Below are 57,671 nucleotides of genomic sequence, written 5' to 3'. Positions count from 1 at the left end.
TGCTGTACTTCCTCGCGGCCGTCGACGCCGGCGGCGGGCTCGAGATCCCCAGCGAGTCGACTAGCGCAACGCAGGCGTATCGACTCGCCGGGAGCACCCAGCAGCTCTCGGAGGGACTGGCCGACGGTCTCGGCAACGCGATCCGACTGACCGAACCGGTTCGCCGGCTCGATCGGCGGGGCGACGACGTGACCCTCGAGACGGACGACGGGACGTACGCGGTCTCGGACGCCATCGTCGCCGTCCCGCCGCCGCTGATCGATCGGATCGACCACGAGCCGTCGCTGCCCGCCCGCCGACGAGGGTTAGTCCAGCGGATGCCGATGGGTGCGGTAGTCAAGTGTTTTGCCGCCTACGAGGAGCCGTTCTGGCGCGAGAACGGTTACTCAGGATCTGTGCTGGCTACCAACGGTATTGTGACCGAGGTCGCGGACGCGACGCTCCCCGGCGGGGATCGGGGACTCATCGTCGGGTTCGTCGCTGGGGCCGACGCCCTCGAGTGGAGCGACCGACCCGAGACCGAACGCCGAGAGCGGGTGCTCGAGGAACTCGGCCGCTACCTCGGACCGCGAGCGACCGATCCACTGGAGTACGACGACGAGGCCTGGTCGACGACGCGGTGGTCGACGGGCGGGTACAACGCCGCGATGACGCCGGGGACGCTCACGACCTGTGGCGACGCGCTCCGCGAGCCCGTCGGCCGCGTCCGCTGGGCCGGCTCGGAGACGGCGCTCGAGTGGCGCGGATTCATGGAGGGAGCGATCCGCTCGGGGGAACGGGTCGCGAGCGAGGTTCTCGAGGACCGCGGGACTCGAGGGGACTGACGTACCGGTAGTCGGCAGTACGGGTTCGCTGCCGACGGTCGTATTCGGGTGGGGAAGAGGCGGACCTCCCGCGTATCCATCGATCAGCTGGTACAGTAGCGCCGACGCATAGGACACGGGGCCGACACCTTCCGGCCCTCGAGAATCGCCGGCGTCGTTCACCGAGGAGTCGGCCGTTCTCGGCCGATGGGACTTTGATTCTGTCCGAAATGATAAACGTATGGCATCGAACGACGTTCTCGTGAGCGGTTTCGTTGCGTTCGTGGTTGCGACCGCCGTCGCCGGCGTGGTCGGCGGGAAGCGGCTCGGGCTGCGGGTCGGCCTTCTGACCGGGGTCGCAGTGGCCCTGAGCACTTGGCTGTCCGGGCACCGGAACACGGTGGAGTCCGAACTCACGGACGAGGCGACTGCTGCGTGACAGACGGGGCAGATATCTACACGTAACGGAACGCGAATTCCTAGACTGTCCCCCTTGCGACTGTTATCCCTCGAGGACTTCGTAGGAGACGGCGGCGTCCCGCAGCGTATCGGTGACCCGACCGACGGCCTCGGTCGTCGCGACTGTGGTGACCCCGAGTCCGCGTTCGGCGGCGTCGGTCGCGACCTCGCCGACGGCGAAGGTGACGGCGGGATCGACCTCGGCCTGTCGGCAGGCGACGACCGCCTCGACACCCGTCGCGAGGACGAGGTCGGCGTCCTCGCAGTGCTCGGTGATCGTTTCGGCGCTGATCTCGCGGCTGCCGCCCGACCGCACCGCGGGCACCTGCAGGACGGTGACGGAGCCGGGCTCGAGGTCGATGACGCCCTCGAAGCTCGTGACGCCGACGTCGGTGCCGGCCTCGGCGTCGGTCGTCGCGACCCCCGTCGCCGGACCGGTCTCGCCGGGCTCGGCGTGGAGGAGTCCGTTTCGAATCGACAGCGAGACGATATCTCCCTCCTCGAGGGCCTCGACTGCGATCGCCGTATCCTCGCCCATCGCGCCCAGCACGTCCTCGGTGACGTGATCGGCGAACCGTCGAACGTCGCCTGCGGCCTGGAAGAGCCAGTCGACCCCTTCCTTGGTGACCCGATACCGAGAGCGGCCCTCCTTCTCGACGAGCCCGTCGTCGACGAGTTCGCGGATGTACTCGCTTACGGCCTGGCTCGTGACGCCGACTTCCTCGGCGATCTCTCCCTGGCTGACGGCGGGCTGGCGCTCGGCGATCTGGACGAGGATCCGAAACCGCGTCGCAGCCCGTTTGTTATCGAGGACGTCGACCATACGGGTCGTTTTCCCCCAGCGCGGCAAAAAAGGTACGCAGTCGCCGGTCCGTTTCGGTCGTCGAGGCAACAAGTTGATACCGCGAGAGTACATCAGAAAGAATGACTATGTCGCCGCCCTCCTCGACGTCGGTCGGACTCGAGACCGCCGTCGGCGTCGCGTCGGCGGGCAACGGGGCGGTCGGCTCGGCGCTCCAGAGCGTCCAGCCGATCGACGCGCTGGCCTGGATCGCCATCGTCGCCTTCGGCCTCGCGTTGCTCGTTCGGTGGTCGGACGTCGCGGCCCCCGCCCGCCCGATCGCGGGGGTCGCCTGGCTGCTGTTCGGAGCGTACTGGCTGACGATGGTGCCGTACTACTACTACGACGCACAGAGCCCCCTCCAGACGGTGCTGGCGCTCGTCGCGTTACCGCTGTGTGCCTACACGGGCTACCTGCTGTGGGACGGCCGGGAGTCGCTGTTCGTGCTGACCAAGGCCGTCGCGCTCATGGGGCTGATCTACCTGCCCGCGGAGACGATCCCCATCGTCCGCCAGTGGCTGATCGAGACGACCGCGGTCCAGACCCACTACGGGATGGAGCTGCTGGGTCACAGCCCCGGTATCAACGAGGGCGTAAACGGGTACGAGAGTCGGTTCAACTTCGACTCCGAGGAGACCGCGACGGGCCGAACGACGTACATCGTACTCGCCTGTACCGGGCTCGGGAGCATGGCCATCTTCGGCGGGCTGATCGCTGCGGTCTCGGCCCCCCTCCGGCGAAAGCTGACCGCGTTCGCGCTCGCGATCGGCGTCATCTGGCTGCTGAACCTCGTCCGGAACGTCTTCATCGGCCTGGCGACCCCACACGGCTGGTTCCAGCAGGACCTCGTCGTCTCGCTGGTAACGACCTACATGGGCGCCGAGGAGGCCCGCGTCTCCTACCTCGTCGCGCACAACTACATCTCCCAGTTGCTGGCGGTCGTCGCCCTGATCGGCGTCACCTACCTGGTGGTCAAGATCCTCCCCGAGGTCCTCGAGCCCCTCGAGGAGGTGCTGTTCGTGCTCACGGGCACCGAGTACGACCTCGAGACGGCCCTCAGCGCGGACGTCCGAACCGACGGCGGCTCTCGCGACCCATGACTGACGCCGTCGACGTCCCCTTCGAACTGGAGGATCGAGCCGTCTACTTTCCCCGCGCCGAGACCCTCGTCCTCGCGGATCTTCACCTCGGACGCGGCGCCGCCTCGAGAGTCCAGGCACCGATCGGCGGCGAGGAAGACGTCGGCGACAGGCTCGAGGGACTGCTTGCCGCCCGGAGCCCCGAAACGGTCGTGATCGCCGGCGATCTGCTACACTCGTTTTCCCGAGTCCCTCGCGGCGTCGACCGATCGATTACCCGGCTCGTCGACAGCGTCGAGGGCGCCGGTGCCTCGCTGGTCGTTACGCCCGGCAACCACGATACGATGCTCGAGTCGGTGCTCGACGGCGAGACGACACCCGCGTACCGGCTGGCCGACGGGGAGACGGTCGTCTGCCACGGCCACGAGTCGCCTCCGGACGACGTTCGCGACGCGACGCGGTACGTTATCGGACACGAACATCCGGCGCTCGAGATCGACGGGCGAAAACGGCCCTGTTTTCTGTACGATCCCGGCGGCGACGGCCGCGCGGCATCCCTGATTCTTCCGGCGTTTACCCGACTCGCGGGCGGCCGAACCGTCAACCGACTCCGATCGAGCGACCTGCAGTCGCCCCTGGTCGGTGATCTCGACGGGTACTACCCGGCCGTCCACGATCGCTCGAGTGGGGACGTCCTGTGGTTCCCGCCGTTAGGAGAGTCACGCCGTCTCCTCTAACCACAGATATAAAATTTAAAGACTATATTTTCAGAAAGACATATACCACACCATACATACCCTTCGGTAGCAAGATGGCCGAACCCGTAGAACACCGTCCGGTCGCGGATCGTCTCGTCTGTCCGAACTGCCCGGCGGACTACCCGATGCCGTTCTCGAGGCGGTACATCAGCTGTCGGCGCTGTGGAACCGAGTTTCTGGCGCCCGACGAGGCCCGCGGCGGGGACGACTGTCAGGTCGGCGACGATCGCGAAGCGAGATCCGAAGCGGGAGCCGAGGCGGACCGATCGGTCGACGGCGGAACCGACGATCGGATCGATCGCTACCTGAGTGCGATCCGGACGAGTGCGCCGGCTATCGCACTCGGGTTCAACGGCGTCGCGCTCGGGTTCTGGTTCGCCGGGGTCGCGTCCTTCGAAGTCGCCGTGATGAGCGTGTTGCTCGTTACCAACGGGGTTCTGTTCCAGGATCGGCTCTGACCGCACGTTCGGCTACAGCGGTCCGCGAAACGCTTCACTCACCGCTCGAGTGCGAGCGGGAGTACGACGGTGTTCAACGACTCCTGCGGAGGTCGTCTACCGCTGCCTTCGCCGCGAGGCGGCCGCTCTTCATCGCGCCCTGAATCGACGACCACTCGGTGTAATCACCCGCCAGATAGACGGGGCCGTCCGGATCGCGGGGATCGGGCAGTCGATCGCGAAAGCCCGGCGGCTGTGCGAACTGTGCAAACTCGATTCGGTCGGTCCGCCGGGTCTCGAGCGCGTCGAACCGACGGTCCGGGTACCACGCATCGAGGGTTTCGCGGGTGATCGCCTCGAGCTCCGCGTCGCTCTCCTCGCGCTCCCCGAGGTAGGTCGCGCTGATCAGTTCGGCGCCGTCGGGGGCGTACTCGGGAGCGACCGCGCTGTGGGGAACGATCTGGTTCGGGCCCTCGTCGGCCGTGTTGAGGATGAGCTTCCCCCCGTCCTCGAGATCCGTTCCCGCCGGTAGCTCGTAGTACTGGGTGACGCAGGACCGGGCGTCGGTAGGAACCGACTCGACGCCCGTCAGCTCCTGCGCTGCGGGCGGGTCGGTCGCGACCACGACCGCGTCGGCGTCGTACTCGCTCTCGGTCGCGGTCACCGTCGCCGACCCCCCGTTTGCCCCCTCGACCGAGACGTCGGTCACCTCGGTCTCGAGTTGGATGCTGGCGCCGGCGTCCCGCGCGTGCTGGGCCAGCTGGGCCGGGATCGCGGCCATTCCGGTCGCGGGAACGGCCGCGCGGCTCGTCAGCAGCGTCCGAAACGTGTACTCGAAGACCCGACTCGAGGTCGACAGCGATCGGTCGAGGGTGATCCCGCCGTAGAAGGGGGCGACGAAGTTGTGAATAAACCGGTCGGAGAATCCGCGGTCACGGAGGAATCCCTCGATAGTCGTGTCCGGTTCGGAACGCTCGAAGATCGCCTCCGGGTCGCGTCGCGCGAGTTCGACCGCCAGTCGTGCGACGCGGAGCTTGTCCCCCACCGAGACGTCCGTGTTCGACAACGTCGCGAGCAACGCTCGCGGGTTCCGGATCGGATCCGAGAGCGTCGATCGGTGGCCGGATCGAGCGAGGCACGCTCCCGGTGCGAACCGGCGCAGGTCGAGATGCTCGAGATCGAGCTCCCGCTGGACGGCGGGGTACGACGGGAACAGTACCTGAAATCCGCGGTCGAACCGGAACCCCTTGTGCTCACGGGTCCAAACCCGTCCGCCGACGTTTTCCGACCGTTCGAGCAACGTTACGTCCAGTCCCGCACCGGCGAGATGCCGTGCAGCGACGAGTCCGGCGAGCCCGCCGCCGGCGACGACGGCTCGCGGCGTCTGAGTCATACTCGGGGGTTGGAAACCGAGACGGAAAGTCGTACCCGTCGCGGTCGCCGGGCGAACCCCGAACCCGTCAGTGGTCCGTCAGCAGTCGGAGGCCGACCCCGGCCAGAATCACCGGAATACCGATCGCAGCGGTAATAAACGGCGGGACCGGGACCAGAAGCAGTGCAACACCGAGCAGGGCGACGATCGTCGATACTCTGACCATACCGTTCGGTGGGCCTCACGGCGGGTACCGCTGTGGCAGGCATCTCCAGCGGACGTACCGATTCGATGGGCGACCGACGAAGGCCCACACCTAACTTCCGACCGACCGTAGGAGCGGTATGGTCGAGGCGACACTCACGCCGCTCGAGCGCGGCACGATCACGACCGACTACAACCACATTCTCGAGGGCCACACGATGGGATCGGCCGCCGACCCAAACCCCGAGACGACGATGGGCGACGGCCCCGTCTACAACCTCGTGATCGATCACCCCGAGGCGACGATCCTCTGGGACACCGGCTCCCACCCCGAGGCGGATTCGGGCCACTGGCCCGCGGAGTTGTACGCAGCCTTCGAACACACTGGACTCCGGCCCCTCGAGGACGACCTCGAGTCGGCCGGCTACGCGCTCGAGGAGATCGACTGCGTAATCCAGAGCCACCTCCATCTCGACCACGCGGGCGGCCTGTACGCCTTCGAGGGGACCGACGTGCCGATCTTCGTCCACGAACGGGAGCTCAAGTACGCCTACTACAGCGCCAAGACGGATGCCGGCAGCGACGCCTACGTCGCGGGCGACTTCGATCGCGACCTGAACTGGGAGATCGTCCACGGCGACCGCGAGCAGCACTTTCGCGACCTCGAGTTCGTCCGGCTCCCGGGGCACACGCCCGGTCTCCTGGGGGTTCGTCTCGAACTCGAGGACGCAGGCACCGTCCTGATCGCGGGCGACCAGGCCTACGTCCGGGAGAACTACGAGGACGAACACCCGATGGGCGGGAGCCTGCTGTGGTGCAAGCGTTCCTGGTTCGAGAGCCATCGGCTGCTCGAGGAGGAACAACGGCGCCACGACGCCACGATCGTCTGCGGACACGACGAGCGGGACCTCGAGACGCTGCGGGAGCTGTAGCGGTTCATCGGTGGGGCCGACCGTCTGCTTCACACTCGGTCGGAACGAGGTCCGCGCGGCGAGCTGACTTTTATAATGGGTGTCAGGGTAGTGGTCATATGGCCGACCAGAAGATTGCGATCGTAACGGCGGCCGGAAGCGGTATCGGGGAGGCCTGCGCCCGGCGACTGGCCGATGAAGGATACACGCCGGTGCTGCTGTCGCCGTCGGGTAGCGCCGTCGAAGTCGCAAACGACCTCGGCGGGGACGGGTTCGAGGGGTCGGTGACCGATCCCGACGACCTGGCGGCCCTCGTCGAGACGACCCACGAACGCTACGGAGGCATCGACGCGGTGGTAAACAACACGGGTCATCCGCCCTCGGGCGACCTCCTCGAGATTACCGACGAGGAGTGGTACGAGGGGACGGATCTCGTGTTGTTGAACGTCGTGCGTCTGGCTCGGCTCGTCACGCCCATCATGGAGGGGCAGGGTCACGGGTCGATCGTGAACGTCTCCACGTTCTCGGCGTTCGAACCGTCGCTCGAGTTCCCCGTGTCGTCGGTGCTTCGAGCCGGACTCGGGAGCTTCACCAAGCTCTACGCCGACCGGTACGCGGCGAGTGGAATCCGGATGAACACGGTCCAGCCCGGGTTCGTCGACAGCTACGACGTCGACGAGGAGACTCGAGCGCGGATCCCGATGGGGCGACCGGCGCGAACCGGGGAGATCGCAGACGCCGTCGCGTACCTGCTCTCGCCCGCCTCGAGCTACGTCACCGGCCAGAACATCCGCGTCGACGGGGGACTGACGTCGTCGGTCTGAACGCTCCGATTCGAGTCACGCGACTGCACGCATCGGCTCCGTCGTCGGCCCTACTGGCCGACTTCGGTCCGAGCCTGTTCGACCGCGTAGCCGGCGTTCAACACCGTCGCGTCCTCGAACCGCGCGCCGACGAGCATCAACCCGATCGGGAGCCCGTCGACCTCGCCCGCGGGGACGCTGATGCCGGGGTGGCCCGTGCGGTTGAACGGCGAGGTGTTCGCAGGGACGTCAGTCTCGAGGAGCCGATCGAACGCGTCCCGGTCGGGATCGTGTGCGGGCGCGGTCACGTCCGTCGTCGGCATCGCGAGGACGTCGTACTCCTCGAGGACCGCGTCGTACCGTTCGGCCAGCTCGAGCATCAGGTTCATGCCGGCCGCGTAGTACCTGGAGTGGTACCGACTGAGGGTGTACAGCCCCTGGAGCAGCTTGAGCTTGAGGTTCGGCGGGAAGTCGTAGCCCTGCGCGCGCTGGAACTTGCCGAACGCCTCGACCCACGAGGTGCTGTACCAGGCCTTCCAGCCGTGACCGACGCCCTGGCCCATCATCGCGGCGACCAGCCCCTCGTTCGTACAGATCTTGTGGATCGTATCGGCGTCCTCGTGTAGCGGAATCGAGACCTCCTCGACGGTCGCGCCGCGCTCCTCGAGCAGCTCGATCGCGTCTCGAACCTGTTCGTCGACGCCCGGATCACCGTCGGGTTTGTCGAACCCCTCCTCGAGAACACCCACCGAAAGGTCCGAGACGTCGCCATCCAGCGCGTCCTCGTAGCGTTCGGTCGGGACGTCCGTCGGCCGTCGGAGATGGGCCGCGTTGCTCCCGGCGATCGCCGTAAGCATCTTTGCGGCCGTCTCGACGTCGGGGGCCATCGGGCCCGGGTGGTCGATCGTGTGCTCGAGGCCGACGCAGCCGGTGTAGGGGACCAGCCCGTAGGTGGGCTTGTGGCCGACGATACCACACAGCGAGGCGGGGATCCGGATGCTTCCGCCCTGGTCGCTCCCGATCGCGGCGTCGGCCTCGCCCTCGACGACCGCGACAGCGCTGCCGCCGCTCGAGCCGCCCGCGAGGTAGTCGTCGTCGCGGGGGTTCGTGATCGGGCCGAACGCGGTGTGACCGACCCGGGTGACGGCCATGTCGTCCATGTTCGCCTTCCCGACGACGTCGGCCCCGGCCTCGAGCAGCCGGCTGACCACCGTCGCGTCGGCGTTGGGAACGTAGCCCTCGACGACGTTCGAGCCGCAGGTCATCTCGACGCCGGCGACCGCGACGTTGTCCTTGATCGCGACCTCCCAGTCCGACAGCGGTCCGTCCTCGTCGCCCTCGACCTCGCACTTCGTAACCCAGGCGTTGTGCGGGTCTTCGTCGTCGTCGAGCCGGGTTCCCGGGTTTCGGGGTCGGGTTCGCGTGATCGGCCCACGAGGCTCGGGATCGTACGCCTGGATCGTCTCGTACTCCTCGAGATTGTCGGTGAGCTGCTCGTGGTAGAACTCGACTTCGTCCGGCGTGAGATCGAGGAACAGCTCCTCGCCCAGCTCCAGGACGTCGTCCTCGGATGGCGGACGGATTGGCATACGTTTCCGTCACCGCTACGACAAAAAGGGATTCAGCATGACCCTGCGCAGTCGATTCCGTCGCGAGAGCCGATCGCGGGGAGGCCGTCGCTCTGAGGATTCGTGGAGCTAGACGAGTGCCTCGAGATCGGTCGGCCGCTCGAGCAGCCGGTACTCGCCGTCGTCGTACGCGACGACGTCCTCGTGGCGAAGGTGGTCGAGGTGGGCGTAGGCCTCGCCGGGGCCGTGGACGATGTGGATCCCCTCGAGATCGCCAAAGAGGTGGGCGCTGACCGTCCAGGCGTCGGCAGGGCCGTGTTCCTCGAGGACGTCCAGGACGTTCCCGGTCCGCTCGCGGTGGTGGTCGAGGATCGTCCGCGCGCGCTCGGAGGGTTCCTCGATGGGGTCGCGGTGGCCCGGCCAGACCCGATCGTACTCCCGGTCGATGAACGCCCGCAGCGTCTCGGCGTAGCGCTCGAGGGGGCGATCGACCCGAACGTCGGCACCGCCGACGTTCGGGGTGTAGACGGGGAGAACAGTGTCGCCGACGAACGCCTCCGAAGCGGTGCCGTCGGCCGACGCTCCGTCCTCGATCTCGAAACAGCACAGTCCCGCCGCGTGGCCGGGCGCGTGGACCGTCTCGAGGGTCGTCCCGCCGACCTCCAGTACGGTGCCGTCCTCGATGGGGGTCGGCTCCGCGGGCAGCCCCTCGATGTGGACCGAGCCGTCGAGAAACGCGAGCAGCTCTTCGCGGGCGTCCTCGGGGAGCCCCCACTCCTCGAGCATCGTCTCGCGGCGGTCCTCGAGGGCGGCGACGGCCGCCTCGTCCTGCTCGACGAGGGGGGCGTCTGCCTCGTGGACGTACACCGTTGCACCGCTCTCGCGTTGGATCTCGCCGGCCAGTCCGGCGTGGTCGACGTGGAAGTGGGTGAGGACGATGTCGTCGACGTCGGCGAACTCGTAGCCCCGTTCGGCCAGCCCGTCCCGGAGGTCGGTCCGGATGGCGTCGGTCGCGACCCCGGTATCGACCAGCGCAAGTTCGTCGGTCTCGTCGTCGGCGAGCACGTAGGCGTTGTTTCGGCCTTCGAACTCCTCGTTGCCCAGCGTGATCCTGTCCATACGGAGGTGTCACTCGTCGATCGGTGATAACTCGAGTGGTACCGGAACGCGAGTTAGGGATCCTCGTTTCGGCGCACCTCGCCGATCGTCGCGAGACGCTCGAGGTCCCGCTCAGCGTCCGGCGACCGCCGGTGCTGGGGCGACGCGATCGCGTCGCCCGTTCTCCGATGCGTCCGACGAGGTCCTCGATCGTGAGCCACTCGCGGGGTCGATCGATACCGACTTGACGCACACCGATTCGTTCGGTGAGGATCGACGAAAAGCGTTGTTTCAGTGATCGCTTCTCGCGGGCGCTGCCCGTTCACCGCTTCGCGTTCGGTACGCTTACTCGAGTTCGGCCCGCAGCAGCTGGTTGACGTCGCCCGGATCCGCGCTCCCACCCGTCTTCTGCATCACCTGGCCGACCAGGAAGTTGATCGCACCGTCGTCGCCGGACTCGTAGTCCGCGACCGCATCGGGGTTCTCCTCGACCGCTTCGACGACCGCCTGCTGAACCTCGTCCTCGCCGGTCTTGCCGAGCCCTTCGGCCTCGACGATCTCGTCGGGACCCGCCCCGTCGTCGAGCATCGACCGCAGCACCGTCTCGCGGGCGTTTTTCGCCGTGATCTCGTCTTCGGCGACGAGCTCGACGAGTCGAGTGACCTCCTCGAGGCGGCCCTCGATGTCCGTGATCTCCATGTCGCGGTAGTTGAGTTCGCCGAGCAGGTTGTCGGCGACCCACGTCGCCGCCAGATCGGGGTCGTACTCGCCGGCGACGTCCTCGTAGAAGTCCGCGACCTGTTTCGTCGAGGTGAGCTTCGAGGCGGCCTCGTCGCTCAGGCCGTACTCGTCCTCGAAGCGCTCCCGGCGGGCGGTCGGAAGTTCGGGAATCGCGATCTCCTCCTTCCAGCCCGAGACCCGCAGCGGCGGCAGGTCGGCCTCCTCGAAGTAGCGGTAATCCTTCTCCTCTTCCTTCGATCGCATCGAGACCGTGATCCCCCGCGACTCGTCCCAGTGGCGAGTCTCCTGCTCGACGGCTCGGCCCCGCTGGATCGCGTTCTTCTGGCGGGTCTCCTCGTAGGCCAGGGCCTTCTGGGCGCCCTTGTGACTCGAGATGTTCTTGACCTCGGTGCGGTTGGCCGCGGCGAGAGCGTCCGGACCGATCTCGGTGACGTCGTCGCTCTCGATCTCATCCTCGGGGATGATCGAGAGGTTGGCGTCGATCCGGAGGCTGCCGTCGCGTTCGGCGTCGAAGACGCCCAGGTACTCGAGGACTTCCTCGAGCTCCGAGAGAAACGCCCGCACCTCGTCGGGGCTGCGGAAGTCGGGCGCGGTGACGATCTCCATCAGCGGCGTCCCCGCGCGGTTGTAGTCGACGAGCGTGTACTCCGCGGAGTCGATCCCGCCGCCACCGCCGACGTGCTGGAGGCTGCCCGGATCCTCCTCGAGGTGGGCCCGTTCGATCGTCACGGTTCGGCGGTCACCTTCGACGCTGATCTCGAGTTTTCCCTCCTGGCAGATCGGCTCGTCGTACTGGGTGATCTGGAAGTTCTTCGGCAGGTCGGGGTAGTAGTAGTTCTTCCGGTGGAACCGCGTTTCCTCCGGAATGTCGGCGTCGATCGCCTTCCCGATCTTCACTGCGGCCTCGACGGCGCCCTCGTTGAGCACCGGGAGCGCACCGGGGAGGCCGAGACAGACCGGACAGACGTGGTCGTTCGGCTCGTCGGTCGCCTCGGTCGCACAGCTACAGAAAATCTTCGTGTCGGTCTCCAGCTGGACGTGGACCTCGAGCCCGATGACGGTGACGAGGTCGCCCTGCTGGACGGTCTGGGCAGTCATTGCACCCCGATTCGGGCCGGGTCGGGTAAAACGTAACGGGACGGCGTCGTCTCGTGTCCAGAACGGGGAGCCACGTTACGAGTACCAGGGTTCGGCTCCCCCTCGTGCTCCCGGACCGGGGTCACAGCGGAACCTGATAGGGGTAACCGTTTATTCGCCCGAGCCACAAGCGCCGAACTATGACTGGAGCTCGCACGCTCCTCGTTCGTTCGGAGGACGGGGTGGACCGAGCGGCGGGGGCGCTCGAGGACGCGGGGTGTCGGGTGACGGCGGTCGACTCCGCGACGCGGGCGCTCGCGGTGCTGTCGAGCGAGGGGTTCGACTGCCTGGTCAGCGAACAGTCCCTGTCCGGCGACGACGGGCTTTCGCTGTTCGACGCGGTTCGGGAGGTGGAGCCGGAGCTCCCGTTCGTGATGTACGCCGACGGAGAGGTCGCCGAGGACGCGTTCGAGGCGGGCGTCGACCGGTTCGTCGCCAAAAACGGCGACGGCTCTCAGGAGGAACTCGCCGGAGAGGTGGCCGCGGTCACGTCCGCGACGGAGGTGGTCGAACGGGACGTCTCCGACCACGAGCCGGCCCCCGAGGAGATCGTTCGGGCGATCGACGACGCGTCCGTCGGCATCACCATGACCGATCCCTCGTTGCCGGACAACCCGATCGTCTACATCAACGACGCCTGGGAGGAGATCACCGGCTACGCCCGGGAGGAGATCCTGGGACGGAACCCGCGGTTCCTGCAGGGTCCCGGCACCGATCCCGAGGCCCGAAAGACGCTATCGGTGGCGCTCGACCGGGAGGAGCCAACCACCGTCGAACTCAAAAACTATCGGTCCGACGGCACCCCGTGGTGGAACGAGCTAACCGTCGCACCGATCCACGACGAGGACGGGGAGCTCGTTCACTACGTCGGGTTCCAGAAGGACGTCACCGATCGCAAGACCGCGGAGCGTCTCGCGGAGGAGCGTGCCGAGAAACTCGTCGACGAGAAGGAGGCGCTCGAGCGAATCCTCACGCGAGTCAACGGCGTTCTCAGCGAGATCACGCGCGTCCTGGTCGAGGAGAACGACCGACCGATCGTCGAGCAACGGATCTGCGACGAGCTCGTCGACGCCGAGGGGTACGTTGCCGCCTGGATCGGCTCGGTCGACTCGGTCGGCGAGACCCTGGAACTGACCGGAACGGCCGGACTCGAATCGGAAACGGGGAGCCGATCGCTCGCGGACCTCCCGGACGCCGTCTCGCGGGCCGTCGAGACGAACGAGATCGCCCGGCAGTCGGTCCGGGAGTGCGACGCCGAGACGTTCGACGTGGCCGCCGTCGGCGCGTGCCGAATCGCCGTCGTTCCGCTCGTCTACGGCCACAAGCGGTACGGGCTGCTCGGCGTCTACGGTGACTCCGAGTCAGCCCTGGACGCCCGCGAGGGTCGGCTGTTCGACTCGATCGGCGCGATGATCGGTACCCGATTCAACGCGATCGAGATCTCGAAGGTCCTGACGGCCGATCGCGTCGTCGAGGTAACGGTGTCGATCGCCGACCCGTCGTTCCCGCTGTCGGCCGTCGCGGCCGCGGTCAACGGCGAGGTCGAGTACGTCGGGATGACGTCGGCGGGCGAGGAGACGGAACTGTTCGTGACCATTCGCTGTGAGGGGGCGGTACCGGATCTCGCGACGCTCTCGTACGTCGAGGACGTGCGGGAGGTCGCCCGGACCGACGACGTCCACACGCTCGCCCTCGCGGTCGACGTGGCGACGCCCTTCGACGAACTGGCCGACTACGGGGCGTCGGTCTCTCGGGTCACCGCGAACCCGACCCGGGCGCGGGTCGTCGTCGACCTCCCGCTGAAGTACGACGTTCGGGCGGTGCTCGAACTGCTCGAATCGCTGTACGACGGCGTCGAACTCCGATCGCAGGTCGAACACGATCGGCGCGAGCGAACTTCCGAGGAGTTCGCGTCCGATCTCGAACAGCGGTTGACCGACCGCCAGCAGGTGTCGCTCGAGACTGCTCACATGAACGGCTACTTCGAGTGGCCGCGGCCGACCGACGGCGACGAAATCGCCGACACGATGGATATCACCCGTCAGACCTTTCACCAGCACCTTCGCGCGGCAGAGCGCAAGCTCGTCGACACCTACGTCGACTCCTGGTCGAACGGTCGCTGACCCGACTGCGACCCCGGGCGGGCTCCCGTCACGACCGGTGGTAGACGTTCCCGTCGCGCTCGCGGCGGTACTGTCTCCGCATACGGCCGTCAACCGACCGATCGCTCCGGTGGCTCTGTGCCGCGGAACCCGGACTGGTTAGGGAAATTGTTCTTTTGTGCCGTCGCCACCGTTCGCACATGGTTACGGTATCCGAAACCGTCGAGATCGACGTCGACCCCGAACGAGCGTTCGACTACCTCGACGATCCCCACAACCACGCCGAGGTGACGCCGAGTCTCTCCGACGTCCGAAACGTGAAGTCGATCGAAGACGGGAGCAAGCGCCTCGAGTTCACCTACGAGATGGTCGGCGTCGGCCTCGACGGCGAACTGGTCCAGACGATCCACCAGCCGCCGGAACGGCACACGTTCGCGATGTCGGGCACCCTCGAGGGGGAGATCGATATCGAACTCGAGGCACACGACGACGGCACCCGACTGACGTACACGGGAACGTACGACCTCCCGGGGCGGGTACTCTCGAAAGCCGCCGAGCCGTTCGTCCGGCGGTACAACGAGCGCGAGCTGCGAACGACGCTCGAGAACCTCAAGAGCCGACTCGAACTGTCGGAATGACATCCTCCCCGGCGTGAACGCTGGGGTTTCCTCACGCTGGGAGTCTCGGCTACGCCGAGTCCACGGAGGCAACTTGCGGGTCTGTGTGCTCCTCGTTGGGACGGTGAGAGTGTGGTGTCTCCAGCCAGTCGTGGCTGTCCCACTTGAGGCACACGGGCCGCCGTAAACGGCGGGACTCTCTCGCTGTTTCAGGTAGGAAACGGGATCAGCTGCCGAACAGCTTGTCGAGGACGAGCCGCTGGACGATCCCGGGGCGGTGCTCGTCGGTCGGCTGGACCATCACCGCGGTCACGTCGACCGAATCCACGAGCCGATCCCCGGGACGGCCGAGCACGTCACCCACGATGCCGCGGCTCTCCGTACCGGTCACGAGGAGGTCAGCCGACTCGGCGAACCGGGCGAGTCCCTCGACGCGGTCGTCGGTCTCGACGACGTGCGATCGGGCCGGCACCGTCAGGATTCGCATGAGGTCCACGTGGTAGTCCTCGATGACCTGGCGACGCTGGCCCGGTGCGTCGGCCGGAACCGCCTGCAACAGGACCAGCTCCGCGCCGGTCTCCTCGGCGATGGCGTCGGCGACGAGCAGTTTCAGCGGGTCGTAGGCTCCGCGGCTCGCGACGACCGCGATCTCGTCGACGCCGTCGAACCCCCGGTCTTCGACCAGCAGTACGCCACAGGGGGCGTTTCGCAGGACGTGGTCGTTCAGCCCCCCGGCGAGCGGCCGGTGAAACTCCTCCCGCCGTCGCTCGAGCACGAGCAGGTCGTAGCCCTCGAAGGTGGCGAACTCGATGATCGCGTCGGGGACGTCCTCGCTCTCGATCTCGAGGTAGTCGAACGACGCGCCGGCCGGACCGCGTACCTCCGTCCCGCCGGACGGTCTGAGCGACCAGTCGGTCTCTCGCATCCAACTCGGCGGATCGTCGACCGGAAGCCAGTCGGGCGTCTCGCGTCGCGTCACCGACGGCCCGCTCCCGGTGAACGCCCGATGGGGGACGTCGGCGAACCGGGCGACAGTAACCGACCCCGTCCTGAGTCGCGAGAGGTCGGCGGCGATCCTGACCAGATTCGTCCGGGTCCGGTCGTTCGTGACGTCGGTAAGCGCGACGAGGACGTCGTGGCGTCGATCCGCCGCGAACAGCTCCGCCGTCCGCTCGACGGCGCTTTCGCCCACGCTCTGTCTGACCCCCGATCGCGCCGCCCCCTCCCGATCGATCCGCGGACGGGCGTAGAGGTAGTACCAGGCCAGCGAGCCGGCGACGATCACGAGCGAGCCGAGGAAGGGAACGAGCCCCATCTGGGTCAGGACGAGGATCCCACCCCCGATCCCGACCAGTTGGAGCCACGGGTACAGCGGCGAGACGAACGCGGGTGAGTACTCCTCGACCGCCCCCTCTCGGAACCCGATCAGCGCCACGTTGAGCAGAATGAACACGAGGATCTGGAAGGCGCTGCCGAACTGGGCGATCCGCTCGATCGGAAAGACCGTGACGAGGACGACCATCACGGCGCCGGTCAGCGCGATGGCGTTGGCCGGCGTGTTGTACCTGGCGCTTATCGACTCGAATCGGGGCGGAACGAGGCCGTCGCGGGCCATCGCGAACGGGAACCGTGACGCGGCGAGCAACCCCGCGTTCGCCGTCGACGCGAGCGCGAGCAGGGCGGCGAGAACGACCGCGATGACGCCGATCTGGCCGAAGGCGGCGTCGGCAGCGGCCGCTATCGGCGCGGTCTCCTCGCCCGGCGCCGCGGGGACGAATCCGGCCCCGGGCTCGAGGTCGGCGAGCGCGATCGCGATCCACACGACGGCGACGTAAAGCGCCGTGGTGAAAACCAGCGAGCCGACCATCGCCAGCGGGAGGTTCCGACCGGGATCTTTCACTTCCTCGGCCACGGCAGTCACCTTCGTCACGCCGGCGTAGGAGACGAACACGACGCCGACCGCAGCGAGAATGCCGTCGGCCGTGAGGTCGAAACTGCCAGCCGTCTGCTCCGGAGCGAACGCCTGGCTCGAGAAGCCGCCGACGATGAAAAACGCCATGACGGCGAGCATGACGCCGACGATGACGAACTGCATCGAGCCGGACCCTTTCGCGCTGGCGATGTTGACCAGGGTGAAAAAGAGCGCGAGAGCGACCGCGAGCACGACGATCCAGTCGGCGAGCACCGGCGCGAGCTGTGCCAGGTACGGGACGCCACCGACGAGCGCGAGGGAACTTTTCAGCGAGAGCATCAGCCAGGTCCCGATCCCGGCGACGGTACCGAGGACGGGCCCCATCCCCCGCTCGACGTAGATGTACGCGCCGCCGTCCTCGGGCATCGCGGTCGCCATCTCGGCCGCGCTGATCGCCGCCGGGAGCACCAGGAGGCCAGCGATCAGGAACGCGACGACGGCGGCCGGGCCTGCGGCGACGTAGGCGATCGCCGGCAGGATGAAGATCCCGCTGCCGACCATCGCCCCGATGGCGAGCGCTGTCGTCGACAACAGCCCGAGATCCCGCTTGAGATCAGTTGGCACCGCCGCCCCTCCGTTCGAACGCGTTCACGACGTTCGATCGTTTGGGCAGATGGACGGTGAGTGTCACACCTAACCAGTAATACGTCGCTGGCGGGCGCGGATCGCGACGGTGTTCGCCTCGCGAGCGCGAAGCATTATCCCTCTCCACGACGTCAGACGGCTTCGATGGCCGACCACGACGACGTCACGGAGACGGTGCTCTCGGGCGAGGCGTACGCCCGAGCGGCGCTGTCGACGAGGCGATTCTACCCGCTCGGGCTCCGGGGCAAGGTGCTGTTTTGCATCCTGACGGTTGCGTCGACGATCCTGATCGCACCCGCCACGTACGCCCGTCGGAGTCTGATCGGATCGCTCGAGGGGGACGCTGCCTCCTCAGGTGCGATCGAGCCCGGTTTCAGTACGATCGCTCTCGCCGGCGTCGTCTCGACGAGCCTCTGTGCGATCCTCCTGTTGCGCTTTCTCTGGCTGGTCGAGACAGACGCACTCTCCGTCGAGCAGGCGACGGACGTGATCCGGATCGAGGAGGCGATCCTGACCGTCGCCATCTCGACGGGGACGATCATCGTCGCCGCGAGCGTGACGCTGGCCCTGATCGGCCTTCTTTCCCCGAGCCTGGCCGTGGCTCTCTACGGCTCCGGCGTCCAGCTCTACGTCCAGGCCGGCGGCCTCTTCGCCGTCGACGCGCAGGTCACCTCCGGTCTCGCGGTCGCGATCACGCTCGCTTTCCTGTTGCTCTACCTCCTGATCACGGGCGAGGGCGAGCGCCGACGGGCGGCCGTCCCACAGCCCCAGTGAGTCCGACGGACGACGACCGACTCGACGTAATCGTTCGGACCCCTCACTGGATCGCGATCCCTTACCAGTATGGAACCCCGTTCACTTCGGATGGAACCTAACATGACAGCGTAGCCATGCAACTGACCGGATCACTGGCAGCGATCACACAGGAGATAATCCTACAGGCACCGGAGACCCAGACCGAGATATTCGAACACGTGCTCGACGACACGTTGCTCACGCTCTCGTTCGTCGCAAACATCGCCCTCGCGGGGCTGACGATCCTCTTTATCGTCGCCATGGCCCGGGGCGTGACCGACCCGCGGACGAAACTGATCGTCGTCGCGACGATGCTGATCTCGGTCGTCTCGATCTCGAGTTACACCGGGCTCATGTCGGGACTGACGTTGAGTTTCATCGAGATGCCGGCAGGTCACCCGCTCGCGGGCGAGGAGGTGCTTACCATGTGGGGGCGCTACCTCACCTGGACGTTCTCCACGCCGTTCATCCTGATCGTGCTCGGGATGATCGCCGGCTCGAATCTGACGAAGATCCTGACCACCGTCTCGATGACGATCGCGATGTGTGTCACCGGCCTGGCCGCCGCGCTGACCACCTCCTCGTACCTCATGCGCTGGTGGTGGTTCGTGCTCAGTTCGGCCTTCTTCCTGGTGATCGTCTACGTCATCATGGTCGACTGGACCCGGGAGGCCGAGCGGACCGGCACCGGGGATCTGTTCAACACGCTGAAGATCCTCACCGTCGTCGGCTGGTTCGGCTACCCGATCCTCTGGGCGCTCGGCGTCGAAGGGTTCGCGCTGCTCGAGGTCTGGATGACCTCCTGGGGCTACAGCGTCCTCGACATCATCACCAAGTACATCGTCACCGTGCTGATCGTGATGTACGTCATCAAGGAGCCCGAAACGATCACCGGTGACGCCGACTACGGCACCACGCTGAAGGGGGTCGGGACCCCCGCCGACGACTGACCCGGACGCAACCGACCAGATGCCACCCTACAGTTCCACACGATGACACCCCCGCTTACCTACCTCGGCTTCCACCTCGTCTTCACGCTTCCGCCGATCGCGCTGCTCGGCTGGCTCGCCGTCAGACGCGAGCGAGCCTGGTGGAACTGGCGGTCGCTTTCGGGGTTTGCGATCCTGGTCGCGCTGGCGATGGTGTACACCACGCCGTGGACGAACGCGCTGATCCCCGAGGGGGTCTGGTGGTACGGCGAGGGTGCCGTCATCGCGACGGTCTGGTACACCCCCGTCGAGGAGTACCTCTTTTTCGTCCTCCAGACGGCGCTGACGGCGTTCTGGCTCTTTCACCTGCTCGACGTCGCTGACGTCTCGCTGGATCTCCCGGGGAGTCACCGGCTCGTCGGCGTGCTCGCCGGCGCGGCGCTCTGTCTGGCCGGCTGGCTCCTCCTCGGGACGACCTCGACGTTCTACCTCGGGGCGATCCTGTTCTGGGCCGGCCCGATCCTCGCGATCCAGTGGGGGTTCGGTCTCACCTACCTCGTCCGCGCGAGACGACAGGTGGTGCTCGCGATCGCCGTGCCGACGCTGTACCTGTGGCTCGCCGACTGGGTCGCGATCTCGCTCGGCATCTGGATGATCTCGGAGACGCACACGATCGGCGTCGGCGTCGCCGGTCTACCGCTCGAGGAGATGCTGTTCTTCCTGCTGACGAACGTCTTCATCGTGCAGGGAATCGTTCTCTACGTCTGGGTACTCGACCGCCTGGACGTCGATCCGGCCAGCTCACCGGTTCGCTCGGTCGCGAGGCGACTCGGCGGCCGACCGCTCGATGAGTGAGCCGGCGTCCTCGAGCGACCTCGGCGGTGATGCGGTGACCAGCACCGCACGGAAGCGTGCCACCCGGATCGCCGTCGTCGGTGGTGTCGTGGCCCTGGCCGTCGGCGCGGCCGTTACCGCTGTCACCGACTCGATCCCACTGTGGGCACAGCTGCTTCCGTTCGCGGCGAGCGTCCTCGTCTTCGGGCTCCCTCACGGCGCCGTCGACCATCTCGTGCTCCCGCGTGCGTACGGCCGCCCGGTCACTCCTCGAGCCCTGGCGTTCGTCGGTGGCCTGTACCTGACCGTCGGCGGCCTGTACGCCGTCGTCTGGTGGGTCGCGCCCGCGGCCGCGTTCGCGGCGTTCATCGCGCTGACGCTCGTCCACTGGGGCCAGGGCGACGTCTACGCGCTCGTCGTGCTCGCGGGTGCGGACCACCTCCGGACGCGGGCGGCCCGCGCGCTGACAGCGTTCGTTCGCGGCGGGATCCCGATGCTCGTTCCGCTGGTCGCGTTTCCAGCCGAGTACGCCTTCGTCGCGCAGACGCTGGTGGGGCTGTTCGATCCCGCCGCCGTGGCGGCCCTCGAGCCTGCTTTTACGCCCGAGGTGCGCCTCGTCGTCGGTGTCGTCCTTGCGGCGTCGATACTGGGATCGCTCGCGATCGGGTTTCGCGCGGCCGACGACCACGGTCCCTGGCTGCTCGAGGCGGGCGAAACGCTCGGACTGGTTGCATACTTCGCGGTCGTCCCTCCAATTCTCGCGATCGGGCTGTACTTTCCGTTCTGGCACTCGCTTCGCCACATCCTCAGAGCGATGCTGCTCGACGAGCCGGCCTGCAGTCGGCTCGCCGAGGGTCCGCTCGCCGGTGCGTTCGGTCGGTTCGCTCGCGACGCCGCGCCGTTGACCGCCGGCGCGCTCGTCCTGTTCGTCGCCCTCGCGCTCCTCGTGCCGACGACGCCGGCAATCGTCGACGACCTGCTGGGAGTGTACCTGGTCGGCATCGCAGTGTTGACACTGCCACACGTCGTCGTCGTCGCGCTGCTGGATCGCCGGATCGGACTCTGGGCGCCGGGGCGCTGACCGACCGGCGAACTCGAGAACCGACCGTAGCGGCGCCGGATAGCTATAAATCGAAGGCGATCGTATCTGGCTGGCAATGTCTCACACAGATGACGGTTCCGACCATCCACTCGAGCCGCTAGCGCCGACGGAGATCGAACGGAGCTGGTCGATCGCGACCGAGGAGCGCGGGCTCTCCGAGGACGCGCGTGCGATCGAGATCACGCTCGCCGAACCACCGAAGGCGGCGCTTCGGGCGTTCGAGGACGGCGGGCCGAAACCGGAGCGACGGGTACGGATCGTCGCCCGCGACAAGACAGAGGGGGCGTCCTACGAGGGGATCGTTTCGCTTGACGACGAGGCGGTCGTCGAGTGGAGCGAGATCGAGCGCGGCCAGCCGCGGATGATCGGCGAGGAGTTCGTCGAGGTCGAGCAGACGGTGACGGAAAACGAGGAGTTCCGCGAGGCGGTGCGCCGACGCGGTGCCGATCCCGATCTGGCGATCGTCACCGCCTGGTCGGCGGGGTACGACTTCGTCCCCGAGGATATCGATCGGGAGCGACGGCTGGCACACGGCATCGCCTGGGTGCAAGGCGACGCCGAGGACGAGGGTGCGGAGGCGTACAACCGACCGCTGTCGGGGATCCACGCGTGGGTCGACCTCGACGACCGCGAGGTAGTGAAGCTCGTCGACACGGGGCCCAAAACCGAGGACGTCGTCGGGACCCTCCGGACGAGCTACTACCGCGAGGAGAAACGCGACCTCCGCGAGGACCTCGAGCCGTACAACGTGATCCAGCCGGAGGGGCCGAGCTGGGAGGTCGACGGTCACACCGTCGAGTGGCAGAACTGGCGCGTTCGAGTGGGGTTCAACCACCGCGAGGGGCTGGTGCTTCACGACGTCAGCTACGACGACGACGGCGACGAGCGGACGATCCTCCGGCGGGCCTCGTGGCCGGAGGTCGTCACCGCGTACAACGACCCCGACCCGGACCACGACTGGAAGGCTCCCTTCGACGTCGGCGAGTACGGACTGGGTCGGCTGGCGAACTCGCTGAGCGAGGGCTGTGACTGTCTGGGATACATGCACTACTGGGACGCCGCGCTCAACGACGCCGACGGCAACGCGCAGCTGATCCCGAACGCGATCTGTCTCCACGAGGAGGACTACGGCCTCCTCTGGAAGCACTACGACTGGCGGGTCGGCGACCACGAGGTGCGGCGCAACCGACGGCTCGTGATCTCGTTCATTTCGACGATCGGGAACTACGACTTCGGGTTCTACTGGTACTTCTACCAGGACGGAAGCGTCGAGGGCGAGGTCCGACTGACGGGCTGTAACGCGACGGGGCTGCTCGGCGACGACCGCGAGACGGGGTACGCCGAGACGATCGGTCCTGGCCACAAGTCGATGCTCCACCAGCACGTGTTCAACTGCCGGCTCGATTTCGAGGTCGACGGTCCGAAAAACACCGTCCAGGAGGTGAACCTCCGGGAGGTGCCTTACGGGCCCGACGGGTACGATCCGACGCCCCACGCCGACGCCGACCGAAAACACCTGAACCCGCACGGGAACGCCGCCTACGTCGACCGCACGCGGTTCGAACGGGAGTCCGAGGCCAAACGTCTGACGGACACCCACGCGGGTCGCTACTGGGAGATCGTCAACGAGGACGTCCGAAACGACGCGACGGGCGAGCCAGTCGGCTATCGACTGATGGGCGGCGACGGGACCAACACCGCGTTCCCGATGCAGGCCGGCTCCGGCGTGGTGAAACGGGCCGGCTTCGCGAAGAAACACCTCTGGGTCACGCGGTACGACGACGACGAGCGCTACCCCGCGGGCGAGTATCCAAACCAGAACCCTGGTGGCGAGGGGCTGCCGGCCTGGACCGAGGCGGACCGATCGATCGCGGACGAGGACCTCGTCGTCTGGTACAACCTCTGTCAGACCCACGTCTCGGTGCCAGAGGACTGGCCGATCCTGCCCGCGAAGATAGTCTCGTTCAAGCTCCAGCCCGCCCACTTCTTCGAGGAGAACCCGGCGATCGACGTCCCGCCGGAGCACGCGATCAAGGACGTCGAGAAGTGGAAGACGGAACGGCAGGAGTCGATGGATCTCGACGAGTAGCGATCGCCGTCTCGAGCGACTGCCGGGCGTCGTTCGGCCCGCCCTCGTCCCCACAGAGCGGCGTCCCAAAACGGTCACCGGCCGGCCGTCAGTTCTCCGCCGCCAGTGACGGCTTGACGACCGCGAGAAAGAGGAAGTACGCGAGCGCGGCGACGACGATCGAGACGGCGAGGACGGTCACGCCGACGAATCCCTCGAGTGCCGCCTCGGGTCGCTCGAAGAGGTACGCGCCGCCCTCGATGGCGAACACGACCAGTCCGCCGTAGACCGCGGTGAACGCGACCGCCCGGACGAGCGCTTCCCCGTCGTACCCCGGGCTTCGAAAGAGTTCGACCACGAACAGCAACGCGAGCGCCAGCACGTAGAACGGCTCGGGTACAGCACCGAATCCGACGGTACTCACGGCGAGGTAGCCGTAGTACGCGAGCGCGAGCAACACCCCGCCGAGCAGGGTCATCGAGAGGCCGTACCCGCTGGCGTCGTCGACCGCAGGCGTCGTGAACTCTATCCCGTCGTTCGCGTCGTCGACCGGAGTCGAATCCGGCCCGGCGGTCTCGTCGTCGGACATGGCTCTACACGTTGACTCGACACCCATCCTTAGAAACATTCGGTATGTTATACACTTGTTCGAGGAGAATCCGACGATCGACGTCCCGCCGGAGCACGCGATCGAGACATCGAACAGTGGAAGGCCGACCGTCAGGAATCGATGGAACTCGACGGGTGAACGTTCGATCGCGGTCCTGTCGACCGACGCCACCGGAACCGCCGACCCTCGATTTCGACTACGATACCACTCGAGGGGGCTGTTGCGACCCCCTCTAGCGCCCGGAACTACTCGTCTTCGAAGTCCTCGAACTCGAGTCCCAGTTCGTCGAAGAGCTCGACGACTAGCTCGTAGTCGTCCCTGTCGGCCTCCTCGATGCCGGTAAACCAGAGCTCGTAGTCTTCATCGACGTCCTCCGGGATGAGGTCTTCCTCCTCGGCGTCGAGCAGCGCCTCCCTGACGTCGTCGCGAACTGGCTCGTCCCAGTCGCTCCGGGCCGTGATCGGCGCCCGCGGGAGTGGATCCGAGACGGCGACCAGCTGCAGTTCCTCCGCCTCGTCCTCGAGCGCCGACCCCGCGTCGTCGTACTCCGCGGAGTGTTCGACGAACTCCTCGTGTTCGTCGAACTGCTCCTGGGGGATCTGCGGTGCGGAGGCGAACGCACCCGTCGCGGCGGCCGCGACGGTGTCGTCGTTGATCATCTGTTCGCGGGTCGTGTCGTGGTCGTCCGCGGTCTGGATCTCGAGATCGTTCGCGTCACCCTGCGGGAAGTCGCCGATGTCCAGTCCGGCCTCGCTCAGCATCATCGCCGGCGCGAGCGTCCCGCTGAACGACAGCAGCGCGCCGGTGGCCATCGTCTCGCCTGCGAGGTCGTCGATGGTTTCGATGTCGCTGTCCGGCGTGGTGATGATCGTCGAGAAGTACAGCGGGCCGCCGAAGGCCGTCCGCATGCCGAGGACGTCCGCGAACTCCTGGCTTCCCGGGAGCCCCGTCGGCGACGTGTCCGCGATCTCCGCCTGGTTGGTGTTGAGCGCCTCGAAGGTCTCGACGTAGCTGCCGGCGCGGATGAGTTCGACCTCCGCGCCGGTTTCGGCCTCGAGGTACTCCTTCATCGGCGTGTACTCCTCGACGATGTCGGTCTGTTCCTCCGCCGGGTTGAGGACGAACCGAACCGGATCGTCGTCCTCCCTGCCGCCGCCATCACCCTCTCCGAGGCAGCCGGCCAGCCCCGCGAGCGCGGCTCCGCCGGTCGCGGTCAGAAACGTTCGTCGAGTGTTGGTACCACGGTGTGGTAGCTTCGCCATATTTGGTACCCAGAGTCACCCATCATAAAATCAACGAGGCGACCGCGGGCGTTTCGTACGGCGATCGCATCAGCGACTGATCTGGAACACCGAGCAGGTCGGGTTCGCTTCCGATATCCGTTCGGCCGGAGCCACCGCCCGTCCTCGAGATCCTCGAACCGGACAACGCGGTCCAGTTGGCCCGACCGAGCCGGGGGTCGCCGCCGCTCCGCCGACGGAACTAGCGTCAGAATCGGGGTCGCTCACCGCGAGGAGCTGCCTGGACCTCGACGAGTAGCCACTACCCCGTCACTCGAGCGCGTCGGCGACGACCTCGATCGGCGTCGGCGGCTCTTCGGGTGCACCTGGCCTGTCCCCGAGCTGGGTCCGGCAGGACGCACCGGGAGCGACGACCCGCTCGCCCGGGCTGGCCGCGACCTGCTCGTACAGCACGTCGCCGATCGCCTGGCTCATCGAGTAGTGTTCGGCCTCGTAGCCGAAACTCCCCGCCATCCCACAGCACGTCGAGTCGAGCGGGTCGACCGCGTAGCCGGCCCGGCGCAACACCCCGACGGCGTGGTGGTCCTTGGCGTGTGCCTTCTGGTGGCAGTGGCCGTGGTAGACGAGGTGGTCGGCGGGCGCGTCGAACTCGATCGCGGCGTCGAGGTCGAACCGATCGAGGTACTCACAGACGCCGTAGGTGTTCGACGCGATCCGATCGACGGCGGGCCCGCCAAGCAGATCGGGGTAATCCGACTGGAGCATCACCGCGTCGGAGGGTTCGATCAGGATCACGTCCCACCCGTTCTCGACGAACGGCTCGAGCCCGTCGACGGTTCCCTGGGCCTTCTCGGCGGCGAGATCGAGCATCCCCTTCGAGAACGCCGGTCGACCGACGTCCCGCGGCGTCGTAACCTCGACGTGAACGCCGGCGGCCTCGAGCACCGCGAGAGCCGCCTCACCGGCCTCGGGATGCTCGTGGTTCGTGTAGACGTCCGGAATCAACAGCGCGCGTCGAGAGGCTTCAGCTGCGGGGACGGCGGGCTCGTGGTCGGCGACCCGCTTGGCGAAGGTTCGGCGCTCGAACGAGGGGAGGTCGCGCTCGCGAGCGATCCCGAGCGCCTTCTCGGTCAGCAGGCCGCTCCCGGGGAGCGTCGACAGCCAGTTCGAGACCGGTGCCGTCGCGCTACCCACCTTCGCAAGCGTCTCGAAGTGCGCGAAGAGCCGATCGCGGATCGAGATCCCGTTGCGCTGGTGGTACTCGTGGGTTACTTCGGCCTTGAGCTTCGCCATGTCGACGCCGCTCGGACAGTCGTGTTTACACCCCTTGCAGCCAATACAGAGGTCCATCGCCTCCTCGACGAACTCCTCGGAGAACGCCTCGTCGGGGTCGAGATCGCCGCTCATCGCCTGGCGGAGCGCGTTCGCCCGGCCGCGGGTCGAGAGGATCTCCTCGTGGCTTGCCCGGAACGTCGGACACATCACGCCCCCGGTGGTGGACTGTTCGCCCCGACAGCCGCCACAGCCGTGACAGAGCTCGGTCATCCCCTGGAACCCGTTGTCGTTGTCCCACTCGAGTTGCGGCTCGAATCCGGCGTCGAACTCGTAGTCGGGGCCGAACCGGTGGTGCTCAGTCATGTCTGTCGGGTTCTCGTCACGGAAGACAACCTGCCCTGGATTCAGCAGCCAGTCGGGGTCGAACGCCGTCTTCAGCTCCTGGAAGGTCTCCCACAGCTCCTCGCCGTACAGCTTGCGGTTCCACTGGGTGCGGGCGCGACCGTCGCCGTGTTCGCCCGAGATCGAGCCGTCGTACTCCACCACGAGGTCGGTCACGTCGTCGGCGATCGACTCCATCCGCTCGAGCCCCGCCTCGGTCTTCGTGTTGACCAGCGGACGGATGTGGAGGACCCCGGGACCCGCGTGGGCGTAGAAGCTGGCGTAGGTGTCGTGATCCTCGAGGACGTCCTGGAAGTCCGCGACGAACGCCCGGAGGTTCTCGGGCGGGATCCCGGTGTCCTCGATGAACGCGACGTGTTTCTCGTCGGTCGTCCGCGAGAGCAAGATTGGGAGCCCGGACTTGCGCAGCTTCCAGATCTTCGCCCGGCTCTCCGAATCGTAGGCCTCGATCGCGTCGAAGGCCCGGACGTCCTCGGTGGCAACGACCCGCTCGTCGGCGGGGTCGGCGTCGCCGGCGGGGTCGACCGTCGGACAGCGATCGGCGAGCAGGTTCGCGACCTGACGTTCGCCGTCGGTCACGTCCTCGGCGTAGAATTCGACGATGAGGACCGCGGCCGTCCCCTTGGGCAGCATCTCGGTAACGGGCGCGAACTCGGGCGTGTTACGGGCGAGGTCGATCATTACGTCGTCGAGTACCTCGACCGCGGCGGGGTCGTGGTCGACGATCGGCTCGACGTCGGCCATCGCGTCGAGGACGCTGTCGTAGGCGAGCAACGTCATGCTCTTCTCGGCGGGGATCGGCTCGAGCGAGACGGTCGCCTCGGTGACGATCGCGAGGGTTCCCTCGCTCCCGCAGAGCAGCTTCGCGAGGTTGACCGTCCCGCCCTCGGAATCTGGTTCGCCGACGCCGCGCTCTCCGCCTATTGCGTCTTCGACCAACCAGTCCAGATTGTAGCCGGAGACGTTGCGCTTGAGATCGGGGTACGTTTCCGCGATCAGTTCACCCCGTTCCTCGAGGATCCGGGCGACCTCGGCGTAGATCGCCGACTCGAGGTCGTCGCCGTCGGCGAGGTCGGGCAGCTCCGCTACGGCGACCTCGCCGAACCGCGTGCGGGTGCCGTCCGCGAGGACGACCTCGCAGGACTCGACGTAGGCATCGGTCTTGCCGTACTGCAGCGAGTGGGCGCCCGTCGAGTTGTTCCCGATCGCCCCGCCGAGGGCGCTCTTGTCGCCCCAGGCCGGATCGGGCGCGAACTTCAGTCCGTGGGGGGCGAGCGACTCGTTGAGGCTTCCGAGGTAGATCCCCGACTGGGCGGTTGCCCGGCGGGCGTCGGGGTCGACGTCGACGACGCCGTCCATGTGCGTCGTGAAATCGAGCACGACGGCCTCGTTGACCGTCTGCCCCGCGAGGCTCGTCCCGCCACCCCGTGGAAGCACCGGGATCTCCCGCTGGGCGCAGTAGTCGACGACCGCGGCGACGTCCTCGGTCGAACGCGGGAAGACGACGGCGATCGGCGTCAGCTCGTAGATACTCGCGTCGGTCGCGTACAGCTCTCGTGAGTACGAGTCCGCGCGAACCTCGCCGGCGATGCGTCGGTCGAGGACGTCGACGAGCGTCGGTCGTTCGACGTCCTCGCTCTGATAGTCGTAGTTCGCCTGCGGATCGAACGCAGGGTCCGGTCGGGTCGTCGATCGGTCGCGTGAGTCGATTGGGTCTGTTGCCATCGGATTCGTGGTCGCGTGTGGTCTACAGTCGATACCGTCGCTCGAGTTCGGTTCCTGACTCGTTAGAGCACCTCCGGGAAGCGGACGCGCGTGAAAAGCAGTGTGACGATGCCGACGGACGCGGCGAGGGAGAGGGCTACGATCCCGTCCATTCCTGTCAGTTTCCCTCCCTCGATCCAGTCCCCGACTCGGTCATGTCATGGTACACCCTGGGTGGATATGTGGCCTGTAAGCAGCGGCCCGATTAATACCCTTGTGCGAATTCCCACCGACGGAGGATGGAACCCAACCGTACTCGGCACCGAACTCGACCGTGTACCGACACCGCTATAGCCGAGCGGCCGATTCGAGTCGGGTCGGTTTCCTGCGTGTCTCGAGTGTCGGAACGATAGGCCGAAGGTGCCGGGAGCGAAGACCCCGACGGTCTCGTCGAAAAGATCGACGCCGGCGAGCCGTTCCGGAACGCGGGAACGGTCCGCGACGATCGCCCTACTGGGCCTCTTCCAGCTTTTCGAGCGCCTCTGGGTTCTCGATACTGCTCATATCGCCCAGATCCTCGCCGGTGTAGGTCGCTTCGATCGCCCGACGGATGATCTTGCCCGACTGAGTCTTGGGGAACTCGTCGACGAACAGCACCTCTCGCGGACGGAACGGTTTGCCCAGTTCCTCGCCGACCTGCGCGCGCAGTTCGCCGCGGAGGTCGTCGCTCTCCTCGTAGCCGTCCTCGAGGATGACGTAGGTGACGACCGCCGTGCCCGTGGTGTCGTCGGGGGCGCCGATCGCCGCGGCCTGGTTGACCGCCTCGTGGTCGATCAGCGCGCCCTCGACCTCCGCGGGGCCGACCTTCCGTCCCGCGACGTTGAGCGCGTCGTCGGCCCGCCCGTGGAGGAACCAGAACCCGTCCTCGTCCTTCTGGGCCCAGTCGCCGTGGTTCCACATGTCGTCGAACCGGGACCAGTACTCCTCGAGGTAGCGCTCGTCGCCCGACCACAGCGACTTGGTCATCGACGGACAGGAGTCCCGGGCGACGAGGTAGCCCCGTTCGTTGTCGTCCTTGATCGACTCGCCGGTGGCGTCGACGATGTCGATGTCCATGCCGAGGCCGGGGCCGCCCAGCGTACAGGGCTTGAGGGGTTCGGTCGGCATCGGCATCAGGAAGCAGCCACAGATCTCGGTACCCCCGGAGATGTTGATGATCGGCGCCTCGCCACCGCCGACGTTCTCGTAGAACCACTGCCAGGATTCGGGGTCCCAGGGTTCGCCCGTCGACCCCAGCAACCGGAGCGAGGAGAGGTCGTGGCCGGAGAGCCAGTCGTCGCCGTGTTTCCGAAGCGCCCGGATCGCCGTCGGGGAGATCCCGAACTGGGTCAGCTCGTGGCGGTCGATCATCTCCCAGAACCGATCCGGCTGCGGGTGGTCGGGCGCGCCCTCGTACATGAAGACGGTGCCGCCGAAGGTGTGGGTCCCGATCAGCGTCCAGGGGCCCATCATCCAGCCGATGTCGGAGACCCAGAAGAACCGATCCGAGGGCTTGAGATCCATCCCGAAGTGGACCTCCTTCGGACACTGGACCTGGACACCCGCGTGGGTGTGGACGATCCCCTTCGGTTTCCCGGTCGTTCCCGACGAGTACAGCAGCATCGACTCCTGGTCGGAGGCCAGCGACTTCGTCTCGTACTCGTCGGACCGGCTCTCGACGGCGTCGGCCCACCACTCGTCGCGGTCGTCTGTCCAGGGAACGTCGTTCTCACTGGTGTCACTGCTGGTACCGAGTCGATCGAAGACGATCACGTCCTCGACGTACCCGGCCTCCTCGATCGCCTCGTCGGCCGACCCCTTGAGACGGACGGGGCTCCCCCGCCGGTAGAAGCCGTCGCCGGTAAACAGCACCGAACACTCCGAGTCGGCGATCCGAGTCGCGGTCGCGTCGACGCCGAAACCAGAGAAGATCGGTACCGCGATCGCACCGACCTTGAAACAGCCGTAGAGGATCGCGGCGACCTCGGGGACCATCGGCATGTAGAGCCCGACCGTATCGCCCGTCTCGATCCCTCGCTCCTCGAGCGCGTTCGCTACCTGGTTCGACTGGCGACGAAGCTCGTGGTAGGTGATCTCCCGAATCTCGCCGTCCTCGCCCTCCCAGATCGTCGCGACCTTGTTCCGTCGCTCCTCGTCGCGGGCGGCGTGGCGGTCGGCGACGTTGTGGGCGAGGTTGAGTTCGCCGCCGGGGTACCAGTCGGTGAACTGGGGCCCCTCGCCGTCGTCCCGTACCTCGTCGTACTCCTCGTAGAACTCGATCCCGAGGTAGTCGACCAGCTCGTCCCAGAACCAGTCGACCCCGCTCTCGGGCTCGTCCTCGAGTTCGGTCGTCGTCCGTTCGATCAGCGCCTCGTAGTCGTCGATCCCGTACTCCCGCATGAACGCCGCGACGTTGGTCGACTCGACGAACGCCTCGTCGGGTTCGTGAACGATCTCGTCGACGTCTTCCAGACTGGTGGTTTCTCCCATCGTTACTCTCACTCGTAGGTTAGCGTCATACCCCCATCAAACAACAGGTCGCCGCCGTCGAGGTGTCGGCCGAGATCGGAGAAGCCGAGCACGAACAGGTTGCCGACGTCGATCGGCTCCATCATCTCCTTGACCCGGGAGTGGCCCAGCATTACCTCCTCGATCACCTCCTGGACGCTGATCCCGCGCTGCTCGGCCGTATCCTCGAGCTGGGCGGTCACCAGCGGCGTCTTCACGTAGGCGGTACTCACCGAGAAGGCCCGAACCTCGCCGTCACCCTCGGCCGCGATCGACTGGGTGAGCCCGCGCAGCCCGAACTTCGAGACGTTGTAGGCGACCTTGTCGCTCGTGACGAAGTGGGCGTGGACCGAGGCCATGTTGCCGACGCAGCCCCGTCCGTCCTCGGTGTCCCGGAAGTGGGGCAGACAGAGCTTCGAGAGGTAGATCGGGGCTCGGAGCATGATCCGGTGAATCATGTCGTAGGTCTCCATCGGGAACTCCTCGATCGAGTCGATGTGTTGCATCCCCGCGACGTTCGCGAGGTACTTGAGATCGCCCAGTTCGGCCGCTTCGGCGACGATTCGTTCGATGTCGTCGTCATCGGTGAGATCCCCGGCGATCGGGACGATCTCCCCCTCGAGGTCGAGTTCCTCGCCGCGGGCGACGGTCTCATCGAGCCCGTCTTCGTCGATGTCGGTGATCGCGACGGTGAGCCCGTTGCCCGCGGCTGCCAGCGCGGTCGCCCGGCCGATACCGGACCCACCCCCGGTAACCAGACAGACGTTTCGGGCGACAAAGGAGTCGTCAGCGATCCTGTGGATGTCCTCGTTCGTGATCGTCGGCGGGCTCACGGTATCCTGTGACATACCGTATCAGTGTACCGGGACGGGCTAAAGCGGTCCCGTTAACATATCAACGGCGTTCGCCGACCCGCCGGCGCGGCCGCAATTCGCGCCGGCCGCGGATGCGAACGATTAATATCCGTATTATGGTTATAATGTACCGTGCTATGATCGACCTCGATCTCGACATGCGGCAGTACGACTGCCCCTTTATCGACACCACTGACGACGTCGACGTCGCGTTCTCGGCCGTCCAGTGGCAACTCGACACCGACGCCGAGAAGCTCGAGACGCGGCTCATCGCGAAGGGGGAGTCGGCGCCGGCGCTGGAACAGGGGCTCCACGAGCTTCGGACCCATCCGAACATGCGCGACTGTTACATCCTCACGAAGCGAGACAACGTCGCCCAGATCGGGACGACGATCGAACAGACGAACGCGATGCGGGCGATCCAGGAGAACGACGGCTACATCACCGGTCCGTTCCGGATCGAGGACGGCCGCGAGCGCTGGCACGTCGGCTTCGACGACGACGACGCCGAGGACCGCACTCTCGCCGAACTCGAGCGACACAACGACTACGAGGTCGAGGACCGCGACCAGTTCGGACCGACGACGCTGTTCGACCTGCTCGAGAACTCCGACAGCGCGCTGCGCCTGCTCGAGGGCTGTCGCTCCCTCACCGAGACCGAACAGGAGACCTTCGAGGTCGCCTCGAAGAACGGCTACTACGAGACGCCCCGGGAGACGACCCTCGACGAGTTGGCCGACCACTTCGACATCTCGAAGACCGCCGTCTCGATGAACCTGCGACGCAGCGAACGGAAGATCCTGAAGGCCGCGCTGGGTGCGATCGAGGGGATGGACGACCACGGCGAGCTGTAGTTTGGTACAGATTCACAGTAAGTTACCAAAACTGTTAGTTGTGTCTGACGTACGTTTATGGTTCCGGACCCTTCCCTAGAAGGTATGTCGAACAATCGCGTGGAGCAACTCGAGTCGACCGTCGCCGAACTCGAGTCGACCGTCGAGGGACTGACGAGCGAACTTATCGAGGCGAAAGAACGTATTCGCGTCCTCGAGGCCGAACTGGACGCCGACACCCCGACCCGCGTTCCCGAACGACGAAGCGAGAGCGAGGAGCCGGTCGACACAGCGGTGAGCGATGAAACCGAGCCCTCGGCCGACGAGGTCGAGGCCGAGGCCGAACCCGCGGACGCCGAGGCGACCGAGGAGAGCGACGGCGACGAAGCGGAAGACTCAGGTAGCGACGACATTATCGTCGCATAACCGCACGACCGCACCGCAGGTCGACCCGCGGCGGCCGAGTTGACGGAGGATTCGAGAAGGGTATGTACATCAAGGCGCTCGTCTTAGACAACTTCAAGAGCTTCGGACGCAAGACCAAAATTCCGTTCTACGAGGACTTTACCGTCGTCACCGGCCCGAACGGCTCCGGGAAGTCGAACATCATCGACGGCGTGCTGTTCGCGCTGGGGCTCGCCCGAACCCGCGGGATTCGCGCCGAGAAGCTGACCGACCTCATCTACAACCCCGGACACGAGGACGACGCCTCCTCGGGCGGACCCCGCGAGGCGACCGTCGAGGTGATCCTCGACAACTCGGATCGAACGCTCGAGCGGTCCCAGGTCGTCAACGCCGCCGGCAGCGACGACGTCGGCGACGTCGACGAGATCCGCATCCGTCGCCGCGTCAAGGAGACCGAGGACAACTACTACTCCTACTACTACCTCAACGACCGGTCGGTCAACCTCTCGGACATCCAGGACCTGCTGGCCCAGGCTGGCGTCACCCCGGAGGGGTACAACGTCGTCATGCAGGGCGACGTCACCGAGATCATCAACATGACGCCCCACGCCCGCCGGGAGATCATCGACGAAATCGCCGGCGTCGCGGAGTTCGACGCGAAAAAGGAAGACGCCTTCGCGGAGCTCGAAACCGTTCAGGAACGAATCGACGAGGCCGAACTCCGGATCGAGGAGAAGCGAACTCGACTCACACAGCTCGAGGACGAACGACGGGAGGCGCTTCGCTACCGACGGCTTCGCCGCGAGAAAGAGGAGTACGAGAGCTACAAGAAGGCCAGCGAACTCGAGGAGAAACGCGAGGAGCTCGGCGGGCTCGAGGCGAACGTCGACGAGCTCGAATCCGAACTCGAGGGACTCCGACGGACGTTGGACGAACGCCAGGGAACGGTCGTTCGCCTCCAGGAGGATCTCGAGGATCTGAACGCGGAGATCGAACGGAAAGGCGAGGACGAACAGCTCCGAATCAAGGGCGAGATCGAGGAGATCAAGGGCGACATCTCCCGGCTCGAGGACAAGATCGAGGCCAGCGAGGAACAGATCGAGGCCGCCGAGTCCGATCGACGGGAGGCGTTCGTCGGGATCGACCGCAAGCAGGAACAGGTCGACGAGCTCGACGACGACATCCGCGAGCACAAACTCGAGAAGGCGTCGGTCAAAACCGAGATCGCCGAACGCGAGGCCGAACGCGACGAGCTCGAGGCCGAGATCGAGGCCGTCGACACCGAGTTCGACGAACTCAAGGCGGATCTCGCCGACCGTAAGGACGACCTCGAGGGAGCTAAGACGGAACGCAACGACCTCCAGCGCGAGCAGGACCGCCTGCTCGACGAGGCCCGGCGGCGCTCGAACGCCATCGAGGAGACGGAGGCGACGATCGAGGAGAAACGCGAGGAGCTTCCGGAACTCGAGGAGCGGGAGTCGGACCTCGAGCGCGAGCTCCAGAAGGCCGAGACGAACCGCGAGAACATCGCAGACGTCGTCGACGACCTGAAAGCCGAGAAGCGCCGAACCCAGTCGGAGCTCGACGAACTCGACGACGAGATCCAGGCCAAACAACAGGAGTACGCCGAACTCGAGGCGAAGGCCGGCGAGAGCGGCGACTCCTCTTTTGGCCGCGCCGTGACGACGATCCTGAACGCGGGGGTCGACGGCGTCCACGGCGCGGTCGCCCAGCTGGGATCGGTACCGGGCGAGTACGCCGTCGCCTGCGAGACCGCAGCCGGCGGTCGACTCGCGAACGTCGTCGTCGACGACGACGGCGTCGGCCAGCGGTGTATCGAACACCTGAAATCGCGCAACGCCGGGCGCGCGACCTTCCTCCCGATGACCGACATGCACGAGCGCCGACTCCCGTCGGCGCCGACCGATCCCGGTATCGTCGGCTTCGCGTACAATCTCGTCGAGTTCGACGAGCAGTACGCGGGGATCTTCTCGTACGTGCTCGGCGATACGCTGGTCGTCGAGGACCTCGAGACGGCCCGCTCGTACACGGGCGACTACCGGATGGTCACGCTCGACGGCGACCTCGTCGAAAAAAGCGGCGCGATGACCGGGGGCTCCCGGAAGGGCTCTCGGTACTCCTTTACCGGCGGAGGCGAGGGCCAGCTCGAGCGCGTCGCGAGCCGGATCACCGACCTGCAGGAAGAGCGCGAGGAACTGCGCGAGGAGCTCCGGAGCGTCGAGGAACGCCTCGACGACGCCCGCGACCGGAAGACCGACGCGGCCGACGAGGTCCGCTCTATCGAGAGCGGACTCGAGAGCATCGAGAGCGACCGCGAGACGGTACGGGCAGAGATCGACGACCTCGAGAGCGAACTCGAGGAGCTGCGCGAGGAGCGCGAGTCGGTCGACGAGCGGATGACCGAGATCTCCGACGAGATCGACGCGAAGACCGAGCGGATCGAGGAGATCGAGGCCGACATCGAGGAGCTCGAGTCCGAACTCGCGGACTCGAAGATCCCCGAACTCACCGCGGAGATCGAGGAGCTCGAGGCCGAGATCGACGAGCGCGAGGAGCGTATCGACGACCTCGACGGCAAACTCAACGAGCTCCGCCTGGAGAAGGAGTACACCGAGGACGCGATCGAGGAGCTCCACGACGACATCGAGGACGCCCAGAACCGAAAGGCGGATCACGAAGACCGGATCGACGACCACGAGGCGACGATCGAGGAGAAACGCGAGGAGCTCGAGGCGAAACACGAGGCCGTCGCGGCGCTCGAGGACGAGCTGACCGAGCTCAAGGACGACCGCAGCGAACTCAAGGAGGAGCTCGCCGACGCTCGAACGAAACGCGACCAGCAACAGGACCGGGTCAACGCCGTCGAGAGCAAACTCGAGGACAAACGGGGCCGGCTCGAGGACCTCGAGTGGGAGATCGAGAGCCTCGAGGCCGAGGTCGGCGACTACGATCCCGAGGACGTTCCCGACCACGAGACGGTTCTCGAGACGATCGAGCTCCTGGGAGCCGACATGGAGGCGATGGAGCCGGTCAACATGCTCGCGATCGACGAGTACGACGAGGTCCGGGAGGACCTCGCGGAGCTCGAGGAGGGGAAGGCGACGCTGGTCGAGGAGGCCGACGGCATCCGCGATCGGATCGAGCAGTACGAGACCCAGAAGAAGCGGACGTTCATGGATGCCTACGAGGCGATTGCCGGCCACTTCACCGACATCTTCGAACAGCTCTCTGAGGGGACCGGATCGCTGCACCTCGAGGACGAGGACGACCCCTTCGAGGGCGGGCTGACGATGAAGGCCCAGCCGGGCGACAAGCCGATCCAGCGTCTGGACGCGATGTCGGGCGGCGAGAAATCCCTGACCGCGCTGGCGTTTATCTTCGCGATCCAGCGGCACAACCCGGCGCCGTTCTACGCGCTCGACGAGATCGACGCCTTCCTCGACGCGGTCAACGCCGATCGGGTAGGCGAGATGGTCGACGAGCTCTCCGAGGACGCCCAGTTCGCGGTCGTCTCCCACCGCTCGGCGATGCTCGACCGCGCCGAGCGCGCGATCGGGGTGACGATGCAACGGGACAACGTGAGCGCGGTAACCGGTATCGATCTGGGCGACGGGGAGACGGCGGAGGTTCCGGCCGATGACTAGCGACTCCGACGACGAGATCCCGCTGAATATCGCCGGCCACGAGGAACGGGGTCGACCGAGCGACGAGGAGGCGGTGTTCGAGTTCGACGACGAGGAGGTCGGACCGGTCGACGAGGACGACGGCGAGGACGAAGACGAGGTCGAGCCCGTCGAACTGCTCGTCCAGCTCGCCGAGAACGGGGAGATCGACCCCTGGGACATCGACATCGTCGAGGTAACCGATCGGTTCCTCGAGGCGTTAGACGACGCCGATCTGCGGACCTCGGGTCGGGCGCTGTTCTACGCGAGCGTCCTGTTGCGGATGAAAAGCGACGAGCTGTTCGGCCCGGACGAGCCCGAGGAGGAGGAGCTGCCCCCGTGGGAGGCGCCGTTCGCCGACGACGGACCGATTCAGGAGGGCGGCGACGCGCCCGCGTTCGACCCCGTCGAGGGGCTCGAGGCGGAGATGGAACGCCGCCTCGAGCGCAAACAGGCCCGCGGGAAACCCGAGACGCTCGACGAACTGGTTCGCGATCTCAGGGACGCCGAGCGGGACACCTGGTGGAAAGAATCCCGGAGCTACGACACGAGCGACTCGCCTCGGGGGTACGACCGCGGCGTCCAGGAGCTGAGCTACCACGCGGAGGACCAGTTTCGGGTCGACGACGAGCCGACCAGCGATGACGTCACGCACACGACCCACGAGGAGGACATCGAACGGGTGATCGACGACGTCGCGGCCGAACTCGAGAGCCGGTACGACCGGGGCCGCGAGGAGGTCCTGTACGCCGAAATCGACGAGGTCGGTGGCTCGCGCGTGATGACGTATCTCGCCGTGCTCTTTCTGTCACACAGGGGAACGATCACGCTCGAGCAGGACGAGCTGTTCGGTGATCTCTGGCTCCAGCGGACCGACGCCGACACCGATCGGGCCGAGCCGGTAGCGAACTAACGATCGTTGCAAAACCGGAGCGGGTTCGGTCGGGCGAACCCGCACTCGAACCACTACAGACGAGAGAGAGACGTTACTGTGCGGTGAGACTGTTCGCCGACTCCACGAACTGCGAGAGGTTCGTGACGAGCGTGATCAGCGCGAACAGCGCCGTGATGATCGCCGCGAGGGCGACGCCGGGGATCGAGAGGAGGCCGACCGCGGAGGCGAACAGCAGGCTCGCGCTCGCGGCGACCGCGGTGACGTAGTACTCTCGAACCGCACGGTTGCTCGCGAGATGGGAGTCGAGCTCCGCGGTTCCCTTCTCGGTCGCTTCGATGTAGGGCGCGAAGATCTCGAGGTTGTCGGTCGGTTTGACGATCCCGCGGGGCTGGTTGTACTCGACGACGCCTTCCTCGTCGAGCTTTGGCAGGTGCGACTGATACAGCGGAATGTACACGCGCTGTCGCTCGGTCGAGGACAGCTCCGCGACGGTCGTATCGTTCTCGCGGGCGGCGACGTACTCGGCGACGTCGCGCATCTTGACGGGACCCTCCTCCTCGAGGAGGTAGCGGATGGTGTCCCGCCGGCGGTTGGTCTGGAGCAGGTGGAAGATATCGTCACTGGAGAGGGTCGGCGTCTCGTCGGACACCGCCTCTTCCTCGTCGTCCGATGAGTGGGCTGAGTGGTCAGTTTCGAGGGTCATGCTCTTCACTCGAACAGTGGTGGCCGTACATACATAAAACTTTCCGTGACAATCTCAACTTCTGAAGATATACCTAAACATAGGATACTAATGAAGAATTAATCGCTGAGAAAGTGCACAACTGTTGCACTTCGGGATCGACGGTGTGTCGTCGACCGCCTCCTCGAGCATATCGGCGGGCTCAGTTCGTCTCGTACTTACGGAAAGGGGTGAGAGTGGCATAGGGGTTGCTCCAACGATATTTGGTATGGTACTCGCTCGCAGGATTCGGATAGTATCACCATAACGGCCGATCCCACCCTGCTGTCGGGATTCCTGTCGAACATGGGACTCAGTATCCGATCGATACGTCACCTCTACGCGGTCGATAACGGACCGATTGCCCGAATAGAAACGGTTCCACGAAACGAACGAACCGCGGTAGTCGACGTTTCAGCGCCGGCAGACGTCTGTTACTGGAGGTACTCGCCGGCCAGCAGGTCGATCCGTTCGCGGGTCTCCTCGGGAATCGCGTCGGTCGGGGTGTTGATCGTTCCCTCCAGGGCGTTCCAGGCCTCGCTCTCGAAGTCCTCGGGCATCGTCCGGATCGCGTGCTCGATGACGGCGTTGATCGACTCCTGGTTCGCCTCCGCGTTCGCGAGCACTTCCTCGAGGCTGACCTCGCTGTCGTCCTTCCAGACGTCGTAGTCGGTGACGCCCGCGACAGTCGCGTAGCTCAGTTCGGCTTCGCGGGCCAGTTTCGCTTCCGGGATCGTCGTCATCCCGACGATATCCCACCCCTGCTCGCGGTAGAACTCGCTTTCGGCTTTCGTCGAGTACTGCGGTCCCTCGATACAGACGTAGGTTCCGTCCTCCGAGACGTCGGCGTCGGTCGCTTCACGGGCGGACTCCGCGAGGTGTGCGGTCATCTCCGGACAGTACGGCTCGGCGAAACTCATGTGGACGACCATCCCGTCGCCGAAGAACGTCGGCGTCCGGTGTTTGGTCCGATCGTAGATCTGATCCGGCACGACGAGCGTCCGGGGCGGTAGCTCCTCGCGGAGGCTGCCGACGGCGTTCGTCGAGATCACCCGATCGACACCGACCGACTTCAGCGCGTAGATGTTCGCCCGGTAGCTCGCCTGCGTCGGCGTGTGCTGGTGGTCCCCGCCGTGGCGCGGGAGAAAAGCGACCTCTCGACCGCCGAGTTCGCCGAGCGTTACGTCCTCGCTCGGTTCGCCGTACGGCGTCGAAACCGACTTCGTCGAAACGTTCTCGAGTGGCAGTGCCTCGTAGATACCGCTGCCGCCGATGACACCGATGGTCATACGGTCACCTCGCGCGGGCGAGGACGTAAACGGTGTGGGTTCGGACCGACTACTCAAGCAGCCGCCACTCGCCGTGGTCGGCCATCTCGACGACCTCCCGTCGATCCATCTCCCGGAGAACTTCCTGAAGACGGTCTGGCTGGGCGATCTCCATCTCCATGCGCTCGATCCCGTGGTACTCCGAGAGGAAGTGGCGGATCTCCTCGCTGGTGAACTGCTCCCGGTCGGCCCGCTCCATCGCCCCCGAGATCAGATCGACCATATCCTCGATGAAGTTCCACGGGTAGACGACCCAGGTCCACTCCTCGAGTCGTTCCCCGATGTAGTCGGGTTCGTACTCGCTGGTCTGGAGCAACTGGAGGGTCGCGGTGCGGACCTCGCCGGCGTTGCGCTCGTCGACGTACTCGTGGGCGCGCTCGATCGAGCCGCCCGTGTCGGCGATGTCGTCGATGATGAGGACGTCCTTCCCCTCGACGCTCCCCTCCGGCATGGGGTAGCGAACGGTCGGCTCGCCGCTTTTTTCGGCCGTCCCGACGTAGTGTTCCATCTTCAGGCTCGTCAGATCGTCCATCCCGAGGAAGTCACAGATACAGCGACCCGCGAACCAGCCGCCGCGAGCGAGCGCGACGATGACGTCGGGCTCGAAGTCGTCTCGACGGACCTCGTCGCTGACGTCGCGACAGAGGCTGTAGATGTAGTCCCAGTTCGTTATCGTACAGTCGAAATCGTCCGGTAAGTCGGACATCTGGTGGCCACCTATCCGAAGGAATTCGCCCTGTCCTCATAAGTGGGGCTGAAACGGGCGTCCCAGAATGCGAGAGACAGCCACACATCTAAGATAGTTCAGTACGAATGTGTTGTAGATTCAAATTATGCCTACAACACAGGATTTCGAGTACCTGCTCGAGTGCAAGAACGTGATCGGCGTCGATTACGACGAGAGCGAAAACGAGGTTCGGGTGTTCGTCTCACAGAAGGAGCCACCCAGCTCCCTCGAGGACAAGGACGACGTCGAGAAACGGATCCACGAGGTCGGCGACGCGGACATCACCGTCGACGTCGTCGACGCCGGCTACGGCGAGGAACGGCAGGGGTTCGATCCGCTAGCGACGCTCGAGGTGGTTCCCGAGGCCGCGGCGGGACGAAACGACCGCCACCGTCCGATTCCGGCCGGCGTCAGCGAGAGCAACGCAGAGCTGACGGCCGGCACCGGCGGTCCCTATCCCGCACGAGTGGCAGACGACGCCGACAGCGACGCCGTCTGGAGTGACGCCGCCGAGCCGGGCGATCTCGTTCGGCTGTCCAACAACCACGTCTACGCGCGCTCGAACGAGGCAGACCCTGGCGAACCGATTCGCCAGCCCGCACCTCGCGACGACGGCGGTCCCGACGACGCAGTCGGCGACCTCGTCGGCTACGTTCCGATCGCGGACGGGGTCCGCGTCGACGTCGCCGCCAGATCCGTCGATCGGGAGCGGGAGTCCGATCGGTACTACGAACTCGACCCGGAGTGGCCGACCGGTGTTCGCCGCGACGGCTACGGGCAACTCCGCGGGGAGACGGTGACGAAAACCGGACGGACGACCGGCGTCACCAGCGCGACGGTCGAGGCGACGAGCGCGAGCGTCGACGTCGAGTTCGGTCCGGAACAGGGAACCGTCACCCTGCGTGACCAGCTGATCACGGGCTACATGTCCGAGGGCGGGGACAGTGGGTCGCCGGTCTTTCTCGAGGACGGCCAGCTCGTCGGCCTCCTCTTTGCCGGTTCGGCCCAGCAGACGATCTGCAACCGGATCGGGAACGTCGAGCGAGAACTGGGTGTCGAGATCCTGCTCGAGGAGCCGGACGACGGCAACGGTGGCGGGGACGACGACGAGGACGATCGGGACGTTTCGGTCTACACGACCTCGTTCGAGACCGACCTCGAGGTCGATCTCGAGGGCGCGACCCTCGAGCTCGAGTCGGTGACGTTCGACGACCGACTCCTCCCGGGAACGACCGTTCCGGCGACGGTCGTCGTCGAGGCGAGCGAGCCGGGCGCGTACTGGCTCGAGGTCGACGGCGAGCGACGGACGCTCGAGGTTGAACCCGACGACCGCGATCGGTCGGTCGAAGTCGAGGTGCAGATTCCGGACAGGGCCGACGGATCGGTAACTCTCTCCGTCCGCGGCGGTCCCGTCGAGTGATCGCGCTCGCGCGCTGACGCATCCGCGGGCGCGACCGATCGCCCGCCGACGCTGCGATGGTTTGATGCCGAGCCCGTTCGATCCCGACGTATGAAGACGATTCGGGTCCTGCAGGTCGACGCGTTCACCGACGAGGCGCTGACGGGCAATCCAGCCGGCATCGTCCCCGACGCCGACGGGCTCACCGACGAGCAGATGCAGGCGATCGCCCGTGAGCTGGCGCTGAGCGAGACCGCCTTCCTCCGCTCGAGCGACGACGCCGACCGTCGGATTCGGTACTTCACCCCCACGCAGGAGGTCGACCTCTGCGGCCACGCGACGATCGGGAGCTACGCCCACCTCCACGATGAGGGCCTCGAGCCGGGGACGACGACCCTCGAGACGAACGTCGGCGTCCTCGAGACCGAGCTCGAGGCCGACGGAACGGTCTGGATGGCCCAGAGCGATCCCCGAATCCGGGAGGTCGAGGTCGGCTACGACCGCGTCGCCGACGCGCTGGGCGTCGAAACCGGCGCGCTCGAGGGCGCCAGCGACGACATCCCGCTGGCGGTCGCCTCGACGGGACTTTCGTTCCTGATCGTCCCGATTACGTATCTCTCGGATCTCGGTGCGGCCGATCCCGATACGGCCGCGATCGAGGAGCTTACCGACGAACTCGAGGCGACCGGAATCTACCTCTTCTCGTTCGACACCCTCGAGCGCGAGTCGACGCTGCACGGGCGGATGTTCGCCCCCGGCGCCGGCGTTCCGGAGGATCCAGTCACCGGGACTGCAAGCGGCGCCGTCGGCGCGTACCTCGACCGGTTCGGCGCGTTCGACGACGACTTTCCCGAGGAGCTTCGCCTCGAGCAGGGCCACTACGTTGACCGCCCCGGAACGGTCCTCGTTCGGGTCGGCGACCGCGTTCGGGTCGGGGGCCGCGGCGTGACGGCGCTCGACGGTTCCCTCGTCGTTCCCGACGACGACGGCGACGAAATAATCGAGGGCTGACAGATCAAAATTGCCGCGGCTACGACAAACTCATTCGGTCACGAGTTCTAAATCATGTGTGCCGTTCGCAACCTTCTTTAGCCGGTCCGGTGACCTTCCAGCTACAGATGGCTGTACTCTGGTTGGACGAGATCAGCGCCGGTGACCTCGAGAGAGTCGGCGGCAAGGGAGCTTCTCTGGGCGAGCTCACGGGCGCTGGACTTCCCGTCCCACCTGGCTTCGTCGTAACTGCGGACACCTACCGATCGTTCATCGAGAACGCGAACATCGACGAGGAACTGTTCGAGGTCGTCGACGTCGACGTCGACGACTCGAGCGCGCTCGCGGGGGCGGCCGAGCGCGCCCAGGAACTCATCCTCGAGACGCCGTTCCCCGAGGACGTTCGCGAGGAGATCCTCGAGGCCTACCGACGGGTCGGCGATTCGGGCGAGGAGGCGTTCGTCGCCGTCCGCTCCTCCGCGACCGCCGAGGACCTTCCGGACGCCTCCTTCGCCGGCCAGCAGGAGACCTACCTCAACATCACCGAGGACGACCTGCTCGACCGCGTCCGGAGCTGCTGGGCCTCTCTTTTCACTCAGCGGGCGATCTACTATCGACAGGAGAAGGGGTTCGACCACTCCGCGGTGAACATCGCCGTCGTCGTCCAGCAGATGGTCGAGGCCGAGAAATCCGGCGTCATGTTCACGAGTCACCCCTCGACCGGCGATCCCACGATGATCATCGAGGCCGCGTGGGGACTTGGCGAGGCCGTCGTCTCGGGGGCCGTCTCCCCGGACAACTACATCGTTCCGCGGGATGGCGGTGACACCGACGTTACCATCGCCGAAAAGAAGGTGATGCACACCAAGGACGAGGAAACCGGCGAAACCCACGAGATCGAGGTTCCGGAGGACAAACGCACCGCCCGCGTCCTCTCGTCGGAGGAGATCGACCGACTCGTCGAGCTCGGCGAGCACGTCGAGGACCACTACGACACCCCTCAGGACGTCGAGTGGGCGATCCTCGACGGCGAGGTCTTCATGCTCCAGTCGCGACCGATCACGACGATCGACGAGGGCGACGCCGACGCGACGAGCGCCACCGACGCCGGCGACATCACGGCGGGGCTCACCGATGGGAGCGGGACGCAGACCCAGCCCGCCGACAGCTCCGAGAGCGCGACCGGAGCCGGGACGGGCGACGTGGTGGTCGACGGCCTGGGCTCGAGTCCGGGTCGGGTCAGCGGCGCCGCTCGGATCGTCACCAAGCTCGACGAACTCGACAAAGTCGGCGAGGGCGACATCATCGTCACCGAGATGACGATGCCCGACATGGTACCCGCGATGAAACGCGCCGCAGGGATCATCACCGACGAGGGCGGAATGACCAGCCACGCGGCCATCGTCTCCCGCGAACTCGGCGTGCCCGCGATCGTCGGCACGACCAACGCCACGACCGTCCTCGAGGACGGCCAGGTCGTCACGCTCGACGGCGACAAGGGCTCGGTCCTCGAGGGTGACGTCGTCTCGCCCGAGGAGGAGGCCGAACCCGTCGAGGAGGTACGCCCGCAGTCGCCGGTCAAGCCGATGACCGCGACCGAGGTCAAGGTCAACGTCTCCATTCCGGAGGCTGCAGAGCGGGCCGCCGCGACCGGTGCCGACGGGGTCGGGCTGCTTCGCACGGAGCACATGATCCTCTCGCTGAACCAGACGCCAGCGAAGTTCATCGAAGAGAACGGTGAGGACGCCTACATCAAGGAGCTCGTACAGGGCGTTCGCGGCGTCGCCGACGAGTTCTACCCCCGACCCGTCCGCGTCCGGACCCTGGACGCGCCGACCGACGAGTTCCGCCAGCTCGAGGGCGGCGAGGACGAACCCCACGAGCACAATCCGATGCTGGGCTATCGAGGGATCCGCCGTTCACTCGATCGACCCGACGTCTTCGCCCACGAGCTCGAGGCGTTCCGCCGGCTGTACGAGATGGGCTACGACAACGTCGAGATCATGTTCCCGCTGGTCAACGACGCCGAGGACGTCTACCGGACCAAGCAGCTCATGACCGAGGCGGGGATCGACCCCGAGAAGCGAACCTGGGGCGTGATGATCGAGACGCCGGCCTCGGCGCTGGCCGTCGAGGGAATGGCCGACGCCGGGATCGACTTCGCCTCCTTCGGGACGAACGACCTCACACAGTACACGCTCGCGGTCGATCGCAACAACGAGCACGTCGCCGACCGCTTCGACGAGCTCCACCCCTCCGTACTCCGCTTGATCGCCGACGTCATCGAGACCTGTCGCGAACACGACGTCGACACGAGCATCTGCGGCCAGGCCGGCTCGAAACCCGAGATGGTCCAGTTCCTCGTCAACGAGGGGATCCACTCGATCTCGGCGAACATCGACGCCGTCCGTGACGTCCAACACGAAGTCAAGCGCGTCGAGCAGAAGCTGTTGCTCGACTCGGTGCGCTGATCGAGGACAGTCGTTCGGTTCGCGATTTCGTGTCGGCTATCGGGCGACCGTTTCGGATCGAAGGTAGTCGGTAAGTTCAGCAACCGTCCCGTCGACGAGACTGCTCTCGATTCGTCCCTGCCGAAATTCGATATCCCCGCGTTCGATCGTTTCGACGCTCCACGGGACGATACTACTCGGCTTCGGCGTGCCGCCTTCGATCCATTCGTCCTCGGAAATACGAACGAACCCGTCGTGCCACGTTCGAGTCGTTAACGCCAGCACGACGTACTGTTCTCCCTGAAACGGGTGCTGTTCGTTACTGATGATCAACCACGGCCGAGCGTAGTCGTCACCTTTGAACGGGTCCGCTCCGTAGCAGACGTCACAGCGCTCGAAGTCACTCGCCATCATCCGATCCGTCGTTCCGTGTCTCCGCGCCGACTGCATGCGCTCGCCACGCATCCTTGTCCTCTGGCCCGTATCGTTCGTTTAGCCGTTCGGTTGCCCGTCGATATCGGTCGAACGACCGAATCCGTTCTCGGTCGCCGATCGCCCAGTATTCCCCTTTGTGACGGACGAGGTCGCGGTCCTCGAGCCGGCCGAGGACGGTGCTAATCGAGTTCCGGTTGATTTCCGTTCGTTCGGCTATCTCCGTTGCTTTGAACGCTTGATCGTCGTTCGCGATTAGAAATTGCAGAACCTTCTCCGGATTACTTAGCTCCCGGAGTTCGTCTTCAGGTGTCTTCTCGAACGTTTCGATGTCGATCGCCATACGTGTTCTTACCGCCGATCGCCCGTAAGTGTTCCTAGTGTATCTCTGTATGTAGTGTAACGGAGTATCTGCCATCGATCGAGCAGACCGCCACCCCTGAGGACGGTCCGTTCGGGGAGAACGCAACTACTAAGCGGCTGACCCGACTGCTGAGTGATATGCAAGCGGAGCCGCAGGCGTTCGACCGGGTGCTATCCTCGATGTGTACGGAACCCCACCCGGACGCGCGCGATGCGGCCGAACGGTTTCTCGCGACGAACCCCGGCGATCCCGCCACCTACCAGCGGGTCGCGGCCCTCGAGGACGAGGCCGTCGACCTGCTCGGCGAGGTCGCCGGCCTCGAGGATCCCGTCGGCTACGTCGCCAGCGGCGGGACGGAGGCGAACGTCCAGGCGGTCCGGATCGCCCGCGAGCGGGCCGACTCGCCGAGGCCGAACGTCGTCATCTCCGAGTCGGGCCACTTCAGCTTTCAGAAGGCCGCGGACGTGCTCGAGGTCGAGCTCCGACTCGTGCCGACCGACGACGACCACCGGGCGGACCTCGAGGCGGTTCGAGCCTCCGTCGATGCGGACACCGCCATGGTCGTCGGCGTCGCCGGAACCACGGAGTACGGTCGGGTCGATCCGATCCCCGAACTCGGCCGAATCGCCGACTCGGTCGGTGCCCTATTACACGTCGACGCCGCCTGGGGCGGGTTCGTCCTTCCCTTCACGGACCACGAGTGGCACTTCGGCCACGCACCCGTCGACACGATGGCGATCGACCCCCACAAGATGGGCCAGGCCGCGGTTCCCGCCGGAGGACTGCTCGCCCGTTCCGAGTCGCTACTCGACGAACTCGCCGTCGACACGCCGTATCTCGAGTCGACCGCCCAGGCGACGCTGACCGGGACTCGGTCGGGTGCGGGCGTCGCCAGCGCCGTGGCGGCGATGGAGGCGTTGTGGCCCGAGGGGTACCGCGAGCAGTACGTCCGCTCGCAGCACAACGCCGAGTGGCTGGCCGACGCCCTCGAGAAGCGAGGATACGAAGTCGTCGAGCCGACCCTGCCGCTGGTTGCGGCGTCGGTCCCTCGACCGACGTTCGACGCGCTCCGGGCGAAGGGGTGGCGGCTCTCCAGAACCGCGACGGGCGAGCTTCGGGTCGTCTGCATGCCCCACGTCACCCGCGAGATGCTCGCCTCCTTCGTCGGCGACCTGGATCGACTCGAGGTCCGCGCAAGCGTGCCCGTCGCGAGCGACGATTGAGAACGGCTCGAGTTCTACTGCATCGCCTTGACCCAGCCCGGAACCGAGGCCATCCCCTCCTTGTCCTCCCAGCCGTGCTCGCGGAGGTAGCTCTCGAACTCGGTGAACTCGAAGCCGAAGCGCTCCTCGAGTCCCTCGAGATCCGCGCTGTAGCCGACCTCGTTGAACCACTCGCACATGACCGTAAACTCCTCGCCGAAGGAGTCGTAGGCGTCCTCGATCGGGACGTGAACCGGCTCGACGTCCCGGCCCGTCACCTCTGAGAGGGTCTCCGCGGCTTCCGCCAGGCTGAGCTCGTCGCCCGCGAGTTCGATCCGCTCGCCGACGAACGCCTCGGGGTCCGCGAGCGCGACGGCGGCGGCGTGGCCGACGTCGTCGGTGTCGATCATCTGCAGCGAGACGCCCTCCTCGAGGGGTAGCGCGATCTGGCCGTCTTCGACGACGTCCTCGGCGAACGCCTCGAAGTTCTGGAAGAAGAACACGGGGCCGAGAACCGTCATCGGGAGCTCGAGATCCTGTGCGTGCTGATCGATCTCCTGTGCCGAGTCGAAGTGGGGGACGCCGGTGTCCTCCCAGTGGCTGCCGACGCCGCTGAGGACGAACTGCTCGACGCCTTCGTCGGCGGCGACCTCGGCGATATTCTTCCCCTGCTGGACCTGTGCGTCGTACCCCTGGGTCCAGAAGTTTGTGACGGCGAAGACGGCGTCGACCTCGGCGACGTGGGGCGCGAACGACTCCGTCTCGTCCAAATTGCCTTCGACCATCGTTACCCCTCGCTCGGACAGTTCCTGAGCCGTCTCGCTCGAGGCGTCCCGGGTCAGTCCGTAGACGTCGAACTCGGTATCGCTCTCGAGCAGGTGGTCGACGACCGCACCGCCCTGGTTGCCGGTTGCGCCGGTGACGAGAACACTCGTACTCATCTCAGTTCACCCTCCGTTCGTCGGTCGCGATCGGTGCGGCGGACTCGGCTCGAGCGGCGTCGGTTTGTGGTTGCATTACGTTACCTGATTCGTCACGTAACCATATACGCGTTTGGCGACATCGGAGATACCACGTAACACCGGTGTTATCGGCCCGCTGTGCGCTCGAGCCGTCGCTGTTCGGAAGGTCGGTTCGAAAAGAGCGAAACGCAAACCGGGGACGAGTAGCGACTCCCCTCTCGTTACACGCCGTTTTCCTCGCAGATCTCGAGGAAGTTCTCGAAGATTTCCTCGCCTTCCTCGGTGTGGGCTACTTCAGGGTGCCACTGGACGCCGTAGAGGTCCCGGTCGGTGTCGCTCATCGCCTCGACGTCACAGACGTCGCTGTGGGCGGTGAGTTCGAACCCCTCGGGGAGTTCGGTGACCTCGTCGGCGTGGCTCGCCCAGACACGGGTTTCGGGGTGGAGGCTACCGGTGAGCGGATCGTTCTCGTCGACAATGTCGACGGTCACGTCGGCGTAGCCGCCGTACTCGCCGCTGCCGACGGAGCCACCGAGTTCCGTCGCGATCAGTTGCATCCCGAGACAGATGCCGAGGACGGGGACGTCGGACTCGAGGTACTCCGCCGAGCGGCCGATCCGATCCATGTCGGGACCGCCGGAGAGGACGACGCCGTCGGCGTCGACCTCCGCGGGGTCCGTGTCGTTGTCGATCAGTTCCGTCTGGATGCCCAGGTCCCGAAGCGCTCGCTGCTCGAGATGGGTGAACTGTCCGTGATTGTCCACCACGACGATCTTCGTCATTACGACCGTATAGCCAGTGGGCCGGTAAAAGCGGACCGGAACCGCGAGTGCGTCGGTACGTTTATGGACGCCTCCCCGGTTCGTACCCACATGGCAATCGATATGCGCGAATTCGAGCATCCCGCCTGGCTCACTGCGGGAAGCACCGTCGTCGGCTACCTCCTGATTCTCGCCGTGCTGACGGTGGCGCTGTTCGTAGTGCCGTGGCTCGTCTTCGTCGCGCTGTAGAGAGAAAACGACGGGACGAGTCGACCCGACAGTCCGATCAGGCGAACGTCTTCGAGACCTCGTCGGTCTCGTCGGTCTCGGCCTGAACTTTCTCCCAGGCGCCACGGAAGTCCTCCATCCGGATCTCGGTGCGGTCGTCGCGGATGGCGAACATCCCGGCCTCGGTGCAGATCGCCTTGACGTCGGCGCCGGAGGCCTCCTCGGCCTCGGCGGCCAGCTCCGAGAAGTCGACGTCGTCGGCGACGTTCATGCCGCGGGTGTGGATCTCGAAGATGATCTCGCGGCCCTCCTGGTTGGGCTTGGGGACCTCGATGAGCCGATCGAACCGGCCCGGCCGGAGGATCGCGCGATCGAGCATGTCGAAGCGGTTGGTGGCGGCGATGATGCGGATCTCGCCGCGGTCCTCGAAGCCGTCCATCTCGCTCAGAAGCTGCATCATCGTCCGCTGAACCTCGGCGTCACCCGACGTTTTGGACTCCGTGCGCTTGGCGGCGATGGCGTCGATCTCGTCGATGAAGATGACGGCTGGCTCGTGCTCGCGAGCGACCTTGAACAGGTCCCGCACGAGCTTCGCGCCCTCACCGATGAACTTGTGGACCAGCTCGGAGCCGGCCATCTTGATGAAGGTGGCGTCGGTCTGGTTGGCCACTGCCTTGGCGAGCATCGTCTTCCCGGTGCCGGGCGGACCGTACAGCAGGACGCCGCTCGGGGGTTCGATGCCGACGTCGTCGAACATCTCGGGCTTCTCGAGGGGCATCTCGACGGTTTCCCGCACTTCCTGCATCTGCTCCTCGAGGCCGCCGATGTCCTCGTAGCTGACCTCGGGGCTCTCGGTGACTTCCATCACGCGGGCCCGGACGTCGGTCTCGTTCGAGAGGGTCTTGACGATCGACAGCGAGTTGTTGACGGCCACGCGGGCATCGGGCTCGATGTCCTCGCGCATCTCCTCTGTCACTTCGGTCAGCGCCTCCTGGTTGTTCCCGTGTTGTTTGATGATGACGCCTTCGTCCGTCAGTTCCTGGACCGTGGCGACAAACAGGGGAGACTGCTTGAGCTTCTTGTTCTCGTGGGTAAGCCGCTCGAGCTTCTGCTGGTACTTGTTGTTCTCGGCGTTCGCATCGAGGAGCTTGTCGCGCATCTCCTCGTTTTGCGACTCGAGAATCTCTAACCGATCCTCGAGTGCTTGGATTTTCTCCTGTTGGGACGCCTCGTCCTCGTCGTAGGGGAGGTCGACGTCGTCCACAGTGTCGCTCATCACTCGTGAGTTGGGTGTTGGCTCATAAGAGGCTTCGGGTAACTACAGCCCTACAGGAATATTACCATAGAACATAGAATGGAATAGAAAATATTATCAGGCCGTATTCGTAATGGGAGTACAGGATGAGTTCTCTAGAGTCGCCACAGCCCGAACCCACGAACCGGGGGTCGTGGGACGACGTCCGCGAGCTCCCACCGAGTGCGAAACTCGTCGCCAAGGTTCTCGAGTACAACGACACCATGACCCAACAGCAGATCGCCGAGGAGACGCTCCTGCCGGCACGGACGGTTCGGTACGCGCTGAACCGACTCGACGAGGAGAACGTCATCGACTCCCGCTTCTCGTTCTCGGACGCGCGCAAGCGTCTGTACAGCCTCGACATCGAGTCGTAGCGAGACGCTCTCGCCGATTCCATCCACGGGTCGCCGTTCCGTTTTCGTCAGCGCGCTCTACTTTCAGTCCGGTCGCGGAATCCATTTAGGGCCCCGTAATCAACTCCCGGTAGATGACGCGGGTGATACACACGGGCGACACCCACATCGGGTACCAGCAGTACAACTCGCCCGAGCGACGACGGGATTTCCTCGAGGCGTTCCGGAGCGTAGCCGAGGACGCTATCGAGGGCGACGTAGACGCCGTGATCCACGCGGGCGATCTCTTTCACGACCGTCGGCCGAACCTGGTCGATCTTCAGGGAACCGTCGAGATCCTTCGCTCGCTCGAGGACGCCGACGTCCCCTTCCTCGCGGTCGTCGGCAACCACGAAGGGAAACGCGACGCCCAGTGGCTCGATCTCTTCGCCGATCTGGGGCTCGCGACTCGACTCGGTGCCGAGCCGTACGTACTCGGCAACGTCGCGTTCTACGGGCTCGACTTCGTGCCCCGATCCCGACGCGAGGACCTCGAGTACGAGTTCGCACCTCTTCCCGACGAGGCGGCACACGCCGCACTCGTGAGCCACGGGCTGTTCGAGCCGTTCCCCCACGCGGACTGGGACACCGAACGGCTGCTCGCGGAGTCGACCGTCGACTTCGACGCCGTCCTGCTGGGCGACAACCACCACCCCGACACCGCCGAGCTACGGGAGACGTGGGTTACCTACTGCGGCTCCACCGAGCGGGCGAGCGCAAGCGAGCGCGAGGATCGGGGGTACAACCTCGTCGCGTTCGAACCCGGTCAGGAGCCGGCGATCCGCCGTCGCGGCCTCGAGTCGACCCGCGAGTTCGTCTTCGTCGACATCGAACTCGCCGAGGGCGAGGGCGTCGACCGGGTCCAGGAACGAGTCCGTCAGCACGACCTCGATGACGCGGTCGTCATCGTCACGATCGAGGGCGAGGGGAAGCCGATCGCGCCCGCAGCCGTCGAGGAGCTCGCCGTCGACCGCGGCGCGCTCGTCGCTCGCGTGAACGACCGCCGGGAGCTGCCCGACGAGGGCGAGGGCGTCTCGGTCAGCTTCGCCAACCCCGACGACGCGGTCCGCGAGCGGGTCCGCGAACTCGGCCTCAGCGACGCCGCCCTCGAGATCGACCGCACCGTTCGCGACGACGACCTCGCGGACGCGAACGTCCGCGAACAGGTCGAGCGACGCACGCGAGAGCTGCTCGAGGACGACGAGACGGCGTTCGAACCCGCACCCGATCGGAAGCCGAGCGACGAGGACGTGTCGACGGTCGCGGATCAGCTGACGGACGCGGACGACGCGGAAGCGGTCGACGTACAGGCGAACGGCGGGGAAACGACCGACGCGGCGACGGAAGCGGCCGCCGACGAATCCGCGACGGACGACTCGAGCGCGGACTCCGAACCCGACGTCGCCGCGGCGTCCGAGGACACTGCCGACGGCGACGGAACCGAAGCGGACCGACCGTCGGCCGACGAGACCGATGACGCGGAGTCGGGGGACCGGACCGAGCCGAAGCCGAGCTCCGACGGCGAGTACGCCTCGCTGGGTGATTTCGAATGAGAGTCGACCGCGTTCGCCTGCGGAACTTCAAGTGTTACGGCGAGGCCGAGCTCGGCCTCGAGCGCGGTGTAACGATCGTCCACGGCGTCAACGGAAGCGGGAAGTCGACGCTGCTCGAGGCCGTCTTCTTCGCGCTGTACGGCTCGAAGGCGCTGGGTGATCGCACCCTCGACGACGTGATCACGACCGGCGAGGAGGAGTGTGAGGTCGAACTCGAGTTCACTCACGACGGCGAGAGCTACCGCGTCGAGCGCCGACTCAAACTGCGAGGCGACCGCGCGACGACGACCAAGTGCGTCCTCGAGGGTCCGGACGGGACGATCGAGGGGGCGCGGGACGTCCGTCACGAGGTGACCGAGCTGCTGCGGATGGACGCCGAGGCGTTCGTCAACTGCGCGTACGTCCGCCAGGGCGAGGTGAACAAGCTGATCCACGCCTCGCCGGGCGAGCGCCAGGACATGATCGACGACCTCCTGCAGCTGGGCGCGCTCGAGGAGTACCGCGAGCGGGCGAGCGACGCCCGACTCGGCGTCAAGTCGGTGCTCGACGGCCAGCGCGAGGTGCTCGAGGATCTCCGGACGCAGGTGAAGCGCAAGGAAGACCAGGAGCTCCACGACCGGCTGAACGCGCTCGAGTCGAGTCACGCCGACGTCGTCTCGGACATCGAGCGCTTCGAGTCCCAGCGCGAGAACGCGCGGGAGACCCTCGAGACGGCCGCGGACGTCCTCGAGCGCCACGAGGAGACCCGCGAGGAGATCGCCGACCTCGAGGAGGGGATCGAGGAGCTGCGCTCGAAGATCGACGAGACCGAGCGAAAGCGCGAGAACGCCGGCGAGACCCTCCGCGAGCGCAGGAGCGACCGCGAGGAGCTCGCGGACGAACGCGAGTCGCTGCTCGCGGCCACCGAACTCGAAACGGGCGACGCCGACGCGGTCGGGTCCCGAATCGAGGAACTGGAGGCCCGCGACGAGGAGCTCCGGGACGACCTCGAGGACGTCCGCGTCTCGATCACGGAGCGCAACGGCGAGGTCGAGCGGCTGCGCGAGGAGGCCGACGAGCTCGAGTCCCAGGCCGAGCGGGCCCGCGAGGAGGCCGACGAGCTCGACGAGCGGATCGAGGACGACCGCGAGGCCATCACGGACCGCGAGGGGAAAGTCGACGACCTCGAGGACGACATCGAGTCCGCCCGCTCGGCGTTCGACGGCGCACCGATCGAGTTCGGCGAGGCCGACTCCCGCCTCGCGGAGCTCGAAGACGACCGCGAGGAGCTGGTCTCGACGATCAACGACGTCACCGCCGAGGTCCGGTCGATCGAGAACGCGATCGAGGAGGGCGAACGGCTCCGCGAGGAGGGGAAGTGCCCCGAGTGCGGCCAGGACGTCGCGGACTCGCCTCACGTCGACGTCCTCGAGGAGAAACGCGAGACGCTCACGACGCTCGAGAAGCGGCTGTCGGGGCTCGAGGACGACCGCGAGGAGCTCGACGAGCGAATCGAGCGCGCCGAGTCGCTGGTCGAGGCCGAGCGACGCGTCGACCGCCTCGAGGAGAACCGTGAGAACGTCACACAGCTGCTCGAAGAGAAGCGCGAGAGCCTCGAGGACCGACGGGAGCAGCGGGACCGACTCCGCGAGGAGGCCGACGAGCACGAGCGCGAGGCCGAGACGAAACGCGAGCGGGCGAGCGACCTCGAGAGCGAGGTCGCGGACGCGCGGACCGAACTCGGCGAGATCAACGCCGAGCGCGGCGAGATCAAGGAGCGCCTGGAGACGCTTCGTCGAGCGAGCGAGATCGAGACCGAGCGCGCCGAACTCGCGCACGAGATCGAGACGCTACGGGAGCGACGCGCGGACTGGGAGACGATGAACGACGAGCGCCGCGACCAGCTCTCGGCCGACCGCGAACGCAAGCGCGAACTCGAGTCCGAGTTCGACGACGATCGGATCGAGACCGCCCGGACCGAGAAGTCCAACGCCGAGCAGTACCTCGAGAAGGTCGAGGAGAAACTCGAGCAGCTCGAGGCCGACCGCGACGAGCTACAGGGGAAGATCGGCGGCGTCGAGGAGAAGATCGAGGAGCTCGAGCGGCTTCGAGAACGCCTCGAGACCGTCGAGGGGAAACTCGAGCAGCTCGACTCGCTGTACGACGAGGCCGAGACCCTGCAGACGACCTACGGGGAGTTGCGCGCGGAGCTTCGCCAGCGAAACGTCGAGACCCTCGAGCGACTGCTGAACGAGACCTTCGACCTGGTCTACCAGAACGACTCCTACGCCGCGATCGATCTGGACGGGGAGTACCGACTGACCGTCTACCAGAAGGACGGCGAACCGCTCGAGCCCGAACAGCTCTCGGGCGGAGAGCGAGCGCTCTTTAATCTCAGTCTGCGGTGTGCCATCTACCGGCTGCTCGCGGAGGGCGTCGAGGGAACCGCGCCGATGCCGCCGCTCATTCTGGACGAGCCGACGGTCTTCCTCGACTCGGGACACGTCACGCAGCTGGTCTCGCTGGTCGAGTCGATGCGGGATCTGGGCGTCGAACAGATCGTCGTCGTCAGCCACGACGAGGAGCTGATCGGTGCGGCCGACTCGCTGGTCCGCGTCGAGAAGGACGCGACCTCGAACCGATCCCGGCTCGAGCGCGGCCGGCCGACGGAGGCGGCGCTGCTGACCTCGGACTGACGGGTTCGAAAACGGCGAGGAGATTCGGTCAGGAGTCGGAGTCGTTCCCGGACGGACCGTCGTCGGTCGAGCGAGTGGCCGCCGACTCCTCGCCGATATCGGCACCGATCGTCTCGAGTGCGGTCTCGGCGTCGTCGGTGAGTCGATACCCGCGCTCGCCGGCGACGTCGGTTTCGGCGATCAGGTCCGCCGCCGTCAGCACCGTGAGCCGGCCGTGAAGATCGCTCTCGCAGCAGTCGTAGGTATCCATCATCTCGCGAACGCCAAGCGGGCCGCGCTTGCCGAGTTCGACGAGCAGCCCGAGACCGGTCTCGTCGTGGACGGCCGACAGCAGCGTTCTGACGGGTCCCTCGACCGTCCGAGCGGCGGTCTCGAGGACGGACTCCTCTGCGAGGTGCTCGAGGCGGTCGTTCTGGACGTAACACTCGTTTCCGGTTTCGGGATCGCGAACGAGACTCGCGTGCTCGGAACGTTTGAGAAGGACGTATCGCTTCCCGGTGTCGTCTTGGACGGGTTTCATGTGCGGTCGGGGTCGTCGGGTGATCGGTGTTCGGACTCCGGCTCCGAAGTCGTTTCGCCGGGTGTTGGCGGTGCGGTATCCGTGTCGACGTCGTCGTCGTCATCCGCCCCGTCGTCGGCTGTCGGCGGGTTCTCGCGGTTCGTCGCCTGGTAGCCTCGGTAGCGGTAGACGGCGAACCCGGAGAGAACGAGTCCGCCGGCGACGAGAACGAACGCGTTCGTCGAGGGGCCGTCGAAGAGCAGGAACAACACGCCGAGCGAGAACGCGAGCACGGCCGCGTTGACGACGAGGACGATCGACCAGAACGCCTGCAGCAGGTCGCTCGAGACGTCGGTTTCGACCGCCGCCTCCGAGTCGGCTGTCGACTCGAACTCCGAGCGCAGATCCGACCCGAGGTCGGATCCCGCGTCCTCGGTTGACACTTTCGGAATCGTCAGCGAGTCGCTGTCGGGGTCGGTAAACTCCTCCTCGGGGTCCCACTCCTCGGGTTCGTGTTCGGATCGGTCGAACACCACACGGTCGAAGACGGGAAGCGCAAGGAAAAGGATTCGCGTTCACCCGCGGGAGCCTCAGACGAACTCCTCGAGCGTCAGCGTCCTGTTCGTCTCGACCCACGCGAGGGGGTTCTCCGCGTCGTAGAACACGACGCCATCTTCGATCTCGTAGGCCTCGATCGTCGCTGTGCCCTCGGGTTCGCTACTCGGTTCGTCTCGATTCGCCACCTCGTCTTCGTTGGCTCGAATGGACACGTCGGTCACCGTAGCCCTTGCTATGTGTTACCACATTATATGCTTTGTTCTTCCTTCAGTTTTGCGTGGTATCGACGGGAATGGTGGGTTTTTAACCGGCGGCGCCAAACGTCGACACAATGACCGAGGCGGGCCAGACCGGACTCGCGGAGTTTTCCCGCGAGTCTTCCGAACGGCCGGACGAAGAGGCAGCCGCCGTCGCCGGCGACGGGACGGGAGAGAGCACAACCGTGGTCGACGTTCGCGAGGAAACGCTTCCGGAGCCGACGGGGGCACTCGAGCTCGCCGTGATGCAGGTTGACTACACCATCGCCGGCTACGGCGACGACGAGCGCCCGATCATGCACGTCTTCGGCCGAACTTCCGACGGCGACCTCGAGCACGTCCAGGTCGTCGGCTTTCGCCCGTACTTCTACGCGCCAACCGAGAGCCTCGAGCGGCCGCCCGAGGAGGCTTACGACCGTCTCACCGGCAGTCGTGAGGAGGATCGAAACGGAGAGCCCTACGAGAGTATTCGCGGCGAGAAGCTGACGAAGATCTTCGGCCAGACGCCCCGGGACGTCGGACAGGTCCGCGACGAGTTCGAACACTACGAGGCCGACATTCTGTTCCCGAACCGGTTTCTCATCGACAAGGACGTCCGCAGCGGGATCCGCGTCCCCGAGCGACGGGCCGACGACGACTCGCTGGTCGTCCCCCACGAGGAGGTCGAGGCGGTCGACGTCGACGCCGAACCCCGGGTACAGACGTTCGACATCGAGGTCGACGACCGCTCCGGGTTCCCCGAGGACGGCGAGGAGCCGATCATCTGTCTCACGAGCCACGATTCGTACCGCGACGAGTACGTCATGTGGCTCTACGAGGCGCCGATCGGCGACGGGCCGATCCCCGACGCGATCGAGGAGTACGACCCCATCGAGGGACCGCTCGACCACGAGGTGCGGAGTTTCGACGAGGAGGAGGCGATGCTCGAGGCGTTCGTCGACTATATTCGGGAAACGGATCCCGACGTGCTGACGGGGTGGAACTTCGAGGACTTCGACGCGCCGTACCTGCTGGATCGCCTCGAGGTCCTCCAGGGCGGCCACGAGTACGACCTCGAGATCGACCGGCTCTCGCGGATCGACGAGGTCTGGCGCAGCAACTGGGGCGGCCCCGATATCAAGGGTCGGGTCGTCTTCGACCTGCTGTACGGCTACCAGCGGATGGTCTTCTCCGAGCTCGATTCGTACCGACTGGACGCCGTCGGCGAGTCCG

General features: G+C 66.2%; 50 protein-coding genes (2 of these 50 cut by a window edge). 27 read left to right on the top strand and 23 right to left on the bottom strand.

Features of this window, described 5'->3' with window-relative positions:
* A protein-coding gene (locus tag QA609_RS01395) for an FAD-dependent oxidoreductase (protein WP_278300788.1) crosses the window boundary here: on the top strand, positions 1–824 show its 3' portion. Its footprint begins 556 nt before the window's first position; 824 of the gene's 1,380 nt are visible here — the last part of the coding sequence; its start codon lies beyond the left edge, outside the window; the stop codon is at positions 822–824.
* 220 nt (positions 825–1,044) lie between these two features.
* On the top strand, positions 1,045–1,242 hold the full coding sequence (locus QA609_RS01390; RefSeq protein ID WP_278300787.1) for a hypothetical protein: 198 nt from the start codon (positions 1,045–1,047) through the stop codon (positions 1,240–1,242).
* Positions 1,243–1,305: 63 nt separating this feature from the next.
* On the opposite strand, the gene QA609_RS01385 is transcribed toward QA609_RS01390, so the two are convergent.
* Entirely contained in the window at positions 1,306–2,085 is a 780-nt protein-coding gene (locus QA609_RS01385; RefSeq protein WP_278300786.1) for a MarR family transcriptional regulator, read from the bottom strand.
* 107 nt (positions 2,086–2,192) lie between these two features.
* On the opposite strand from QA609_RS01385, the gene artA reads away from it, so the two are divergent.
* The 3 genes from artA to QA609_RS01370 all read left to right on the top strand — a co-directional run bounded on the left by artA (position 2,193) and on the right by QA609_RS01370 (position 4,398).
* Positions 2,193–3,203, top strand: a complete 1,011-nt coding sequence (gene artA / locus QA609_RS01380; RefSeq protein WP_278300888.1) for an archaeosortase A — start codon at positions 2,193–2,195, stop codon at positions 3,201–3,203.
* A complete protein-coding gene (locus QA609_RS01375; protein ID WP_278300785.1) occupies positions 3,200–3,919 on the top strand; it encodes a metallophosphoesterase in 720 nt (239 codons plus the stop codon). Before artA ends, QA609_RS01375 begins: the two co-directional genes overlap by 4 nt.
* A 74-nt stretch (positions 3,920–3,993) precedes the next feature.
* The gene (locus QA609_RS01370; RefSeq protein WP_278300784.1) at positions 3,994–4,398 is read left to right on the top strand and encodes a hypothetical protein; all 405 of its coding nucleotides are present in this window, start codon (positions 3,994–3,996) and stop codon (positions 4,396–4,398) included.
* A 73-nt stretch (positions 4,399–4,471) separates the two neighbouring features.
* On the opposite strand, the gene QA609_RS01365 is transcribed toward QA609_RS01370, so the two are convergent.
* Positions 4,472–5,770: an NAD(P)/FAD-dependent oxidoreductase gene (locus QA609_RS01365; protein ID WP_278300783.1), complete on the bottom strand. Its 1,299-nt coding sequence runs from the start codon at positions 5,768–5,770 to the stop codon at positions 4,472–4,474.
* A 67-nt stretch (positions 5,771–5,837) separates the two neighbouring features.
* On the bottom strand, positions 5,838–5,975 hold the full coding sequence (locus QA609_RS01360; protein WP_278300782.1) for a transporter: 138 nt from the start codon (positions 5,973–5,975) through the stop codon (positions 5,838–5,840).
* 118 nt (positions 5,976–6,093) lie between these two features.
* Here QA609_RS01360 and QA609_RS01355 point away from each other — a divergent pair, with 118 nt between their 5' ends.
* A complete protein-coding gene (locus QA609_RS01355) occupies positions 6,094–6,885 on the top strand; it encodes an N-acyl homoserine lactonase family protein (RefSeq protein ID WP_278300781.1) in 792 nt (263 codons plus the stop codon).
* Positions 6,886–6,983: 98 nt separating this feature from the next.
* On the top strand, positions 6,984–7,688 hold the full coding sequence (locus QA609_RS01350) for an SDR family oxidoreductase (RefSeq protein ID WP_278300780.1): 705 nt from the start codon (positions 6,984–6,986) through the stop codon (positions 7,686–7,688).
* 50 nt (positions 7,689–7,738) lie between these two features.
* Here the strand turns inward: QA609_RS01350 and QA609_RS01345 are convergent, their stop codons facing one another.
* From QA609_RS01345 to gatB, 3 genes are all read right to left on the bottom strand, one after another.
* Complete coding sequence (locus tag QA609_RS01345; RefSeq protein ID WP_278300779.1) at positions 7,739–9,256, bottom strand: amidase; 1,518 nt, start codon at positions 9,254–9,256, stop codon at positions 7,739–7,741.
* Between the two features lie 108 nt (positions 9,257–9,364).
* The gene (locus QA609_RS01340) at positions 9,365–10,354 is read right to left on the bottom strand and encodes an MBL fold metallo-hydrolase (protein ID WP_278300778.1); all 990 of its coding nucleotides are present in this window, start codon (positions 10,352–10,354) and stop codon (positions 9,365–9,367) included.
* Positions 10,355–10,678: 324 nt separating this feature from the next.
* Entirely contained in the window at positions 10,679–12,172 is a 1,494-nt protein-coding gene (gatB, locus tag QA609_RS01335; RefSeq protein WP_278300777.1) for an Asp-tRNA(Asn)/Glu-tRNA(Gln) amidotransferase subunit GatB, read from the bottom strand.
* 179 nt (positions 12,173–12,351) lie between these two features.
* On the opposite strand from gatB, the gene QA609_RS01330 reads away from it, so the two are divergent.
* Both QA609_RS01330 and QA609_RS01325 read left to right on the top strand, forming a co-directional pair.
* Positions 12,352–14,334 carry a bacterio-opsin activator domain-containing protein gene (locus QA609_RS01330; protein ID WP_278300776.1) on the top strand — a complete coding sequence of 661 codons (1,983 nt, stop codon included), beginning with the start codon at positions 12,352–12,354 and terminating at the stop codon, positions 14,332–14,334.
* 179 nt (positions 14,335–14,513) lie between these two features.
* Positions 14,514–14,951 (top strand): SRPBCC family protein, encoded by a 438-nt coding sequence (locus tag QA609_RS01325; RefSeq protein ID WP_278300775.1) that lies wholly within the window; start codon positions 14,514–14,516, stop codon positions 14,949–14,951.
* A 205-nt stretch (positions 14,952–15,156) separates the two neighbouring features.
* Here QA609_RS01325 and QA609_RS01320 read toward each other — a convergent pair whose 3' ends face one another.
* The gene (locus QA609_RS01320; RefSeq protein ID WP_278300774.1) at positions 15,157–17,466 is read right to left on the bottom strand and encodes an amino acid permease; all 2,310 of its coding nucleotides are present in this window, start codon (positions 17,464–17,466) and stop codon (positions 15,157–15,159) included.
* A gap of 165 nt (positions 17,467–17,631) precedes the next feature.
* Here QA609_RS01320 and QA609_RS01315 point away from each other — a divergent pair, with 165 nt between their 5' ends.
* The 5 genes from QA609_RS01315 to QA609_RS01295 all read left to right on the top strand — a co-directional run bounded on the left by QA609_RS01315 (position 17,632) and on the right by QA609_RS01295 (position 23,236).
* Complete coding sequence (locus tag QA609_RS01315; RefSeq protein ID WP_278300773.1) at positions 17,632–18,261, top strand: hypothetical protein; 630 nt, start codon at positions 17,632–17,634, stop codon at positions 18,259–18,261.
* Positions 18,262–18,377: 116 nt separating this feature from the next.
* Complete coding sequence (locus QA609_RS01310) at positions 18,378–19,232, top strand: bacteriorhodopsin (RefSeq protein ID WP_278300772.1); 855 nt, start codon at positions 18,378–18,380, stop codon at positions 19,230–19,232.
* Between the two features lie 42 nt (positions 19,233–19,274).
* Entirely contained in the window at positions 19,275–20,066 is a 792-nt protein-coding gene (locus QA609_RS01305; RefSeq protein WP_278300771.1) for a lycopene cyclase domain-containing protein, read from the top strand.
* On the top strand, positions 20,059–21,126 hold the full coding sequence (locus tag QA609_RS01300) for a Brp/Blh family beta-carotene 15,15'-dioxygenase (RefSeq protein ID WP_278300770.1): 1,068 nt from the start codon (positions 20,059–20,061) through the stop codon (positions 21,124–21,126). Before QA609_RS01305 ends, QA609_RS01300 begins: the two co-directional genes overlap by 8 nt.
* 76 nt (positions 21,127–21,202) lie before the next feature.
* On the top strand, positions 21,203–23,236 hold the full coding sequence (locus QA609_RS01295) for a primary-amine oxidase (protein ID WP_278300769.1): 2,034 nt from the start codon (positions 21,203–21,205) through the stop codon (positions 23,234–23,236).
* Positions 23,237–23,324: 88 nt separating this feature from the next.
* Here QA609_RS01295 and QA609_RS01290 read toward each other — a convergent pair whose 3' ends face one another.
* From QA609_RS01290 to QA609_RS01270, 5 genes are all read right to left on the bottom strand, one after another.
* Positions 23,325–23,804 carry a hypothetical protein gene (locus tag QA609_RS01290; protein ID WP_278300768.1) on the bottom strand — a complete coding sequence of 160 codons (480 nt, stop codon included), beginning with the start codon at positions 23,802–23,804 and terminating at the stop codon, positions 23,325–23,327.
* Between the two features lie 266 nt (positions 23,805–24,070).
* On the bottom strand, positions 24,071–25,087 hold the full coding sequence (locus tag QA609_RS01285; RefSeq protein ID WP_278300767.1) for a PhnD/SsuA/transferrin family substrate-binding protein: 1,017 nt from the start codon (positions 25,085–25,087) through the stop codon (positions 24,071–24,073).
* A 288-nt stretch (positions 25,088–25,375) separates the two neighbouring features.
* Complete coding sequence (locus tag QA609_RS01280; protein WP_278300766.1) at positions 25,376–28,468, bottom strand: FAD-binding and (Fe-S)-binding domain-containing protein; 3,093 nt, start codon at positions 28,466–28,468, stop codon at positions 25,376–25,378.
* Between the two features lie 489 nt (positions 28,469–28,957).
* Positions 28,958–30,976: an AMP-binding protein gene (locus tag QA609_RS01275; protein ID WP_278300765.1), complete on the bottom strand. Its 2,019-nt coding sequence runs from the start codon at positions 30,974–30,976 to the stop codon at positions 28,958–28,960.
* An 8-nt stretch (positions 30,977–30,984) separates the two neighbouring features.
* Complete coding sequence (locus QA609_RS01270; RefSeq protein WP_278300764.1) at positions 30,985–31,842, bottom strand: SDR family NAD(P)-dependent oxidoreductase; 858 nt, start codon at positions 31,840–31,842, stop codon at positions 30,985–30,987.
* 143 nt (positions 31,843–31,985) lie between these two features.
* Here QA609_RS01270 and QA609_RS01265 point away from each other — a divergent pair, with 143 nt between their 5' ends.
* From QA609_RS01265 to QA609_RS01250, 4 genes are all read left to right on the top strand, one after another.
* Positions 31,986–32,702: a helix-turn-helix domain-containing protein gene (locus tag QA609_RS01265; protein ID WP_278300763.1), complete on the top strand. Its 717-nt coding sequence runs from the start codon at positions 31,986–31,988 to the stop codon at positions 32,700–32,702.
* Between the two features lie 84 nt (positions 32,703–32,786).
* The gene (locus tag QA609_RS01260; protein WP_278300762.1) at positions 32,787–33,107 is read left to right on the top strand and encodes a hypothetical protein; all 321 of its coding nucleotides are present in this window, start codon (positions 32,787–32,789) and stop codon (positions 33,105–33,107) included.
* Positions 33,108–33,169: 62 nt separating this feature from the next.
* A complete protein-coding gene (gene smc, locus QA609_RS01255; protein WP_278300761.1) occupies positions 33,170–36,751 on the top strand; it encodes a chromosome segregation protein SMC in 3,582 nt (1,193 codons plus the stop codon).
* Complete coding sequence (locus QA609_RS01250; protein ID WP_278300760.1) at positions 36,744–37,682, top strand: ScpA family protein; 939 nt, start codon at positions 36,744–36,746, stop codon at positions 37,680–37,682. The genes smc and QA609_RS01250 overlap by 8 nt, the downstream gene beginning before the upstream one ends.
* A gap of 73 nt (positions 37,683–37,755) precedes the next feature.
* Here the strand turns inward: QA609_RS01250 and QA609_RS01245 are convergent, their stop codons facing one another.
* From QA609_RS01245 to QA609_RS01235, 3 genes are all read right to left on the bottom strand, one after another.
* Complete coding sequence (locus QA609_RS01245; protein ID WP_278300758.1) at positions 37,756–38,367, bottom strand: hypothetical protein; 612 nt, start codon at positions 38,365–38,367, stop codon at positions 37,756–37,758.
* A gap of 452 nt (positions 38,368–38,819) precedes the next feature.
* Complete coding sequence (gene mtnP, locus QA609_RS01240) at positions 38,820–39,674, bottom strand: S-methyl-5'-thioadenosine phosphorylase (protein ID WP_278300757.1); 855 nt, start codon at positions 39,672–39,674, stop codon at positions 38,820–38,822.
* Positions 39,675–39,723: 49 nt separating this feature from the next.
* Positions 39,724–40,419 carry a phosphoribosyltransferase gene (locus QA609_RS01235; RefSeq protein ID WP_005553691.1) on the bottom strand — a complete coding sequence of 232 codons (696 nt, stop codon included), beginning with the start codon at positions 40,417–40,419 and terminating at the stop codon, positions 39,724–39,726.
* Between the two features lie 127 nt (positions 40,420–40,546).
* Here QA609_RS01235 and QA609_RS01230 point away from each other — a divergent pair, with 127 nt between their 5' ends.
* From QA609_RS01230 to ppsA, 3 genes are all read left to right on the top strand, one after another.
* A complete protein-coding gene (locus QA609_RS01230) occupies positions 40,547–41,860 on the top strand; it encodes a hypothetical protein (protein ID WP_278300756.1) in 1,314 nt (437 codons plus the stop codon).
* Between the two features lie 90 nt (positions 41,861–41,950).
* Positions 41,951–42,850 carry a PhzF family phenazine biosynthesis protein gene (locus QA609_RS01225; protein ID WP_278300755.1) on the top strand — a complete coding sequence of 300 codons (900 nt, stop codon included), beginning with the start codon at positions 41,951–41,953 and terminating at the stop codon, positions 42,848–42,850.
* 107 nt (positions 42,851–42,957) lie between these two features.
* A complete protein-coding gene (ppsA, locus tag QA609_RS01220; protein WP_278300754.1) occupies positions 42,958–45,300 on the top strand; it encodes a phosphoenolpyruvate synthase in 2,343 nt (780 codons plus the stop codon).
* Positions 45,301–45,336: 36 nt separating this feature from the next.
* Here the strand turns inward: ppsA and QA609_RS01215 are convergent, their stop codons facing one another.
* Entirely contained in the window at positions 45,337–45,690 is a 354-nt protein-coding gene (locus QA609_RS01215) for a type II toxin-antitoxin system PemK/MazF family toxin (RefSeq protein WP_278300753.1), read from the bottom strand.
* Positions 45,680–46,054 carry a helix-turn-helix domain-containing protein gene (locus QA609_RS01210; RefSeq protein ID WP_278300887.1) on the bottom strand — a complete coding sequence of 125 codons (375 nt, stop codon included), beginning with the start codon at positions 46,052–46,054 and terminating at the stop codon, positions 45,680–45,682. Before QA609_RS01210 ends, QA609_RS01215 begins: the two co-directional genes overlap by 11 nt.
* 146 nt (positions 46,055–46,200) lie before the next feature.
* Between QA609_RS01210 and mfnA the strand changes: the two genes are divergently transcribed.
* The gene (gene mfnA / locus QA609_RS01205) at positions 46,201–47,298 is read left to right on the top strand and encodes a tyrosine decarboxylase MfnA (protein WP_278300886.1); all 1,098 of its coding nucleotides are present in this window, start codon (positions 46,201–46,203) and stop codon (positions 47,296–47,298) included.
* Between the two features lie 14 nt (positions 47,299–47,312).
* On the opposite strand, the gene QA609_RS01200 is transcribed toward mfnA, so the two are convergent.
* Positions 47,313–48,218: an NmrA/HSCARG family protein gene (locus QA609_RS01200; protein ID WP_278300752.1), complete on the bottom strand. Its 906-nt coding sequence runs from the start codon at positions 48,216–48,218 to the stop codon at positions 47,313–47,315.
* Positions 48,219–48,460: 242 nt separating this feature from the next.
* Positions 48,461–49,021, bottom strand: a complete 561-nt coding sequence (locus QA609_RS01195; protein ID WP_278300751.1) for a GMP synthase subunit A — start codon at positions 49,019–49,021, stop codon at positions 48,461–48,463.
* 90 nt (positions 49,022–49,111) lie between these two features.
* Here QA609_RS01195 and QA609_RS01190 point away from each other — a divergent pair, with 90 nt between their 5' ends.
* The gene (locus tag QA609_RS01190; protein WP_278300750.1) at positions 49,112–49,249 is read left to right on the top strand and encodes a hypothetical protein; all 138 of its coding nucleotides are present in this window, start codon (positions 49,112–49,114) and stop codon (positions 49,247–49,249) included.
* Between the two features lie 37 nt (positions 49,250–49,286).
* On the opposite strand, the gene QA609_RS01185 is transcribed toward QA609_RS01190, so the two are convergent.
* Positions 49,287–50,504, bottom strand: a complete 1,218-nt coding sequence (locus QA609_RS01185) for a proteasome-activating nucleotidase (RefSeq protein WP_005553679.1) — start codon at positions 50,502–50,504, stop codon at positions 49,287–49,289.
* 125 nt (positions 50,505–50,629) lie between these two features.
* Here QA609_RS01185 and QA609_RS01180 point away from each other — a divergent pair, with 125 nt between their 5' ends.
* The 3 genes from QA609_RS01180 to rad50 all read left to right on the top strand — a co-directional run bounded on the left by QA609_RS01180 (position 50,630) and on the right by rad50 (position 55,145).
* Positions 50,630–50,899, top strand: coding sequence for a helix-turn-helix domain-containing protein (locus QA609_RS01180; protein ID WP_278300749.1), 270 nt, complete (start codon positions 50,630–50,632; stop codon positions 50,897–50,899).
* 113 nt (positions 50,900–51,012) lie between these two features.
* Positions 51,013–52,470: a DNA double-strand break repair protein Mre11 gene (mre11, locus tag QA609_RS01175; protein ID WP_278300748.1), complete on the top strand. Its 1,458-nt coding sequence runs from the start codon at positions 51,013–51,015 to the stop codon at positions 52,468–52,470.
* Positions 52,467–55,145 (top strand): DNA double-strand break repair ATPase Rad50, encoded by a 2,679-nt coding sequence (rad50, locus tag QA609_RS01170; RefSeq protein WP_278300747.1) that lies wholly within the window; start codon positions 52,467–52,469, stop codon positions 55,143–55,145. Before mre11 ends, rad50 begins: the two co-directional genes overlap by 4 nt.
* A gap of 28 nt (positions 55,146–55,173) precedes the next feature.
* On the opposite strand, the gene QA609_RS01165 is transcribed toward rad50, so the two are convergent.
* The 3 genes from QA609_RS01165 to QA609_RS01155 are packed head-to-tail and all read right to left on the bottom strand — an operon-like array spanning position 55,174 to position 56,423.
* Positions 55,174–55,665 (bottom strand): hypothetical protein, encoded by a 492-nt coding sequence (locus QA609_RS01165; RefSeq protein WP_278300746.1) that lies wholly within the window; start codon positions 55,663–55,665, stop codon positions 55,174–55,176.
* Positions 55,662–56,180 (bottom strand): hypothetical protein, encoded by a 519-nt coding sequence (locus QA609_RS01160; protein ID WP_278300745.1) that lies wholly within the window; start codon positions 56,178–56,180, stop codon positions 55,662–55,664. The genes QA609_RS01165 and QA609_RS01160 overlap by 4 nt, the downstream gene beginning before the upstream one ends.
* A gap of 54 nt (positions 56,181–56,234) precedes the next feature.
* The gene (locus tag QA609_RS01155; protein WP_278300744.1) at positions 56,235–56,423 is read right to left on the bottom strand and encodes a hypothetical protein; all 189 of its coding nucleotides are present in this window, start codon (positions 56,421–56,423) and stop codon (positions 56,235–56,237) included.
* A 110-nt stretch (positions 56,424–56,533) separates the two neighbouring features.
* Between QA609_RS01155 and QA609_RS01150 the strand changes: the two genes are divergently transcribed.
* Positions 56,534–57,671, top strand: the 5' portion of a protein-coding gene (locus QA609_RS01150; protein WP_278300743.1) for a DNA polymerase domain-containing protein. Its footprint extends 2,825 nt past the window's final position; only the first 1,138 of its 3,963 coding nucleotides appear in the window; it begins with the start codon at positions 56,534–56,536; its stop codon lies beyond the right edge, outside the window.

The organism is Natronococcus sp. A-GB7 (assembly GCF_029688865.1).
GTDB lineage: Archaea > Halobacteriota > Halobacteria > Halobacteriales > Natrialbaceae > Natronococcus.
This window is presented reverse-complemented; position numbering and strand designations above follow the sequence as displayed.

Bases quoted from the DNA above. Each gene is read 5' to 3' on its own strand.
- QA609_RS01390 (WP_278300787.1), top strand. From the start codon at position 1,045: ATGGCATCGAACGACGTTCTCGTGAGCGGTTTCGTTGCGTTCGTGGTT.
- QA609_RS01385 (WP_278300786.1), bottom strand. From the start codon at position 2,085: ATGGTCGACGTCCTCGATAACAAACGGGCTGCGACGCGGTTTCGGATC.
- artA (WP_278300888.1), top strand. From the start codon at position 2,193: ATGTCGCCGCCCTCCTCGACGTCGGTCGGACTCGAGACCGCCGTCGGC.
- QA609_RS01375 (WP_278300785.1), top strand. From the start codon at position 3,200: ATGACTGACGCCGTCGACGTCCCCTTCGAACTGGAGGATCGAGCCGTC.
- QA609_RS01370 (WP_278300784.1), top strand. From the start codon at position 3,994: ATGGCCGAACCCGTAGAACACCGTCCGGTCGCGGATCGTCTCGTCTGT.
- QA609_RS01365 (WP_278300783.1), bottom strand. From the start codon at position 5,770: ATGACTCAGACGCCGCGAGCCGTCGTCGCCGGCGGCGGGCTCGCCGGA.
- QA609_RS01360 (WP_278300782.1), bottom strand. From the start codon at position 5,975: ATGGTCAGAGTATCGACGATCGTCGCCCTGCTCGGTGTTGCACTGCTT.
- QA609_RS01355 (WP_278300781.1), top strand. From the start codon at position 6,094: ATGGTCGAGGCGACACTCACGCCGCTCGAGCGCGGCACGATCACGACC.
- QA609_RS01350 (WP_278300780.1), top strand. From the start codon at position 6,984: ATGGCCGACCAGAAGATTGCGATCGTAACGGCGGCCGGAAGCGGTATC.
- QA609_RS01345 (WP_278300779.1), bottom strand. From the start codon at position 9,256: ATGCCAATCCGTCCGCCATCCGAGGACGACGTCCTGGAGCTGGGCGAG.
- QA609_RS01340 (WP_278300778.1), bottom strand. From the start codon at position 10,354: ATGGACAGGATCACGCTGGGCAACGAGGAGTTCGAAGGCCGAAACAAC.
- gatB (WP_278300777.1), bottom strand. From the start codon at position 12,172: ATGACTGCCCAGACCGTCCAGCAGGGCGACCTCGTCACCGTCATCGGG.
- QA609_RS01330 (WP_278300776.1), top strand. From the start codon at position 12,352: ATGACTGGAGCTCGCACGCTCCTCGTTCGTTCGGAGGACGGGGTGGAC.
- QA609_RS01325 (WP_278300775.1), top strand. From the start codon at position 14,514: ATGGTTACGGTATCCGAAACCGTCGAGATCGACGTCGACCCCGAACGA.
- QA609_RS01315 (WP_278300773.1), top strand. From the start codon at position 17,632: ATGGCCGACCACGACGACGTCACGGAGACGGTGCTCTCGGGCGAGGCG.
- QA609_RS01310 (WP_278300772.1), top strand. From the start codon at position 18,378: ATGCAACTGACCGGATCACTGGCAGCGATCACACAGGAGATAATCCTA.
- QA609_RS01305 (WP_278300771.1), top strand. From the start codon at position 19,275: ATGACACCCCCGCTTACCTACCTCGGCTTCCACCTCGTCTTCACGCTT.
- QA609_RS01300 (WP_278300770.1), top strand. From the start codon at position 20,059: ATGAGTGAGCCGGCGTCCTCGAGCGACCTCGGCGGTGATGCGGTGACC.
- QA609_RS01295 (WP_278300769.1), top strand. From the start codon at position 21,203: ATGTCTCACACAGATGACGGTTCCGACCATCCACTCGAGCCGCTAGCG.
- QA609_RS01290 (WP_278300768.1), bottom strand. From the start codon at position 23,804: ATGTCCGACGACGAGACCGCCGGGCCGGATTCGACTCCGGTCGACGAC.
- QA609_RS01285 (WP_278300767.1), bottom strand. From the start codon at position 25,087: ATGGCGAAGCTACCACACCGTGGTACCAACACTCGACGAACGTTTCTG.
- QA609_RS01280 (WP_278300766.1), bottom strand. From the start codon at position 28,468: ATGGCAACAGACCCAATCGACTCACGCGACCGATCGACGACCCGACCG.
- QA609_RS01275 (WP_278300765.1), bottom strand. From the start codon at position 30,976: ATGGGAGAAACCACCAGTCTGGAAGACGTCGACGAGATCGTTCACGAA.
- QA609_RS01270 (WP_278300764.1), bottom strand. From the start codon at position 31,842: ATGTCACAGGATACCGTGAGCCCGCCGACGATCACGAACGAGGACATC.
- QA609_RS01265 (WP_278300763.1), top strand. From the start codon at position 31,986: ATGATCGACCTCGATCTCGACATGCGGCAGTACGACTGCCCCTTTATC.
- QA609_RS01260 (WP_278300762.1), top strand. From the start codon at position 32,787: ATGTCGAACAATCGCGTGGAGCAACTCGAGTCGACCGTCGCCGAACTC.
- smc (WP_278300761.1), top strand. From the start codon at position 33,170: ATGTACATCAAGGCGCTCGTCTTAGACAACTTCAAGAGCTTCGGACGC.
- QA609_RS01250 (WP_278300760.1), top strand. From the start codon at position 36,744: ATGACTAGCGACTCCGACGACGAGATCCCGCTGAATATCGCCGGCCAC.
- QA609_RS01245 (WP_278300758.1), bottom strand. From the start codon at position 38,367: ATGACCCTCGAAACTGACCACTCAGCCCACTCATCGGACGACGAGGAA.
- mtnP (WP_278300757.1), bottom strand. From the start codon at position 39,674: ATGACCATCGGTGTCATCGGCGGCAGCGGTATCTACGAGGCACTGCCA.
- QA609_RS01235 (WP_005553691.1), bottom strand. From the start codon at position 40,419: ATGTCCGACTTACCGGACGATTTCGACTGTACGATAACGAACTGGGAC.
- QA609_RS01230 (WP_278300756.1), top strand. From the start codon at position 40,547: ATGCCTACAACACAGGATTTCGAGTACCTGCTCGAGTGCAAGAACGTG.
- QA609_RS01225 (WP_278300755.1), top strand. From the start codon at position 41,951: ATGAAGACGATTCGGGTCCTGCAGGTCGACGCGTTCACCGACGAGGCG.
- ppsA (WP_278300754.1), top strand. From the start codon at position 42,958: ATGGCTGTACTCTGGTTGGACGAGATCAGCGCCGGTGACCTCGAGAGA.
- QA609_RS01215 (WP_278300753.1), bottom strand. From the start codon at position 45,690: ATGGCGAGTGACTTCGAGCGCTGTGACGTCTGCTACGGAGCGGACCCG.
- QA609_RS01210 (WP_278300887.1), bottom strand. From the start codon at position 46,054: ATGGCGATCGACATCGAAACGTTCGAGAAGACACCTGAAGACGAACTC.
- QA609_RS01200 (WP_278300752.1), bottom strand. From the start codon at position 48,218: ATGAGTACGAGTGTTCTCGTCACCGGCGCAACCGGCAACCAGGGCGGT.
- QA609_RS01195 (WP_278300751.1), bottom strand. From the start codon at position 49,021: ATGACGAAGATCGTCGTGGTGGACAATCACGGACAGTTCACCCATCTC.
- QA609_RS01190 (WP_278300750.1), top strand. From the start codon at position 49,112: ATGGCAATCGATATGCGCGAATTCGAGCATCCCGCCTGGCTCACTGCG.
- QA609_RS01185 (WP_005553679.1), bottom strand. From the start codon at position 50,504: ATGAGCGACACTGTGGACGACGTCGACCTCCCCTACGACGAGGACGAG.
- QA609_RS01180 (WP_278300749.1), top strand. From the start codon at position 50,630: ATGAGTTCTCTAGAGTCGCCACAGCCCGAACCCACGAACCGGGGGTCG.
- mre11 (WP_278300748.1), top strand. From the start codon at position 51,013: ATGACGCGGGTGATACACACGGGCGACACCCACATCGGGTACCAGCAG.
- rad50 (WP_278300747.1), top strand. From the start codon at position 52,467: ATGAGAGTCGACCGCGTTCGCCTGCGGAACTTCAAGTGTTACGGCGAG.
- QA609_RS01165 (WP_278300746.1), bottom strand. From the start codon at position 55,665: ATGAAACCCGTCCAAGACGACACCGGGAAGCGATACGTCCTTCTCAAA.